64 protein-coding genes (1 of these 64 running past the window's edge) are annotated in these 56,666 nt (G+C 41.0%); 43 read left to right on the top strand and 21 right to left on the bottom strand.

What is annotated here, in order from left to right:
• From ACX0HA_RS09740 to ACX0HA_RS09730, 3 genes are all read left to right on the top strand, one after another.
• Positions 1-380: the end of a DUF6427 family protein gene (locus tag ACX0HA_RS09740; protein WP_458845085.1), read on the top strand. The gene continues 427 nt to the left of window position 1, outside the view; only the last 380 of its 807 coding nucleotides appear in the window; its start codon lies off the left edge, out of view; it ends in the stop codon at positions 378-380.
• A gap of 64 nt (positions 381-444) precedes the next feature.
• Complete coding sequence (locus tag ACX0HA_RS09735; protein WP_458845084.1) at positions 445-1,050, top strand: DUF4254 domain-containing protein; 606 nt, start codon at positions 445-447, stop codon at positions 1,048-1,050.
• Between the two features lie 10 nt (positions 1,051-1,060).
• The gene (locus ACX0HA_RS09730; RefSeq protein WP_458845083.1) at positions 1,061-2,098 is read left to right on the top strand and encodes a glycosyltransferase family 9 protein; all 1,038 of its coding nucleotides are present in this window, start codon (positions 1,061-1,063) and stop codon (positions 2,096-2,098) included.
• 744 nt (positions 2,099-2,842) lie between these two features.
• Here the strand turns inward: ACX0HA_RS09730 and ACX0HA_RS09725 are convergent.
• Positions 2,843-3,895 carry a 2Fe-2S iron-sulfur cluster-binding protein gene (locus ACX0HA_RS09725; protein WP_458845082.1) on the bottom strand — a complete coding sequence of 351 codons (1,053 nt, stop codon included), beginning with the start codon at positions 3,893-3,895 and terminating at the stop codon, positions 2,843-2,845.
• Positions 3,896-4,023: 128 nt separating this feature from the next.
• Here ACX0HA_RS09725 and ACX0HA_RS09720 point away from each other — a divergent pair, with 128 nt between their 5' ends.
• The 25 genes from ACX0HA_RS09720 (at position 4,024) to ACX0HA_RS09600 (ending at position 26,056) form a co-directional block, all read left to right on the top strand.
• Positions 4,024-4,371 (top strand): PadR family transcriptional regulator, encoded by a 348-nt coding sequence (locus ACX0HA_RS09720; RefSeq protein WP_458845165.1) that lies wholly within the window; start codon positions 4,024-4,026, stop codon positions 4,369-4,371.
• Between the two features lie 3 nt (positions 4,372-4,374).
• Positions 4,375-4,986 carry a hypothetical protein gene (locus ACX0HA_RS09715; RefSeq protein WP_458845081.1) on the top strand — a complete coding sequence of 204 codons (612 nt, stop codon included), beginning with the start codon at positions 4,375-4,377 and terminating at the stop codon, positions 4,984-4,986.
• A complete protein-coding gene (locus tag ACX0HA_RS09710) occupies positions 4,979-5,608 on the top strand; it encodes a hypothetical protein (RefSeq protein ID WP_458845080.1) in 630 nt (209 codons plus the stop codon). The genes ACX0HA_RS09715 and ACX0HA_RS09710 overlap by 8 nt, the downstream gene beginning before the upstream one ends.
• 2 nt (positions 5,609-5,610) lie before the next feature.
• A complete protein-coding gene (locus ACX0HA_RS09705; RefSeq protein WP_458845079.1) occupies positions 5,611-6,228 on the top strand; it encodes a hypothetical protein in 618 nt (205 codons plus the stop codon).
• Positions 6,221-6,835, top strand: a complete 615-nt coding sequence (locus ACX0HA_RS09700) for a hypothetical protein (protein WP_458845078.1) — start codon at positions 6,221-6,223, stop codon at positions 6,833-6,835. Before ACX0HA_RS09705 ends, ACX0HA_RS09700 begins: the two co-directional genes overlap by 8 nt.
• A 25-nt stretch (positions 6,836-6,860) precedes the next feature.
• On the top strand, positions 6,861-7,466 hold the full coding sequence (locus tag ACX0HA_RS09695; protein ID WP_458845077.1) for a hypothetical protein: 606 nt from the start codon (positions 6,861-6,863) through the stop codon (positions 7,464-7,466).
• Positions 7,459-8,148, top strand: coding sequence for a hypothetical protein (locus ACX0HA_RS09690; protein ID WP_458845076.1), 690 nt, complete (start codon positions 7,459-7,461; stop codon positions 8,146-8,148). The genes ACX0HA_RS09695 and ACX0HA_RS09690 overlap by 8 nt, the downstream gene beginning before the upstream one ends.
• Positions 8,149-8,218: 70 nt before the next feature.
• The gene (locus ACX0HA_RS09685) at positions 8,219-9,691 is read left to right on the top strand and encodes a DUF5687 family protein (RefSeq protein ID WP_458845075.1); all 1,473 of its coding nucleotides are present in this window, start codon (positions 8,219-8,221) and stop codon (positions 9,689-9,691) included.
• A gap of 27 nt (positions 9,692-9,718) precedes the next feature.
• On the top strand, positions 9,719-10,414 hold the full coding sequence (locus tag ACX0HA_RS09680; protein WP_458845074.1) for an ABC transporter ATP-binding protein: 696 nt from the start codon (positions 9,719-9,721) through the stop codon (positions 10,412-10,414).
• Between the two features lie 135 nt (positions 10,415-10,549).
• A complete protein-coding gene (porW, locus tag ACX0HA_RS09675; RefSeq protein WP_458845073.1) occupies positions 10,550-13,339 on the top strand; it encodes a type IX secretion system periplasmic lipoprotein PorW/SprE in 2,790 nt (929 codons plus the stop codon).
• A 3-nt stretch (positions 13,340-13,342) separates the two neighbouring features.
• Entirely contained in the window at positions 13,343-13,741 is a 399-nt protein-coding gene (locus ACX0HA_RS09670; RefSeq protein WP_458845072.1) for a bactofilin family protein, read from the top strand.
• The gene (locus tag ACX0HA_RS09665) at positions 13,719-13,946 is read left to right on the top strand and encodes an AtpZ/AtpI family protein (RefSeq protein WP_458845071.1); all 228 of its coding nucleotides are present in this window, start codon (positions 13,719-13,721) and stop codon (positions 13,944-13,946) included. Before ACX0HA_RS09670 ends, ACX0HA_RS09665 begins: the two co-directional genes overlap by 23 nt.
• 12 nt (positions 13,947-13,958) lie before the next feature.
• Complete coding sequence (locus tag ACX0HA_RS09660; protein WP_458845070.1) at positions 13,959-14,333, top strand: hypothetical protein; 375 nt, start codon at positions 13,959-13,961, stop codon at positions 14,331-14,333.
• Between the two features lie 195 nt (positions 14,334-14,528).
• Positions 14,529-15,632: a F0F1 ATP synthase subunit A gene (gene atpB / locus ACX0HA_RS09655; protein ID WP_458845069.1), complete on the top strand. Its 1,104-nt coding sequence runs from the start codon at positions 14,529-14,531 to the stop codon at positions 15,630-15,632.
• Between the two features lie 28 nt (positions 15,633-15,660).
• Positions 15,661-15,861: an ATP synthase F0 subunit C gene (gene atpE, locus ACX0HA_RS09650; RefSeq protein ID WP_159801307.1), complete on the top strand. Its 201-nt coding sequence runs from the start codon at positions 15,661-15,663 to the stop codon at positions 15,859-15,861.
• 71 nt (positions 15,862-15,932) lie between these two features.
• Positions 15,933-16,424, top strand: a complete 492-nt coding sequence (locus tag ACX0HA_RS09645; protein WP_458845068.1) for a F0F1 ATP synthase subunit B — start codon at positions 15,933-15,935, stop codon at positions 16,422-16,424.
• A 7-nt stretch (positions 16,425-16,431) separates the two neighbouring features.
• A complete protein-coding gene (atpH, locus tag ACX0HA_RS09640; protein WP_458845067.1) occupies positions 16,432-16,965 on the top strand; it encodes an ATP synthase F1 subunit delta in 534 nt (177 codons plus the stop codon).
• A gap of 40 nt (positions 16,966-17,005) precedes the next feature.
• Complete coding sequence (gene atpA, locus ACX0HA_RS09635; protein ID WP_458845066.1) at positions 17,006-18,580, top strand: F0F1 ATP synthase subunit alpha; 1,575 nt, start codon at positions 17,006-17,008, stop codon at positions 18,578-18,580.
• A 71-nt stretch (positions 18,581-18,651) separates the two neighbouring features.
• Entirely contained in the window at positions 18,652-19,518 is an 867-nt protein-coding gene (atpG, locus tag ACX0HA_RS09630; protein WP_458845065.1) for an ATP synthase F1 subunit gamma, read from the top strand.
• Positions 19,519-19,687: 169 nt separating this feature from the next.
• Positions 19,688-21,157 carry an oligosaccharide flippase family protein gene (locus tag ACX0HA_RS09625; RefSeq protein WP_458845064.1) on the top strand — a complete coding sequence of 490 codons (1,470 nt, stop codon included), beginning with the start codon at positions 19,688-19,690 and terminating at the stop codon, positions 21,155-21,157.
• A gap of 17 nt (positions 21,158-21,174) precedes the next feature.
• A complete protein-coding gene (gene dut / locus ACX0HA_RS09620; RefSeq protein WP_458845063.1) occupies positions 21,175-21,609 on the top strand; it encodes a dUTP diphosphatase in 435 nt (144 codons plus the stop codon).
• A gap of 31 nt (positions 21,610-21,640) precedes the next feature.
• Positions 21,641-22,651, top strand: coding sequence for a sugar phosphate nucleotidyltransferase (locus tag ACX0HA_RS09615; protein WP_458845062.1), 1,011 nt, complete (start codon positions 21,641-21,643; stop codon positions 22,649-22,651).
• Between the two features lie 4 nt (positions 22,652-22,655).
• Entirely contained in the window at positions 22,656-24,020 is a 1,365-nt protein-coding gene (locus ACX0HA_RS09610; RefSeq protein ID WP_458845061.1) for a tetratricopeptide repeat protein, read from the top strand.
• Positions 24,020-24,793 carry a DUF4292 domain-containing protein gene (locus tag ACX0HA_RS09605; RefSeq protein ID WP_458845060.1) on the top strand — a complete coding sequence of 258 codons (774 nt, stop codon included), beginning with the start codon at positions 24,020-24,022 and terminating at the stop codon, positions 24,791-24,793. Before ACX0HA_RS09610 ends, ACX0HA_RS09605 begins: the two co-directional genes overlap by 1 nt.
• A 15-nt stretch (positions 24,794-24,808) precedes the next feature.
• A complete protein-coding gene (locus ACX0HA_RS09600) occupies positions 24,809-26,056 on the top strand; it encodes a murein hydrolase activator EnvC family protein (protein ID WP_458845059.1) in 1,248 nt (415 codons plus the stop codon).
• Positions 26,057-26,092: 36 nt separating this feature from the next.
• Here ACX0HA_RS09600 and ACX0HA_RS09595 read toward each other — a convergent pair whose 3' ends face one another.
• Both ACX0HA_RS09595 and ACX0HA_RS09590 read right to left on the bottom strand, forming a co-directional pair.
• Positions 26,093-26,602, bottom strand: coding sequence for an acyl-CoA thioesterase (locus ACX0HA_RS09595; RefSeq protein ID WP_458845058.1), 510 nt, complete (start codon positions 26,600-26,602; stop codon positions 26,093-26,095).
• Between the two features lie 62 nt (positions 26,603-26,664).
• Positions 26,665-27,609 carry an HU domain-containing protein gene (locus ACX0HA_RS09590; RefSeq protein WP_458845057.1) on the bottom strand — a complete coding sequence of 315 codons (945 nt, stop codon included), beginning with the start codon at positions 27,607-27,609 and terminating at the stop codon, positions 26,665-26,667.
• Positions 27,610-27,708: 99 nt separating this feature from the next.
• Between ACX0HA_RS09590 and dprA the strand changes: the two genes are divergently transcribed.
• The gene (dprA, locus tag ACX0HA_RS09585) at positions 27,709-28,812 is read left to right on the top strand and encodes a DNA-processing protein DprA (RefSeq protein ID WP_458845056.1); all 1,104 of its coding nucleotides are present in this window, start codon (positions 27,709-27,711) and stop codon (positions 28,810-28,812) included.
• Positions 28,813-28,927: 115 nt separating this feature from the next.
• Here dprA and trpS read toward each other — a convergent pair whose 3' ends face one another.
• The gene (gene trpS / locus ACX0HA_RS09580; RefSeq protein ID WP_458845055.1) at positions 28,928-29,899 is read right to left on the bottom strand and encodes a tryptophan--tRNA ligase; all 972 of its coding nucleotides are present in this window, start codon (positions 29,897-29,899) and stop codon (positions 28,928-28,930) included.
• 76 nt (positions 29,900-29,975) lie between these two features.
• Here trpS and ACX0HA_RS09575 point away from each other — a divergent pair, with 76 nt between their 5' ends.
• A complete protein-coding gene (locus ACX0HA_RS09575) occupies positions 29,976-30,728 on the top strand; it encodes a lysophospholipid acyltransferase family protein (RefSeq protein WP_458845054.1) in 753 nt (250 codons plus the stop codon).
• 69 nt (positions 30,729-30,797) lie between these two features.
• Here the strand turns inward: ACX0HA_RS09575 and ACX0HA_RS09570 are convergent, their stop codons facing one another.
• The 4 genes from ACX0HA_RS09570 to recA all read right to left on the bottom strand — a co-directional run bounded on the left by ACX0HA_RS09570 (position 30,798) and on the right by recA (position 34,614).
• Positions 30,798-32,519, bottom strand: a complete 1,722-nt coding sequence (locus ACX0HA_RS09570) for a hypothetical protein (RefSeq protein WP_458845053.1) — start codon at positions 32,517-32,519, stop codon at positions 30,798-30,800.
• Positions 32,516-33,058 (bottom strand): RNA polymerase sigma factor, encoded by a 543-nt coding sequence (locus ACX0HA_RS09565; protein ID WP_458845052.1) that lies wholly within the window; start codon positions 33,056-33,058, stop codon positions 32,516-32,518. The genes ACX0HA_RS09570 and ACX0HA_RS09565 overlap by 4 nt, the downstream gene beginning before the upstream one ends.
• 18 nt (positions 33,059-33,076) lie before the next feature.
• The gene (locus tag ACX0HA_RS09560) at positions 33,077-33,505 is read right to left on the bottom strand and encodes a membrane lipoprotein lipid attachment site-containing protein (RefSeq protein ID WP_458845051.1); all 429 of its coding nucleotides are present in this window, start codon (positions 33,503-33,505) and stop codon (positions 33,077-33,079) included.
• A 104-nt stretch (positions 33,506-33,609) separates the two neighbouring features.
• Positions 33,610-34,614 (bottom strand): recombinase RecA, encoded by a 1,005-nt coding sequence (recA, locus tag ACX0HA_RS09555; protein WP_458845050.1) that lies wholly within the window; start codon positions 34,612-34,614, stop codon positions 33,610-33,612.
• A gap of 163 nt (positions 34,615-34,777) precedes the next feature.
• On the opposite strand from recA, the gene ACX0HA_RS09550 reads away from it, so the two are divergent.
• From ACX0HA_RS09550 to ACX0HA_RS09505, 10 genes are all read left to right on the top strand, one after another.
• On the top strand, positions 34,778-35,302 hold the full coding sequence (locus ACX0HA_RS09550; RefSeq protein WP_458845049.1) for a hypothetical protein: 525 nt from the start codon (positions 34,778-34,780) through the stop codon (positions 35,300-35,302).
• Position 35,303: 1 nt separating this feature from the next.
• Positions 35,304-35,504 carry a hypothetical protein gene (locus ACX0HA_RS09545; RefSeq protein ID WP_458845048.1) on the top strand — a complete coding sequence of 67 codons (201 nt, stop codon included), beginning with the start codon at positions 35,304-35,306 and terminating at the stop codon, positions 35,502-35,504.
• A gap of 67 nt (positions 35,505-35,571) precedes the next feature.
• Positions 35,572-35,802, top strand: a complete 231-nt coding sequence (locus tag ACX0HA_RS09540) for a hypothetical protein (RefSeq protein ID WP_458845047.1) — start codon at positions 35,572-35,574, stop codon at positions 35,800-35,802.
• The gene (locus ACX0HA_RS09535) at positions 35,793-36,101 is read left to right on the top strand and encodes a type II toxin-antitoxin system RelE/ParE family toxin (protein WP_458845046.1); all 309 of its coding nucleotides are present in this window, start codon (positions 35,793-35,795) and stop codon (positions 36,099-36,101) included. Before ACX0HA_RS09540 ends, ACX0HA_RS09535 begins: the two co-directional genes overlap by 10 nt.
• A gap of 94 nt (positions 36,102-36,195) precedes the next feature.
• Entirely contained in the window at positions 36,196-37,551 is a 1,356-nt protein-coding gene (trhO, locus tag ACX0HA_RS09530; protein ID WP_458845045.1) for an oxygen-dependent tRNA uridine(34) hydroxylase TrhO, read from the top strand.
• A gap of 362 nt (positions 37,552-37,913) precedes the next feature.
• The gene (locus ACX0HA_RS09525) at positions 37,914-39,452 is read left to right on the top strand and encodes a PSP1 domain-containing protein (RefSeq protein ID WP_458845044.1); all 1,539 of its coding nucleotides are present in this window, start codon (positions 37,914-37,916) and stop codon (positions 39,450-39,452) included.
• On the top strand, positions 39,412-39,924 hold the full coding sequence (locus ACX0HA_RS09520; RefSeq protein ID WP_458845043.1) for a gliding motility lipoprotein GldH: 513 nt from the start codon (positions 39,412-39,414) through the stop codon (positions 39,922-39,924). The genes ACX0HA_RS09525 and ACX0HA_RS09520 overlap by 41 nt, the downstream gene beginning before the upstream one ends.
• Before the next feature lie 8 nt (positions 39,925-39,932).
• Positions 39,933-42,272 carry a penicillin-binding protein 1A gene (locus ACX0HA_RS09515; RefSeq protein WP_458845042.1) on the top strand — a complete coding sequence of 780 codons (2,340 nt, stop codon included), beginning with the start codon at positions 39,933-39,935 and terminating at the stop codon, positions 42,270-42,272.
• 70 nt (positions 42,273-42,342) lie between these two features.
• Positions 42,343-43,044 (top strand): CoA transferase subunit A, encoded by a 702-nt coding sequence (locus ACX0HA_RS09510; protein WP_458845041.1) that lies wholly within the window; start codon positions 42,343-42,345, stop codon positions 43,042-43,044.
• A 1-nt stretch (position 43,045) separates the two neighbouring features.
• Complete coding sequence (locus tag ACX0HA_RS09505) at positions 43,046-43,705, top strand: 3-oxoacid CoA-transferase subunit B (RefSeq protein WP_114758661.1); 660 nt, start codon at positions 43,046-43,048, stop codon at positions 43,703-43,705.
• 178 nt (positions 43,706-43,883) lie between these two features.
• On the opposite strand, the gene ACX0HA_RS09500 is transcribed toward ACX0HA_RS09505, so the two are convergent.
• From ACX0HA_RS09500 to ACX0HA_RS09465, 8 genes are all read right to left on the bottom strand, one after another.
• Complete coding sequence (locus tag ACX0HA_RS09500) at positions 43,884-45,569, bottom strand: ABC transporter ATP-binding protein (protein ID WP_458845040.1); 1,686 nt, start codon at positions 45,567-45,569, stop codon at positions 43,884-43,886.
• Between the two features lie 269 nt (positions 45,570-45,838).
• Positions 45,839-46,081 (bottom strand): hypothetical protein, encoded by a 243-nt coding sequence (locus ACX0HA_RS09495; RefSeq protein ID WP_458845039.1) that lies wholly within the window; start codon positions 46,079-46,081, stop codon positions 45,839-45,841.
• Between the two features lie 32 nt (positions 46,082-46,113).
• A complete protein-coding gene (locus ACX0HA_RS09490; protein ID WP_458845038.1) occupies positions 46,114-46,827 on the bottom strand; it encodes a 3'-5' exonuclease in 714 nt (237 codons plus the stop codon).
• A gap of 90 nt (positions 46,828-46,917) precedes the next feature.
• Positions 46,918-48,129: a serine hydrolase domain-containing protein gene (locus ACX0HA_RS09485; protein ID WP_458845037.1), complete on the bottom strand. Its 1,212-nt coding sequence runs from the start codon at positions 48,127-48,129 to the stop codon at positions 46,918-46,920.
• A gap of 201 nt (positions 48,130-48,330) precedes the next feature.
• The gene (locus ACX0HA_RS09480; protein ID WP_458845036.1) at positions 48,331-48,804 is read right to left on the bottom strand and encodes a methylated-DNA--[protein]-cysteine S-methyltransferase; all 474 of its coding nucleotides are present in this window, start codon (positions 48,802-48,804) and stop codon (positions 48,331-48,333) included.
• A 179-nt stretch (positions 48,805-48,983) separates the two neighbouring features.
• Entirely contained in the window at positions 48,984-49,184 is a 201-nt protein-coding gene (locus tag ACX0HA_RS09475) for a helix-turn-helix transcriptional regulator (RefSeq protein ID WP_458845035.1), read from the bottom strand.
• Positions 49,174-49,653, bottom strand: a complete 480-nt coding sequence (locus ACX0HA_RS09470; protein WP_458845034.1) for a hypothetical protein — start codon at positions 49,651-49,653, stop codon at positions 49,174-49,176. The genes ACX0HA_RS09475 and ACX0HA_RS09470 overlap by 11 nt, the downstream gene beginning before the upstream one ends.
• Positions 49,654-49,824: 171 nt before the next feature.
• Positions 49,825-50,328 carry a DUF1573 domain-containing protein gene (locus ACX0HA_RS09465; protein ID WP_458845033.1) on the bottom strand — a complete coding sequence of 168 codons (504 nt, stop codon included), beginning with the start codon at positions 50,326-50,328 and terminating at the stop codon, positions 49,825-49,827.
• A gap of 250 nt (positions 50,329-50,578) precedes the next feature.
• Here ACX0HA_RS09465 and ACX0HA_RS09460 point away from each other — a divergent pair, with 250 nt between their 5' ends.
• Genes ACX0HA_RS09460 through ACX0HA_RS09450 form a run of 3 tightly spaced genes read left to right on the top strand, consistent with a single transcriptional unit; the run spans position 50,579 to position 52,883 of the window.
• Complete coding sequence (locus ACX0HA_RS09460) at positions 50,579-51,856, top strand: sensor histidine kinase (protein WP_458845032.1); 1,278 nt, start codon at positions 50,579-50,581, stop codon at positions 51,854-51,856.
• Positions 51,853-52,536 carry a response regulator transcription factor gene (locus ACX0HA_RS09455; protein WP_458845031.1) on the top strand — a complete coding sequence of 228 codons (684 nt, stop codon included), beginning with the start codon at positions 51,853-51,855 and terminating at the stop codon, positions 52,534-52,536. The genes ACX0HA_RS09460 and ACX0HA_RS09455 overlap by 4 nt, the downstream gene beginning before the upstream one ends.
• A 2-nt stretch (positions 52,537-52,538) precedes the next feature.
• Positions 52,539-52,883: a hypothetical protein gene (locus ACX0HA_RS09450; protein WP_458845030.1), complete on the top strand. Its 345-nt coding sequence runs from the start codon at positions 52,539-52,541 to the stop codon at positions 52,881-52,883.
• On the opposite strand, the gene ACX0HA_RS09445 is transcribed toward ACX0HA_RS09450, so the two are convergent.
• From ACX0HA_RS09445 to hemF, 5 genes are all read right to left on the bottom strand, one after another.
• Positions 52,875-53,279, bottom strand: coding sequence for a c-type cytochrome (locus tag ACX0HA_RS09445; RefSeq protein ID WP_458845029.1), 405 nt, complete (start codon positions 53,277-53,279; stop codon positions 52,875-52,877). The genes ACX0HA_RS09450 and ACX0HA_RS09445 overlap by 9 nt on opposite strands.
• A gap of 61 nt (positions 53,280-53,340) precedes the next feature.
• Positions 53,341-54,336, bottom strand: coding sequence for a porphobilinogen synthase (hemB, locus tag ACX0HA_RS09440; RefSeq protein WP_458845028.1), 996 nt, complete (start codon positions 54,334-54,336; stop codon positions 53,341-53,343).
• A 200-nt stretch (positions 54,337-54,536) separates the two neighbouring features.
• Entirely contained in the window at positions 54,537-54,995 is a 459-nt protein-coding gene (tnpA, locus tag ACX0HA_RS09435; protein WP_458845027.1) for an IS200/IS605 family transposase, read from the bottom strand.
• 89 nt (positions 54,996-55,084) lie between these two features.
• Entirely contained in the window at positions 55,085-56,035 is a 951-nt protein-coding gene (locus ACX0HA_RS09430) for a DUF4421 family protein (protein WP_458845026.1), read from the bottom strand.
• A partial coding sequence (hemF, locus tag ACX0HA_RS09425; protein WP_458845025.1) for an oxygen-dependent coproporphyrinogen oxidase occupies positions 56,026-56,666 on the bottom strand: 641 nt, incomplete at its 5' end. The genes ACX0HA_RS09430 and hemF, both read right to left, overlap by 10 nt.

The following is a 56,666-nucleotide window of genomic DNA, read 5'->3' as shown; positions in this document are numbered from 1 at the left end:
AAGGTTTTTTTGAGACCATATCCGAGAATATTGCCATCAGCTTTGACTTTACTTATTTCGAAAATATCTACCAGAATATTGCGCTTGCGGTATATTCGTCTATTGTTGTGCTGTTTGCATTTCCGTATATATTTTCGATTACCAGCAAGCCGCTTAACCTTCAGTCATCCCATAAAAAGATTATATATTCTTTTCTGATAGGCGTTGGTGTATATGTGCTTTCGGCGGGTAAGAACAACAGCTTCCTGGTGTTTACCTTTGCGCCGCTTGCCATTATGGGTGCTAATTACTTTGAGAGCCAGGAAAATAAATGGTTTAAAGAAGTAGTACTTGGCCTTATTGTGCTTATAGCCGTGTTCCTGTTTGCATCGCAGTTATAAGTAGTCCGTTAGCAGGTTACAAGTATTACTCCTATATTTGCAGAACACAATAAACAATTACATTATGTTTTCTAAGATCGCTTTCCCAATATTTGAGCAGAGCATTAACGACTATCATAAATATGACAGCGTAGACCAGCCTATTAGCAATCCGTATGCTAAGGATCAGATAGAGCATTTGCTTTATGCAAAAAACTGGGTAGATACAGTACAATGGCATTATGAGGATATTATCCGTAACCCGGAGATCGATCCTGTAGAGGCACTTGTACTTAAGAGAAAGATTGACGCTTCTAACCAGGTGCGTACGGACATGGTAGAATACATAGACAGTTATTTTTTACAGCAATACGGCAACGTAGCGGTAAAAGACGGCGCTAAGATCAATTCTGAAAGTCCGGCATGGGCGCTTGACAGATTGTCGATCCTTGCGCTTAAGATATACCATATGAATGAAGAGGCTACCCGTGAGGATGCATCTGAAGATCACAGGGCAAAATGCAATGAGAAGCTGAACGTACTTCTGGAGCAGAAAAAAGACCTGACAACTGCTATTGATGACCTTATCACGGATATTGCCAATGGCGATAAATTCATGAAGGTGTACAAGCAGATGAAAATGTACAACGACGAGGAATTAAACCCGGTATTGTACCAAAACAAGAAATAATACCTGATTGATGTCAGGAACCAAAAATATACTGGTAATAAGGCTTTCGGCAATGGGAGACGTCGCAATGACGGTTCCGCTGCTGAGAGCCTTAGTTGCTCAGTACCCCAGCGTGAAAATTACGGTACTCTCTAAGGCTTTCTTTGAGCCATTCTTTGACGATATTCCTAATATAACTTTTTATGCCGCCGATGTTAACGGCAGGCACAAAGGGTTTTTCGGGCTGCTAAAACTGTACAGGGAACTGCGCGCATTGAACATCGATGCCGTTGCCGACCTGCACAATGTACTGCGCTCAAAAATCGTTACAAAACTCTTCTTCCTTAGTGGAAAACCTACTGCAACAACCGATAAGGCTCGTGATGAGAAAAAAGCGCTTACAAGGACTGAAAATAAGGTTTTCAGGCAGCTTACGCCAATAGTTGAAAGGCACAGGCAGACGTTTGAAAAACTGGGCTTCCCGATAGACCTAACGCATCCTGTTTTTCCTGAGAAAAAACTACTTTCGACAGAAGTATCGGCAATTGCCGGAGTTAAAACAGGTAAGTGGATAGGTATTGCGCCTTTTGCACAGCACCAGGGCAAGGTTTATCCGCAGGATTTGATGCAGGAAGTGATAAACGGACTTGCTGCCAACCCGGATTATACCCTTTTCCTTTTTGGCGGAGGTGCAGCCGAAACCGCACAACTTGAGGCATTTGCCAATGGCAAAAACAACATCATAGTTACAGCCGGAAAACTGAAACTCGCAGAGGAACTTAACCTGATAAGCCATCTCGACCTTATGCTGAGCATGGATAGCGGTAATGCCCATATAGCAGCAATGCTTGGCGTTAAAGTCATTACCCTTTGGGGGGCGACCCATCCGTATGCAGGCTTTGCACCATTCAATCAGCCGAATGATTACACCCTTACATCTGACAGAAACCGATATCCTTTATTGCCAACATCCATTTACGGTAATAAAATTGTTGAAGGTTACGCAGATGCCATGCGTACCATTACTCCTGAGTCTGTGGTGGGTAAGGTTAATGAGGTTTTGAAATAACCCAACGCTTTCATTTGACTTAAGCCAGCCTTAACCCAACCCTTAAGGGTAGCCTTACGCTATGCGATACGGGTAGCGTTCACTATGTGTAATTATATGATTATCAGATGTTTTACATATCTCATAACCCTTTGATTCCCAACAGCCAATTAACAAATTCCTGGGTTTTTGCTTGACCATTTGCTTAAGAAAAAAAAATAAAACTCAAATTATCAGGTAGTTATAAACGGAATCGGTTAAAACCCTTGTGAACTGGTAATAATCTCCCTGAGGGTTCCTGTCCATTGCCTTGTGACTGTATTTGCTTCTGTCTTTGGATTGTTTTCCAATTTGTACCACGACCTATATAAAGATATTATAACTAAGATATATAATAAACATCCCCAATAAATATCCTTAAATATCTTCCCAAAAAAACTAACCAAAAAAAGTCCTTCATAAGGAGACATTTTGATTTAGTTTTTTTTCTCTTTCTCTCTTTTCTTTTTTTGAGGTTTAATGGGAATGGGAAAACGGCTCACTCCTGCACAGGCACACCCGGGGGGGCGGAGCTGCAAGTATTCAGTCGCAGTGAGCACGTTCTGTCATTTCGACTAAAGCGCAGCGGAATGGAGAGATCTCAATAAAGATTTATTTTTTCCTGAGCAGAGATTTCTCCGCTGCATTTCATTCCGGTCGAAATGACAACCGTTATAAACAAAAAATCCCCGGTTAACCGAGGATTTTCTTTATTGTACGTGACGATTAAACGTCATCAAAATCTACATAGACCTCGCCCGATGTTGGGTGTGCCTGGCAGGTAAGGATAAGGCCTTCGGCAATCTCGCCATCGGTAAGTATGGCATTCTTTTTCATTATTGCGGTACCGTTAGTGATACGCGCCATACAGCTGCTGCAGATACCGCCCTGACAAGAGTAAGGTGCATCTACACCCTGTTTCAAAGCTGCATCAAGAATGGTCATTTGCTGCGACATCATGAAGGTAACTTCCTCGTCGTCTACCAAAACAGTGATCTTGGTCTGTCCGTCAAGGTTCTCCTCGATTTTTTTCTCGGCTATTGGCGTAGAGAACAGCTCAAACTGAATGTTATTTTCAGAGATGTTATTTTCTCTAAGTACTTCATTTACAGTAAGAATCATTTGCTCGGGTCCGCATAGGTAGAATTTCTCGAATTCTTTCTCTTTGTGCTTGTTCTTGATCACAAAGTTTACCGCAGCACGCTCAATGCGTCCGAAAAGTGCCTCTTCGGCTTTTGCCTGACTGTATACAAAGTGAACAAAGAAACGGCCCACATATTTTAGGTGCAGGTCGTGCAGGAACTGATGGAAGATGGTGTCTTCGGGCGTTTTGTTACCATATACAAGCACGAAAGTACTCTCCGGCTCACTCTGCAATACCGACTGTATAATAGCCATTACCGGTGTGATGCCGCTTCCTGCTGCAAAAGCTGCATAGTTGCGCTGACGTCCCGGTTTAGGTTCGAAGGTAAACTTACCTTCGGGAATACCTACTTCCATAGTGTCGCCCGGGGCAAGCTTTTCGTTGGCAAAAACAGAGAATCCGCCATTTTTAACTGCCTTTATGGCTACACGAAGTTCGTTACTGCCCGGTGCCGAGCATATTGAATATGCCTTACGGATCTCCTGGCCTTCAAAGTTTGTTTTTATGTTTATGTATTGTCCTGCAATAAAATTATAGTCTTCACGCAGGTTTTCCGGAATCTCAAAAGCGATGGAAACAGCTTGTGGCGTTTCTCTTCTTACATCTTTGATTTTAAGTGAATGGAATGTTGACATGTGTGTTTATTTGATGCAAAAATAAGCATTCCAAACAGCTTAATAAAATAACCTGCCGTAAAATAATACCTAAAACTATTATGCATAAGAAAATTATGTATACATTTGCTGTAACGAATCAATCAAGCATGAAAAACTCACAACTATATAAAGGGAGTCTTAACACCATAATTATGAAGCTGTTGGAAGAAAATGGCAGAATGTATGGTTATGAGATTACCCAAAAAGTAAAGCTGATAACTGCCGGCGAACTTAACATTACCGAAGGGGCATTATATCCGGCATTGCACAAACTGGAGGCCGACGGCTTTCTGGATGTGGAAGTAGAGAAGGTAGATAACCGCCTGCGTAAATACTACAAGCTTACCGAAAATGGACAAAAAGAGACAGTGAACCGCCTTGCAGAGCTGGAGGAATTCATTCGCAATATGCAGAACCTGGTAACGCCATCACCTAAACCCGATTTACAGTTTTAAGGCATGAAACTTACAGAGGTAGAAATAAATGCAATTGAGAAATATCTTGCGAAAGACAGGATATTTTATGACGACATCCGTATGGAGATGACCGATCATATCGCAACAACACTGGAGGAGCAGTTGAATGAAGGTGATGATTTTGATGCTGTACTTAAAGCCTATATGCATTCGCATCTTAAGGTAAAGTTGTTGACGGCGGCAAAAGAGCAGGAACTGATAAGGGACAGGCAAAACAGGAATAAGATTTTTAGTCAGTTTACAGAAAAAAGGGGAATTGCCTTTTTTGCCATCATATTTTTACTGATACAAATTTCCACTTTTGAGGTATGGGCTTTCAGGGCTTTTGAAGCTGTAATGATCATAGGGATATTTGCTTACATGGTTTCTGAACCCTGGATGCCTAAAAGGTTTCTTTTTGTAAAGAGGTTTACGACTGCATCGTGGTACTATTATGTAATCACTATGCTTTTTGTTTTAAAAATAAACAATTTTTTTGGTGAAGACCAGTGGGTATATTGTATAAAAGGTGTGGTACTGAGCGTGATTTTTACAACATACTACCTCGTAATGAGAATGAATAATGACATTTTAAAAAATAACAGATATGCCTAAGCTGACACAAGAACAGATAAATGCCGTTGACAAGGCGCTTTGGGATATTGAGATCAGATTTCTGGATATCCGCATAGAGATGACCGACCATGCAGCCACGGCGATTGAAGGGATGGAGGGTGACTTTACTGCCAACCTGGAACGATACATTGCCAATAACAAAAGGGAGATGAAGAAGAATTACCGTCAGTTCAGGATGAATGCCTGGATAAAGGGAATTAAGTTGTTGTTTAGTAATTTGTTTACTATGAGGTTTGCAGCGATACTGGCTGTGATATATGGGCTGCTTTTTGTCGATTACAAATATGAAGGACTGGAAGGAACAACAACCAAATTTGTGCTCCTGAGTGCTTTTGCATTTCCTGTTTTATGGGTCTATTACCTTTATGTAGGGTTTACAAAGCAAAAAAAACAGTTCTCTACCGCTGAGCGATTGCTGGAATTCTTTGGAGGGTTATTATTTATACTGTGTTTTATAGTAAGGAATAGCATAGATAAGGCTGATGTTGAAGATACAACAAAACTGCTGTATTATGCTTTTATAATCAGTTTTTATGCTATGGTAATTATCACTTACAGATTCCTTAGCAAATTTTATAAATCAAGATATCAGGTTATTTAATTATGAATAAGCTTACACAAGAACAGATAGAAGCGATACACGCAGCCCTTAAAAAGATCGGGTTTCTTTATGTGGATATACTTCACGAGATGACCGATCATATTGCTACAGAACTTGAAGGGATGGAAGGGGATTTTGAGAGGAATCTTAAACTTTATATCGGCAGGAATAAAAAGGAGCTGCGAAGGTTTAACCGTAAGAACATATTTATCTCGTGGGGGCAGTCATGGAAAGGCTTGTTCCTGAATATGCTGACCGTTCGCTTTGCTGCGCTTTGTGGACTAATATTTTTAGCATTAACAGGATTAAGCAACGTTCTTGAAAGAGAAACGTTTGTAACTATAATGTTCTTTGTTTTCTGCATGGCTAATGGAGCGGTTTCGTTTCCGGAAGTGTTCAGGATGATGAATAAGAAAGAACAGTATTCGGTTGGGGAGGGTATCGCAATACTAAATGTATTTGTGTTTTTCCCGGGTCTTTTTTCAATACGATACATGGATGATCTTGCATCTGATGTTATGGTCGTGCTTTACTTTACGGTACTGCTTTCTCTTTGTGCCGTAATGGCTGTAACTGTGCGCCGATTTAAGGCACATCATAAACTGCGATACAATGGCTAAGCTTACAGCAGATCAGATACAATTCATAGACGACCGCCTGTATAATCTTGGCGTTGAGTTTATGGATATTCGCTACGAAATGGTAGACCATATTGCTTCTGAACTTGAAGCGAAAGAAGGCGATTTTGGCGATAACTGGCATGAGTATTTTATCATGAACAGGCTCCAGCTGCTGGAACAGAATAAGAAAGCAAAAAGAACCGCAGTATCGAGGGCTATAAAGCAATATTTGGATACGCTCAAAACCCCAATGGCTTTTATTCCGGCAGGGATGGTATTTGCGGCAGCCTATTTTTTTGCGCAATTCTATATGGATGGATTCGACCTTGGCATGTATGGGAGTTGCATCTTGTTTATTCTGATAGTTCCATTTGCTATTGTAAGCTGGAAAAACAAAAGAATATCGGTTATGCGCGTTATGGTGCAATTTTATAGCTACATATATCTTGGAAATATGGCGGTAACATTAACAGCATCTTTTATTGAAAATGATGCGGAAAGGATGCATCCACAGCGGATAAGCATTTCTTTTATGGCGGCACTGATCACGGTGCTGATAATTAGCCTGTACCGTTTCAGGAGGAAATATGTGGGCAAATACATTTAAAACCAACCAACTATTATATACTAAAATGAACAGGCTTACTAACGAACAGATACAATTTATAGACAATTACCTGTATAATGCAGGGGTTCATTATGTTGATATCCGTTGTGAAATGACCGACCATGTAGCTACAGCCATCGAAGACATGGAAGGCGAATTTGGCTATAATTTCTCCCGCTATATGGCGGTTCATAAAAGAGAGCTGATGGCCTCGAACAGGAGCTTTAGAAAAAAAGCATTTGGCACGGCTGTACGCATTTTATTTAAGAATTGTGTTAAGCCTGTTTTTTTAGTGGGGACTACGCTGTTTACAGCTCTTGCTTTTCTGTTAACAAAAGCAGTAGGGTACAGCGAAGTGAGCGATGCACTTATGATTGGGCATCTTGTGGCATATTTTTGCCTTTATTTTTCGTGGATCTATTTTTGGATGTTTAAGAAAAACAGGTATTCGGTTATAGACAGGTTACTGTTAGTGAGTTTCTTTTTGCCGGTACTTAACAGGTTTGAAAAAAATATTGAAAATGAAACTCTTATGCTTGTGTTTCTTTCGCTATACACCGCATTCGAGATTGCGCTAATATATACAGTATTACAGTTTCACAAACAATACAAAGTACGATTTGATGGATAAGGTGATGAAAATATCTGCAGAGCAAAACGAAATGCTGTTTGAGTTTACGCGAAAGCATTATGTGGAATACTACGATTTACAGAACGAGCTGACAGATCATCTTGCCAATGCTATTGAAGAGCGCTGGCTTACCGAACCTAACCTGAGCTTTAACGAGGCATTGCATCTTGAGTTCAAAAAGTTTGGCGTTTTTGGGTTTATGGGCGTGGTGGAGAGCAGGCAGCTGGCGCTTACTAAAAAATACAACAAGCTCATTTGGGGGTATATGAAACAGTTTATAAAACTACCTCAAATCCTGATTACACTGGCTTGTTTTATGATAGCTTATAAAGCAATTCAGTTTAATGTGGTTTTTTATCAGATATTTTTTTTCGCGACATTTCTGTTGAGTTTTGGAGTATTTATATCCAAAAACAAGAAGTATCGTAAAAAAGTAAAACAAACCGGGAGGAAATGGCTTTTTGAAGAAATTCTCATGAATTTTGGACAGGGATCCTGGTTTATTTATTTTCCGACTCAGTTTTGGATACTTTTCGATTTAGAGGCTCCGGGACCGGTATGGATTGCAGTTATGGCCGGGGTTCTGGTGTTTAATATGCTGGCGCAATATGTTGTGATTTTTATCATTGCCAACAGGGCCGAAGAACACCTGTTAAAGACCTATCCAGAATATAATATGTAAATTTATCCTGAAAGCCTGTAACGTTTTGCAGCTTACAAATACCAATTAACAAATTCAACAACCAAATTACATGTTTAAAAAATTCATCTGGCTCGAATGGAAGGCATTTACCAGAGCTTCTTCATTTGCTACTAACGTAGCCATAAAAGTGTTCATGATACTTGGAGCACTATATTTCACCGCGATATTTCTTGCTTTGGGGATTTGGGCATTTTACCTGATCCAGGAAGGGCTTAACCAGGATCCGCTGGTAGTGGTAAGCAAGTTTGCGGTTTACTATTTTGTAGGCGATTTGCTGTTGCGATACTTCCTGCAAAAAATTCCGGTTATCAATATCAGGCCGTTGCTCACGTTGCCTATAAAAAGGGGGACAATCGTAAATTTTGCATTGGGCAAAACAGCGATCTCTTTCTTTAATATCATCCATGCTTTTTTCTTTATACCATTTTCGGTTGTACTGATTATAGAGGGCTACGACCCTGTAAGTGTAGTGTTGTGGCACATTGGTATGATGGCACTTATTTACAGCAACAACTTTATTAATGTGCTGGTAGACGATAAGGACTGGATATTCTGGACGGTTGCTGCTTTAGTGGTAGGCCTTGGGGCAATACAGTATTATGGCTATTTTGACATTACCATTGTTACATCGGTATTTTACCATGGGTTGTATGCAACCTACTATATGTTCCTGGTACCATTAGTACTACTGGCAGGTTTATACTATACATGCTTTAAGCTTTTTACCAGAGAGATGTATCTTGACACAGGACTTAAAGGCAAACACGAGATTGCCGAAACCCAGGATTATACATGGCTTAACCAGTTTGGAACGCTGGGTACCTTCCTTAAGAATGATATCAAGCTTATCCGCAGGAACAAGCGTTCGAAGACTACAATAATGATGAGCTGCTTCTTTTTGTTTTATGGGCTGTTTTTTTTCACCGGGGCGATTGAAGTTTATCAAGGGCCTTTCTGGAGCATGTTTGCCGGCATATTTGTAACCGGTGGCTTCATGATGACTTTCGGACAGTTTGTGCCAAGCTGGGACAGTGCCTATTATCCGCTGATGATGAGCCAAAACATTCAGTATCGCGAATATATTTCGTCTAAATGGTGGCTTATTGTTATCGGTACATCATTAAGCGCTTTATTGTCAGTATTTTATTTGTATTTCGGGCTAGACACTTACCTCCTTTTGCTTGCTGGGGCAGTATATAACATAGGTGTGAACTCGCACATTGTGTTGTTGGCCGGAGCTTTTATCAAGACTCCTATAGATCTTTCGAGCAGTAAGCAGGCCTTTGGCGACAAAAAAGCTTTTAACCTAAAAGCACTTTTGATCTCGTTGCCTAAAATGCTGGTGCCCATGGCGCTTTACGGAATAGGATTTTACACAATAAGCCCTAATGCTGGTGCAATTTTTGTAGCTGTGGCCGGGATTCTTGGTTTTGCCTTGAGAAACAAGGTTTTTGCACAAATAGAAAAGATCTACAAAAAAGAGAAGTATGGTACGCTTGCGGCCTACAAACAAAAAAACTAATCATCCAATCAATTACTATAATTTACCATGATACAGATAAATAATCTTAAAAAAGTATATAACGGGGTAACCGTACTTAACATAGGCAACCTTGAGATCCAGAAAGGTGAAAGCTTTGGCCTGGTAGGAAATAACGGAGCGGGAAAGACAACATTATTCAGCCTTTTGCTTGACCTTATCGAGCCAACAACAGGGTCGATAAAATCCAACGGAATACAGGTGAACGAAAGCGAAGCATGGAAACCCTTTACAGCAGCGTTTCTTGACGAAAGCTTTTTGATAGGCTACCTTACGCCCGAAGAGTATTTTTATTTTATAGGAGAGCTGCGCGGGCAAAATAAGGCCAGTGTAGATGCATTGCTTAAAGAACATGAAGATTTCTTTAATGGAGAGATACTTAATAAAAGAAAATACCTGCGTGACCTTTCTAAGGGTAACCAAAAGAAAGTGGGTATCATAGCAACACTTATAGGCAGTCCGGAAATTATTATTCTCGACGAGCCATTTGCTAATCTTGACCCTACAACACAGTTCAGACTTAAAAAGATAATCAAAGACCTGGCAGACGATAAAAACGTAACCATACTGGTGTCCAGCCATGACCTTGCCCATACTACCGAGGTAAGCGACAGGATAGTGGCCATGCATAAAGGCGAGATTGTAAAAGATATTCGCACATCTGCCGAAACGCTTAAAGAGCTCGAAGAATTTTTTGCGGTATAAATTAAATGGTCCCCCTTTTCGTAAGGGGGATTTTTTTGCCAAAAAACTGCCTATGTTACAAAAAGAAGCGTATTTTTACCCTCTTTTATACTAAAGTAAGATTTTAAAAGTTAAGGATAAAAAACAGCTTTTACATTGAAAACCAGTACTTCAAAATATTTTGTTCTTTTTGGTACGGTAGGTTTCGCAATTGCGTGCTCTACCAAAAAAGATTCGTTTGTTAACCGAAACTATCACGCGGTCAATACCGAGTATAACGTACTATATAACGGTAACCTGGCACTCGATGCCGGCCTTGCCGATCTTGCAACCACTTATGAGGATAACTTTTGGGACGTGTTGCCTGTAGAAAGGACCCAACCCATTGTTGTTACTGAACCGTCTGCTGTTACAGCGGTATCGGCTCCTCCGCCTGCTTCAGCGACAACTAAAGATGCAAAGCAGCCAGATTTGGCAAAAATATCAAAAATGGCACCGGCAGTTTCACTAGCAAAAGATAATGGTACTGCTAAAACGGGCTCCGGTGGCAAACCGGGAGGGCCATCTCAGGAAGCTAAGCCGGAACAAACCGGCAATTTTAAAAGAGCTGAAGAAAAGGCAACCAAAGCGATACAGAAGCACTCGATGAATATAGCTGGGAGTGAAAAGAACCCACAAATGGATGAGGCTTACCTGTTATTGGGAAAATCCAGGTATTATGAAAACAGGTATGTGCCCGCTCTTGAGGCGTTTAATTATATACTGCTAAAATATCCTTCAAGCGATAAAATAGATGCTGCCAAGATTTGGAGGGAGAAAACTAACATTCGCCTGGATAACGAGGCGATTGCAATAAGAAACCTGAAAGAACTTATAAAGCAGAAAAAGGATGCAATGGATGAGCAGACATTTGCTGATGCCAATGCCATGCTTGCAGCGGGATATATGAAACTGCAGGCGACTGACAGTGCTGTAACCGTACTTAAAAATGCAGCCGCATTCACAAGAAAGAACGAAGAAAAAGCGAGATATCATTTTATATTGGGTCAGCTACAAAGCAAACTCAACCGTCCGGATAGTGCCTATGCCGAATACCAGAGGGTGATAGATATGAAAAGAAAAGCGCCAAGGAGATATGTTATCCAGGCGCATGCCATGCAGGCCGGCCAGTTTAACCCTGCCAAAGGGGATACGATTGCCTTTTTGGAAAAATATTATAAACTGCTTGATGACAGGGAGAATAGACCCTACCTGGATATCATAAATCATCAGATGGGGCTTTATTACGAAAAGCAGCATAGTCCTTCCATGGCAGAGCAGTATTACAACGTTTCGTTACGCTCTAATTCAAGAGACCGCTATCTTCAGGCATCTAATTACAGGAACATTGGTGAGATCAATTTTAAGGATGCCCAATATGCAAGGGCAGGAATGTACTATGACAGTACATTGGTGTTTTTGGATAACAGGTCAAGAGAATACAGGAGTATAAAAAAGAAAAGGGACAACCTGGCCGATGTTATAAAATATGAGGCGATCGCAAAAACCAACGATAGCATTCTTTCGGTAGTTTCGATGGATGATACCGGAAGAAAGGCATATTATGAAAATTACATAACCAAGCTGAAAGAAAAAGAAGCGGCGCAAAAATTAAAGCTTGAGAAAGAAGCTATAAAACAGGAAAATCTGGCTGCTTCGGGAGCAGGAAATAATTTCCCGCAAGCACCCGGAATGAATACAAGCGCAAGAAGCCCTCAGCTGGGCGGAAGTGCACCGGGCGGAAGCGGAGGCAAATTTTATTTCTATACACCTGCAACTGTTGCCTATGGTAAACAGGAATTTAAAAAACGCTGGGGTAACAGAGCCTATTCTGAAAATTGGCGCTGGTCATCGGAACAGACAAATAAGGCTGCTCAAAATGCTATCGACGGAGATTCGATCTTTGACGGCATAGCGGGCAAGCTTCCAAAAGGAGATGATGAAAAAGCTGTCGAACCAAGATTCAGGACAGATTTTTATATCTCCCAGCTGCCTACCGAGAAAAAGGTTATAGACAGCCTTGCTACCGAGCGCAATTTTGCATACTACCAATTGGGCTCTATATATAAAGAGAAATTTAAAGAATACAGGCTTGCTGCCAATAAGCTGGAAACGTTATTGCAAAGCCAGCCCGAGGAAAGGCTTGTATTGCCGTCAAAATATAATTTGTATAAAATATATGAAATTATAGATCCGGCAAAAGCGGATATGTACAAGCAACAGATACTTTCACAGTACCCTGACAGCCGTTATGCTGAGATCATCAGGAACCCTACATCTGATGCGGCCAAAAATCTTACTCCTGATGCTGCTTATGACCAGCTTTTCAAAAAATACAATCAGGGGCAGATACGTGAAGTTTATGCTCAGATTGACGAGTATATAGAAACCTATACGGGAGAAGAGATCGTGTCTAAATTTGAGCTGCTTAAAGCTCAGATAGGGGCAAGGCTGTATGGTATAGAAGAATATAAAAAGGGGCTTAACTTTGTGGCGCTTAATTACCCTAACAGCATAGAGGGTAAAACGTCGGAGTCTTTGCTTAAGACCGATATACCAAACCTTGAGAAACTTGCCTTTGGACAGCCTACTGCCAGCTGGAAAATTGTCTACAAATTTGACTTTGCAGATGAGGCAAAAATAAAACCGTTAAAAGATAAGATTGAGAAGTTCATAAAAGAAGGGCTTAACAATAACATCACGATTTCAAGCGATGTATATACACTAAAAGAGAATATGCTTGTAGTGCATGGCTTCATCAGCAAACTTGCTGCCGAAGATGCTGTATCAGTATTAAAAGACTACAAGAAATATAAAGTTGCAGAAACACTCGAAATAATCTCAAGCGAAGATTATAAGGTGGTGCAAATCAAAAAGAATTATACCGAATTTTTAGCGATAGAATAAAGGATGTTTGACAAACCACAAAAGTCGTACACTGACCTATTGGGTAAAACCAACAGGATCGTGGAAGGCACTATTATAAAAGGAGATATCATTTCGCAGGCCGACTTCAGGCTTGATGGCGAACTTACAGGCAATTTTACCACCAAAGGTAAAATTGTAATAGGTCCTGCCGGAAGCGTAACAGGTGATATTAAATGCAAGAACGCCGATATAGAAGGCAAATTCAACGGAAAAATTGAAGTGGCTGAAATTTTGAATGTAAAATCAAAAGCACATATAAAAGGAGAAGTCATCACAGGAAAATTATCGGTAGAGCCGGGCGCAGAATTCAGCGCTTCCTGTATTATGCGCACTCCTGTAAAACAAACTCCAAAACCGGATGAACAGCAGCCAGGACAATAACAAAAGCAAAAAGTGGATAGCTCTGGTAAATATACCTTTCCAGATGGGGGTTATAATACTTGCAGGCGTTTACTTAGGCCTGTGGCTCGACGAAAAATACAGCAACGGGGGAAACCTGTTTACAATTATATTTTCGCTGCTGGCCGTTTTTATTGCCTTATATAATGTAATAAGGCAGGTAAAGAATCTTGGCGAAAAGCCATAAATATAATTTTTGATGACCGTTAAATTTTTAAGCTTTTTGCTGCTACTGTCGGCAACACTTTTTTTAAGCCATAATTTTATAGCCGACGAATTCTTTAAAGGGGAGTTTTATTACCAAATATGGCATATTTACGCCTTTTTGGGCATTGCTACCCTGGGCATACTTATGATTATGAATTTTATTCATAAAAATTTTCCGGATAAGACGGGCTTTGCGTTTATGGGGCTTAGCATATTCAAGATTGCAGCATCAGTAATTTTCTTTATACCTCTTATGAATGCGCAGGTGCCTAATCCCGTGGGTGATGTGCTTAATTTTTTTGTGCCATATTTTATTTACCTGCTTGTAGAAGTAGTATTTGCCGTACGTTTAATTAACAGCAAATAAACTGCACAATCATTATTGAATTATTAAAAGAGGGTTCGTTTTTAAAAATTATATTTGGATATTTTTAAATGTGAATTAAATATGTACCTTTGCAAAAATTTTTGGGACATAGTTTTAGACACTTAAATTTAAACAATAGTGATTTCAATCAAACCGCTTCGTATTTTCTTAACTGCTTTAGTAATAGGATTTTCAATGCCAGTGCTTGCGAACTCCGCAAACGATAGCGTTGTAGCGCCTGTAGCCACTGCTCATGCAGCTGAAACGAGCCATGAAGGACATGGTCATGAAGAGAAAGAATTCAATTCTACCGATCTTATCAATTCTCACATTGGAGACGCTCACGATTTCCATATTTTTGGAGAGCATGAAAATGCTGTGTCGTTAAACCTGCCTGTGATACTTTGGTCAGATAACGGTTTAGTTGTTTTTTCTTCTGCACAATTTCACCATGATAATACAGGTGAGCACGTAGTTGATGTAGATGGTCAGAAATTTGTTCGCTATAATGAAGTTATTTATTATGCCGATAAATTTGAAACACTTAGCCAGGACGATAAGACAGCATTTAACTTTGAGGCAAGGCCATTAGACTTTTCGATCACTAAAAATGTTTTCTCACTTATATTGTCGGCTCTTTTAATTTTCATCCTTTTCTCGGCTGTTGCCCGTTCTTATAAAAAGAATGCATTTGCACCAAAAGGTCTTGCAGGTTTCCTTGAACCTCTTGTTACTTTTGTAAGGGATGATATTGCGATTCCAAACATCGGTGAGAAAAAATATGCTAAATATATGCCTTACCTGCTTACCATATTTTTCTTTATATGGGTAAACAACCTGATAGGCCTTATACCTTTCTTCCCGTTCAGTTCTAACCTTACGGGTAATATTTTCTTTACTTTTGTACTGGCTTTTATTACTTACATTATTACAACGGCAAGCGGAAGCAAAGATTACTGGAAACACATTTTTATGCCGCCGGTACCTGTGTTCCTTTATCCTATCATGATACCTGTAGAGATCATCGGTACGCTTACTAAGCCATTCGCATTGATGATACGTCTTTTTGCAAACATCACTGCAGGTCACATTATTATTTTGAGCTTAATTTCACTTATATATATATTCAAGACAGTAGCTATTGCACCGGTATCGGGAGCGTTTGTATTGTTCATGAGTGTTCTTGAGTTATTAGTTGCTGCATTACAGGCTTATGTATTTACCCTGTTATCGGCATTGTTCATTGGTCAGGCTGTAGAAGAGCATGATCACCATGAGCATGATGAATATTTAATTTAATTATTATTAACAAATAAATTCTTTTATTATGGTATTAGCTGGAATCGGAGCTGGATTAGCTGTAATCGGTGCAGGTATTGGTATTGGTAAAATTGGTGGTTCTGCAATGGACGCTATGGCTCGTCAGCCTGAAGTTGCCAACAAAATCCAAACTGCAATGATTATTGCTGCGGCGCTTATCGAAGGTGTTGCTCTTTTCGCAGTAGTAGTTGCGTTAATTGCAAAATAATTAAAACAAACTTCCCTTGGCGGTTGGCTGAGGGAAGTTTTTTACAACATTAAAACTATAAACAACAAGATATGAATTTTACTGCACCCGAGAGTTTAATTTTTTGGACAACATTAATATTCGTTGTATTCTTTATCCTGCTTAAAAAATTTGCATGGAAACCTATTTTAGGTGCTGTGAAAAGCAGGGAAGAGTCTATCAATAATGCACTAAAGTCTGCAGAGGCTGCACGTGCTGAAATGCATAATCTTCAAGCTGATAACCAAAGGATCCTTAACGAGGCTCGTGCTGAGAGAGATGCTATGATTAAAGATGCTAGAGAGATTAAAGACAAGATGATTGCTGATGCAAAAGCAGAGGCTGTTCTTCAGGGCGAAAAAATGATTGAGCAGGCTAAAGCTGCAATTGCAAGCGAGAAAAACGCTGCAATGGCTGAGCTTAAAAACCAGGTTTCTGGTTTCTCTCTTGATATCGCTGAGAAAATCCTTAAAAACGAATTGTCTGATAAGGCATCTCAAACTTCATTGGTTGAGAGAATGCTTGATGACGTTAAATTAAACTAATCGCTATATGACAGGTTCAAGAGCTGCAATACGTTATGCAAAAGCAATCCTGGATATGGCGCAGGCTTCAGGAGCTGCAGGCAATGTAAATGAAGACATGTCCCTTATAGCATCTACCATTAAAGGCAATGCTGAGCTGAGCGCATTTGTGAACAGTCCGGTTGTTAAGGCAGAAGCTAAAGAGGCAGCCCTTAAAGAAATTTTTGCGGGAACGCAATCTATTACTTTAGGTCTTTTTCACCTATTGCATGAAAACAAGAGGTTTGAAATCCTTCCGCTTATTGCAGAGGAGTACAAAACCCAGTTTGATGCACTTAACGGAATAGAAGTGGCTACGGTTACTACCGCTATACCACTTACCGAAGAGCTTGAGGCAAAGGTAATGGCTAAGATAAAAGAGTTTTCAGACAAGAAAATTACCATAAAAAGCATCGTTGATCCGGCTATCATTGGCGGATTCATCCTTAGGATAGGCGATAAGCAGTTTAATGCTTCTGTGGCAAACAGGCTTACAACATTAAGAAGAGAGTTAAGTAATTAGTATTTTATCGCACGAAAGTGTTTAAACTATAGAGTATATTATGGCAGAAATTAAAGCTGCTGAAATTTCAGCAATATTAAAGAAACAATTGTCCGGTTTTGAATCGGGTGCTACATTAGAAGAAGTGGGAACAGTTCTTAATGTAGGAGATGGTATTGCCCGTATTCACGGTCTGTCTAACGCACAATATGGTGAGTTAGTTCAGTTCGAGAATGGGTTAGAGGCTATGGTCCTGAATCTTGAAGAAGACAATGTGGGCGTAGTATTGTTTGGTACATCTTCAGGTATCGTAGAAGGATCTACAGTAAAAAGAACACAGCGTATCGCTTCACTTAGAGTAGGTGAGCAAATGGTAGGCCGTGTGGTAGACACTCTTGGTAACCCAATTGATGGTAAAGGCCCTATTGGTGGTGACCTTTATGAGATGCCTCTTGAGCGTAAAGCTCCTGGAGTTATCTTCCGTCAGCCGGTAACTGAGCCGCTTCAGACAGGTGTAAAAGCAATCGATGCGATGATCCCTGTAGGACGTGGACAGCGTGAGCTTGTAATTGGTGACCGTCAGACTGGTAAAACTACAGTTTGTATCGATACCATCCTTAACCAGAAAGAATTTTATGATGCTGGGAAACCGGTATTCTGTATATATGTAGCTGTTGGGCAAAAAGCTTCGACTGTTGCAGGTATTGCTAAAACATTAGAAGAAAAAGGCGCAATGGCTTATACAGTTATCGTTGCTGCTAATGCTTCTGACCCTGCTGCAATGCAGGTTTACGCTCCGTTTGCAGGTGCTGCAATTGGTGAGTACTTCCGTGATACGGGCCGTCCGGCACTTATCATTTATGATGACCTTTCTAAACAGGCAGTTGCTTACCGTGAGGTATCGCTTCTACTAAGAAGGCCACCGGGACGTGAGGCTTACCCTGGAGACGTTTTCTACCTTCACTCAAGACTTCTTGAGAGAGCTGCGAAAGTTATCGCTGATGACGATATCGCTAAAAACATGAACGACCTTCCGGAATCTCTTAAGCCAATCGTTAAAGGTGGTGGATCGCTTACTGCGCTTCCTATCATCGAAACTCAGGCTGGTGACGTTTCTGCATATATCCCAACAAACGTAATCTCGATTACTGATGGTCAGATATTCCTTGAGTCAGATCTATTCAACTCAGGTGTACGTCCGGCAATCAACGTTGGTATCTCTGTATCGCGTGTAGGTGGTAACGCACAGATCAAATCAATGAAAAAAGTATCTGGTACGCTTAAGCTTGACCAGGCACAGTTCCGTGAGCTTGAAGCTTTCGCTAAATTTGGTTCTGACCTTGATGCTGTAACGCTAAACGTAATCGAAAAAGGTAGAAGAAACGTTGAGATCCTTAAACAGGCGGTTAACGATCCTTATACTGTAGAAGATCAGGTTGCTATTATTTATGCAGGTTCTAAAAACCTACTTAAAAAAGTACCTGTGAACAAAGTAAAAGAATTCGAAAAAGATTATATCGAATATCTTAACGCTAAGCACAGAGCAACGCTTGACGGTCTTAAAGCTGGTAAATTTACAGATGAGATCACTGATGTTCTTGAGAAAGTAGCAGCAGAGATTTCAGCAAAATACTAATAAATTAATGTATCAATTAATCAATGTAGCAATTGTTCCATTGATTAATTGCTTAATTATTACATTATAAAATGGCAAACTTAAAGGAAATACGTAACAGGATTACTTCCGTTTCATCCACGATGCAAATTACAAGTGCGATGAAAATGGTTTCTGCAGCCAAGCTTAAAAAAGCACAGGATGCTATTACGGCTATGAGGCCTTATTCTGAGAAGCTTACTGAGCTACTGCAAAATCTTAGTGCTACCCTTGACAGCGACAATGGAGGAGTATTTGCCGAGCAGCGCCCGGTAAATAAAGTGCTTATTGTTGCCATTACTTCAAACAGGGGTCTTTGCGGTGCTTTTAATGCCAACGTGATCAAACAGATAAAAAACCTTCAGGCTGCTTATGCAGGTAAAGAGGTTGATGTTTTGGCAATTGGTAAAAAAGGTAACGATGTGCTTAGGAAAACCTGCAATGTTGTAGATAACAAAAGCGAAATATTTGATACCCTTACGTTTGAAAATGTAGCCGAAGCAGCACAGTCTCTTATGGACAAATTTGCAGCGGGCGAGTATGACAAAATTGAGCTGGTATACAACCATTTCAAAAATGCAGCTACTCAGGTAGTGCTTACAGAGCAGTTCCTGCCTCTTGAGCCTGCGGCTAAAGATGAGAAAGCAGCAAACAATGTTACTGATTACATTTTTGAGCCTACCAAAGAAGAGATCGTACTTAGCCTTGTACCACTTTCGTTAAAAACGCAATTGTACAAAGCCGTTCGTGATTCTTTCGCTTCTGAGCACGGTGCCCGTATGACAGCGATGCACAAAGCAACAGATAATGCTACTGACCTAAGAAATCAGCTTAAGCTTACTTACAACAAAGCCCGTCAGGCTGCCATTACTAACGAGATCCTTGAGATCGTGGGTGGTGCCGAGGCATTGAACAACTAAGAATACAAAACAAGCATATTTTGAAAAGGCTTCCGGTTTTCGGGAGCCTTTTTGATTTGAATAACTTCAGTATATATTTTACCTTAGGCACAATTATTCTTTTTCTTCGTAGTTTTTATATTGCTGTAAATTATAATTACTTTTGTTATAACTAAAAACCAACCACTCTTTGAGCTTATACAAGAATCTTTTTAAGCAGACTGCCATATATGGTATAGCTACGGTTGTACCCAGGATATTCAGCTTTTTGCTGACTCCGCTGTATACCGATATACTTCCGGAGAAGGAATATGGTGAGCAGGCACTTATTTTTGCGGGAATGGCATTTTTAAATGTCATACTGGCTTATGGCATGGAGACTGCTTTTTTCAGGTTCTACACTTCTGATAGCAAAAAAAGTGTATTGAGTACTTCTACCATTTCGCTTTTTTGGTCATCGATTGCTTTTCTTGTTATTGCACTATTGGGGCGCAGTTATCTTGCCGAAGCAGGCGACCTTGATGTTGAATATGTGACGTATACGATATGGATACTGGCACTGGATGCATTGGTAATAGTTCCGTTTTCTAAATTAAGGGCTGAGGGCAGGCCGCTGATGTATGCAGCAGTCAAGATTGGAAATGTTGCCATAAATCTTCTCTTTAATGTATTCTTCCTTGTATATCTTGGGGATATTGCAAAGGCATATCCGGATAGCTTTTTATCGACCATATATGTTGAAGACTTTCAGGTAGGTTACATATTTGTATCAAACCTTATAGCGAGTCTGCTTACACTTGTGGTTCTGCTTCCGCACTACATAAAAACAGAATGGCATTTTGACGCTAAGCTTTGGCGACGCATGATGCAGTACAGCCTTCCGGTTATGGTGGCAGGCCTTGCATTTGTTGTTAACGAGACTTTCGACAGATTTTTTCTAAAAGCTTTTCTTCCATTATCTGAAAATGCAGTAAAAGTAGAGATAGGTATTTACTCGGCCTGTTATAAGCTTGCCGTATTCATGACACTATTTGCTACGGCATTCAGGCTGGGCATTGAGCCATTTTTCTTTAGCCATGCCAAGCACGAGAATGCACGCTATACATATGCCACTATCACCAAATATTTTGTAATCTTCGGATCGATGATACTATTATGTGTAGTGGTTTTTGCAGATGTCCTGAAAATGCTGATGCTAAGGAGCCCTGCCTACTGGAAAGGCATGGACGTAGTTCCATTAATTATCCTTGCCAATTTTTTCCTTGGGATATATTCAAATCTTTCGGTGTGGTATAAGTTATCAGATAAAACAAGGATAGGCGCTAATATCTCGATCGCCGGCGCAGTGGTAACAGTTGTACTGAACTACCTGCTGATACCCTATCTTAGCTATATGGGTTCGGCTATCGCTACGATATCGGCATACGGAACCATGATGGGTCTTTCTTTTTACTTTGGGAATAAATATTATCCAATACCGTACGATATAAAAAAGATAAGCCTGTACCTTGGCTTGTCGATACTCCTGTCGGCACTGTCGTTCTATGTACCAATTTTCAGGAGAACGTATATCTTCGGAATACTTTCGATAATTGCATTCATGTGGATAATATACAGAGGTGAAAAAGAAACCCTGCAACGAATAATCAAAAGAAAATAACAGATTACAAATACAATATGACAATCAACATTATCAATAGATCGGGTCACGCATTGCCAAATTATGAAACCATTGCCTCTGCAGGAATGGACTTAAGAGCAAACATTGAAGAACCAATAGTACTGGCTCCATTAGGCAGGGCTATCGTGAAAACAGGTTTGTTTATTGAGCTGCCGATAGGCTATGAAGCACAGGTGCGCCCAAGAAGCGGACTGGCTGCCAAAAAAGGCGTAACGGTATTGAACAGTCCGGGTACTATTGATGCCGATTATAGAGGTGAGATTGGGGTAATTTTAGTAAATTTATCAAATGAGCCTTTTACTATTGAAAATGGCGAAAGGATTGCCCAGCTGATTATTGCAAGACACGAGCGTGCCGAGTGGAATGAAGTGGAAGCACTTACCGAAACTTCTCGTGGAGAAGGCGGCTTTGGCAGTACAGGGGTTAAATAATAGAAATACCAACAAGCATTAAACATCAGAGATGAAAATTATAGTTCCTATGGCTGGACGCGGATCGCGCCTTCGCCCTCATACACTTACAGTACCAAAACCATTGATACCTATTGCCGGTAAACCCATCGTTCACAGACTTGTGGAAGATATCGCAGGGGTGCTGCACCAGGAAATTGAAGAAATAGCTTTTATAGTGAGCCGTGATTTTGGCACGCAGGTAGAAACTGACCTTATTGCCATTGCCGAAAAGCTGGGTGCTAAAGGCTCTATTTATTACCAGGAGAAACCGCTTGGCACTGCCCATGCCATCATGAGCGCTAAAGAATCTATGAGCGGACCAGTAGTTGTGGCTTATGCCGATACACTTTTCAGGGCCGATTTTACGTTAGATACTACAGCCGACAGTGTTATATGGGTAAAACAGGTTGAAGACCCGAGCGCTTTTGGCGTTGTGAAGCTTAATGACAAAAATGAGATTGTTGACTTTGTTGAGAAGCCAAAAGATTTTGTTTCTGACCTTGCTATCATCGGTATTTATTATTTTCAGAGTGGCGAGACCCTTCGCGAAGAGCTTCAGTACCTTTTAGATAATAACATCACTAAAGGCGGTGAGTACCAGCTTACCGATGCTTTAGAGAACATGAAGGAAAAAGGCATGAAATTTGTTCCGGGTAAGGTAGACGAGTGGATGGACTGCGGAAATAAAAATGTAACGGTAGAGACCAACTCGCGAATGCTGGGCTTTTTACATAACGATGGTGTAAACCTGACTTCGGCTACAGTACAGATGGAAAACAGTACCATTATACCTCCTTGTTTTATAGGGGAAAATGTAGTGCTTAAAAATTCGACTATCGGGCCATATGTTTCGTTGGGCGATAATACCCATGTTGAGAATACAATTATTAAGAATAGCCTGGTACAAACGCATGCAGTTATAAAAAATGCTGTTTTAGATAATGGCATGATAGGCAACCATGCTGCGTTTAATGGTAAATTTACCAGTATTAGTATTGGTGATTATTCAGTTATAGAATAAACAAATGAAATTTAAAACCCTTTTTTGCGGAATGCTGCTTTCAGGTACAATGGCTGTTCCTGCTGCCTTGTATGCCCAGGAGCCAAAAGAGCCGGATCAGGTTGCATTGGCGAATGATGAGTTTGAGAATAACTTCTTCGAAGCATTAAAGCAAAAAGGAATCGAGAATTATGATAAGGCAATAAAGTCACTGGAAAAGTGTCTTGCTAAAGAGCCTGCCAATGCGGTGATACTTCATGAACTGGGTAAAAATTACCTGTCAATGAAAAATTATCCGGAGGCCGAAAAGGCTTTCCTGAAAGCCCGCGACCTTGACCCAACGAACCGCTGGTATTGGCAAAGCCTGTATGATGTGTATTACGAAACAAAAGATTTCAATAAATCAATTCCCGTAGTGCAAAAGCTTACCGAGTGGCGCAAGGAATTCTACCAGGAAGATTTGGTATCATTATATATGTATACCCAGCAGTTTGACAAAGCGCTGTCCCTTATCAATGAGATGGAACAGACAGTTGGCATGTCAGAAAAGCGTGAGATGTACAAACTACAGATACTCAGCGACAGCAAATATAAAAAGCCTCAAAAGGAAACATTAGAAGAGGCGATTAAGAAAAACCCGAAAGAGGAATCGAATTACCTTGAGTTGATTTATTTATATTCTGAAAGCAATCAGGAGCAGAAAGCCCAGGAAGTTGCAAAAAAGCTTGAGAAAGAAGTGCCGGGTTCTGATTGGGCACAGGTAAGCCTTTTCAAATTCAACCTGAATAATAACGATGGCAAAAAAGCTGTCGAATCGATGTTCAGGGTTTTAGACAGTAAAAAGATAGATCGCAAGATAAAGCACAGGGTACTTAATGAGTTTCTTATCTATGCTTCGAACAATCCGCAGTACATGGGCGACCTTGACAAAGCGGTGGGTTATTTTGAAGATGACAAGCAGGTAAATGTGCCAAAAGAGATAGGGAAGTTCTTTTTTAGTAAAGACAGATATCCTGAGGCGATGCATTATTTTGAAAAAGGGCTGGCTCAAAGGCCAGATGATATCGAAACTGTAGAATTACTGCTCTATACCTATACTGAAGCAGGCCAGTATGATAAGCTCCTTAAAAAATCGGGCGAGTATATAGATATGTATCCTACGCATGCACGCCTGTACTATTTTGCGGGGCTGGCATCTAACCAGGCAAAACAATATGCGAAGGCTAAAGACTACCTGGAAACAGGTATCGATTTTGTAGTGGAAGATCCTGAACTTGAATTGAAAATAACAAAACAGCTGACCGAAACCTATACCGGCCTTGGCGATACTAAAAAGAAAAATGAAATGGTTCAGCGTCAGGCTAAACTTGAAAAATCTAAAAGCAATTAATGAAAAAAATAGCAGTCATACTATTTGTGGTATTCTCTCTTGCTTCGTGTAAAACCAAACAGGCTGTTATTGCCGAGGGTAATGCCGGAGAAGAAAAGGCCGTAAAAGAAATTATAGACGGGCATTATAGTAATGCCAAAGATTTCAAAACGCTTTTGATAAAAGCATCTGTTGATTATAAGGATAAAAAAACCAAGCAGAGCATTAATGCCGAGGTGCGCATCAAAAAAGATGAAACGATACTGGTTAGCGTTCGCTTTTTAGGGATTACCATGGCAAAAGCTATTATTACCCCGACAAGGGTAAGCTATTACGAAAAGATCAACAGTACCTATTTTGACGGCAATTATGCGGCACTGAGCAAATGGCTTGGCACTGAACTTGACTATGAAAAAGTTCAGAACATGCTTTTAGGAAATGCCATTTATGACCTTAACAAAGGAAAGTATGCTGCTTCTTTAGAAAACGGCCAGCATAAGCTGCAGTCAATGGACAGGTCGTCCTTAACAAAAATGTTTTTGTTTGAAGGTGGAAATTACCTCCTGAAGAGCGAGTCAATAAAACAGGCCGGACAGGAACCGCGCAGTTTACAGATTGCCTATCCTGCTCACAGGGAGTATCCTAAAGGAGTGCTACCTTCGGCAATAAAAATTGAAGCTGAACAAAAAGACAACGTGACCCTGAATATAGAATATAATACGGTTACCTTTGACGAAAATCTTACGTTTCCGTATGAAGTTCCCGAAGGATATGACCAGATCTTTGTAGACTAAATCACAACACAAACCATGACCAGATTTTTCGTTACTATTTTTTTTATATGCTTTACCGTTCTTGGTTATGGCCAGACTGACCAGCGCAAAAAACTGGAACAGCGCAAGGCCCAAATCCTGAAAGAGATGAAGGAATTGCAAAATCTTGAATCGCAGAGTAAGACTAAAGAAAAATCGGTGCTCGGAAAAATTGAGGAGAATAGCACCAAGATAAAACTGAGTGAAAGGCTCATCAGCACTACTGCAAAACAAACGCGACTGCTGACAGATGACATTTATACCAACCAGTTAAGCATTAATAAACTTAACAGGGAACTAAAAGTACTTAAGGAAGATTATGCCAATATGGTAGTAAAGGCATACAAGAGCCGTTCTGAGCAAAGCCGTATCATGTTCATATTGTCTTCTGAGAATTTTCTTCAGGCTTACAAGCGCATGCAGTACATGAAACAATATGCGAGTTTCAGAAAAGTACAGGGCGACGAGATACGATCTAAAATGGCCGAGCTTGAAGAGCGTGTAACAACACTTTCAGGACAGAAGAAAGAAAAAGAAGTACTGCTTGTAGAAAGTGAAAAGCAAAAGAAAGATTTGGTGAAAGATAAGCAGGAGCAGGAAACACTGGTAAAAGCCATTCGTAAGGATAAGAAAAAATATGCTTCTGAAATTAAAAAGAAACAGCAGGAGGCAAGGGATATTGACAGGAAGATCGATAAGATGATCAAAGATGCTATTGCCGCTGCCAACAAAAAAGCAGCAGCTAAAGCAACTACTGCAGCCGAGAAAAAAGAGATTACCGAAGCGGCCAAAAAAGAGCCGAACAAAATTGTGATGACCAAAGAAGAAAAGCTTACGGCAAGCAACTTTGTGGCTAATAAAGGAAAACTTCCGTGGCCGGTACGCGAAGGTTATGTCTCTTCACGATTTGGAAGAAATGAGAGTCCTTATGAAAAAGGAGTGATTGTAGAAAATAACTATATTGAAATTGCTACCAATAAAGGCAGTGCGGTTAGGGCTATCTTTAATGGGGAGGTAACTTTGGTGCAGATAATATCAGGAACAAAAACAGTAACCGTAAGGCATGGTGATTACCTGACGATGTACTTCAACCTTGGTTCTGTAAGTGTAGATGTAGGAGATAAAGTTACGACCGGACAAAATATAGGTACGGTTTATACCTATCCTTCCGGTAAAACGGTAATGAGGTTCTATGTGTCGCAAAACTCAAAATTCCTTAATCCGGAATCCTGGATAACAAAATAGAAAAAAGAAACCCTCGCCATTGGCGAGGGTTTCTTTTTATATAAATAATGCTTTCAGTTCTGTTGCATCATGTGGGTTCATTTTTCCGGCAAGTACAAGGCTTAACTGTTTCCTTCTTAGTGCAGCTTCATAGCGTTGTTGCTCAAGTTCGGTTTGAGGTTCTATGGCTGGCACTTCTACCGGTCTTCCTGTTTCATCTACAGCTACAAAGGTATAGATGGCTTCATTAGCTTTATGCCTGATTCCGCTTTCGCGGTCTTCAATCCATACATCAATAAATACCTCCATGGAAGTTTTAAAGGTGCGTGATATTTTAGCTTCAACGGTAACAACACTTCCCAGAGGGATGGCGCGGTTAAAAGCTACGTGGTTTACCGATGCGGTCACCACAATCCTGCGGGAATGCCTTCTGGCGGCAATACTTGCTGCACGGTCCATGCGTGCTAATAGTTCTCCACCAAAAAGGTTGTTAAGTGGATTGGTCTCGCCCGGTAATACCAGGTCGGTCATGATACACATTGAATCGGAAGGAAATTTTGCCTGCATTCGTTTTTTTGGCAAAGATAGTGCAGAAGCAAAAAAAATCTCCCGGATGGGAGATTCAATTTTTATAATTCTTTTACAAGAAGCCAGGCATCGCTGTTTTCTGTTCGTTTAATGCTGTTCATTTTTGCCTGAGCTTCGGCTAGTGTTTTAAAGCTTCCGTAGCCTACCTGAAAAAGGCCAAATTTATTCTTGCCTAGTTTGCGGGCGTTATAACCTTTAGATACCAGCTGATTTACAGCTTTTTGTGCATTGTCTTCGCTTTTAAAAGCGCCGGCTACAACGTGGTAAGGATAGGTAGATGCCTTTTCTTCTTTTAGTGGAAGCTTAACGGCAGGCATAGGGCTTTCTATAAAAAAGGTAGCCTGTTGTATCCTTTCGGTTACCTGCTCCTGTACCGATTGTTCTACAAGAAGTGTTTCTGTAGCGATCTCGTGGTCACGGTACATTTTAAAGCCTGCACCGCCTACGCTTGTCATCACGGCAAATACAGCAGCATACTTAAGGTAGGAGTAGTTTTTCTTTCTTTCCGGGGTAAAGATAACCGGAGCCATCTCTTCTAATTTTTCGGCAACAGCTTTAAGCTCTTCTCTTTTTATTGCCGGAGATATTACATTGGTAAGCCCGAAAGCTTCGGCAAGGTAATTTACCGGAGTATCCGGTGCAAATACGATATTGCCTTCTATGTTATGAGCAACGGTGCCCAGATTTTTAAGAATCAGGGTTTCCCAGTTTTGCAGTCTTTTATTCCATTGTTCAACAGTCTGCGAAATATTTGCCACAGCCTGCTCGTAAGAAATTTTTTCCTGTAATGCGATATGGTTGGCTAAAAGCCCGTCATTATTTTTTAAATTCGCATTGAATGAAATCAGTTTTTTAGGAGGATAGAATGTATAGGTGTCATTGTTTAGCTGTGCAGGCTGGGTTTCGGTCAGAAACGCGCCGAAGCCGGGAACGCTAACGCACTGGTAGCGATACAATAAAGCCGATATATGTTTTTCTATCATCATAAGAACAAAATTAACAATTCAACGCAAGTTGCAAAATTTTATTCACAATTTTTATTAACAATACGCAACAATACGATAAACGCCATATAAAACCGATTAATGACTGATTCTGAATTACTTAATATACTAGCCCTCATGCGTGTTGAGGGTGTAGGTGATATCGTCGCCAAAAGACTTATCAACCATCTTGGCTCTGCCGAAGCTGTTTTCAAAGCTAAAAAATCACAAATAACCGCCATAGAAGGAATAGGGGAAGTTGTATACAATAGCCTTAAAGGAGCAAATACTTTTAAACTGGCTGAGGCCGAAATGAAATTCATCAGTGATAACACTATCAGGCCGCTGTACTATCAGGAAAAAGATTACCCTGACAGGCTAAAGCATTGTATAGACGGACCAGTGATTTTATTTACATCAGGTAATATAAATTTGGAAGGGCGTAAAACAATAAGCATTGTGGGTACAAGGCAGATGACATCCTATGGTTCTGATTTTTGCCGAAAGCTTATTGAAGACCTTGTGCCGCTCAATCCGGTAATAATAAGCGGATTTGCCTATGGGGTAGATATTCATGCACATGCCATTGCTATGGAGCAGGGACTGCAAACTATAGGTGTCGTGGCTCATGGACTCAATCAGGTATATCCGAAGGTGCATAAAAAGTATGTATCTAAAATGGAAGAGAATGGTGGCTTTATGACCGAGTTTTGGAGTACGTCGAATCCGGATAAGGAAAATTTTGTAAGGCGTAACCGCATTGTAGCGGGACTTAGCGAAGCGACCATTATAATAGAGAGTGCTGACAAAGGCGGCTCATTGATCACGGCCAATATTGCTAATGACTACAATCGCGATGTGTTTGCAGTGCCCGGCCGCGTGACGGATAAATACAGCATGGGCTGCAACAATCTTATAAAAAGCCAGCGTGCCAATGTGCTTACTGATGCTGCCGACCTTGTATATATGCTCAACTGGCAGCTGGAAGAGGATAAGAAAAAACCGGTGCAGAAACAGCTTTTTGTTGTGCTCGAAGATGACGAGCAAAAAGTCTATGACTACCTTCTAAAACATGGTAAAGAACTGATGGATATCATTGCGCTCGAATGCGAAATGCCCATCTTTAAAATATCTTCGCTGCTCCTAAATATGGAACTCAAAGGTGTAATACGTCCGCTGCCAGGGAAACTATTTGAGGCGATTTGATAGTAGACAGTGGCAGTCACAGTTTTCAGTTCGAATGATTACAAATAGAAAAAGTTCACAAAGGAATCCTTATAAAAGAGACTTTGTGAACTTTTTTATTACTGTAAACTGTTAACTATTCGTAACCCAGTTTCGTCCTTACTTTTTTCAGAACACCATTAGCAACTGTAGCTGCTTTTTCGGCTCCTGTTTTTAATAAGGCATCAACTTCAGGGAGGTTAGCCATATAGTAAGCATATTTTTCTCTTATGATTGCAAATTTCTCAACGATAACCTCAAACAAAGCCTGTTTAGCATGGCCATAGCCATAATTGCCGCCAAGATAGTTGGCACGCATTGCCTCAATCTGCTCCGGTGTTGCTAATAATTTATATAAAGCAAATACATTACATGTATCAGGATTCTTAGGGTCTTCCAGAGGAGTGCTGTCGGTCTCAATGCTCATTACCTGTTTGCGCAACGCTTTGTCGTCCTGGAAGATATTGATAAAGTTATTTCTCGACTTACTCATTTTCTCCCCGTCTGTACCGGGAATTATTTTAGTGTCATCTCCGGTAACCGCTTCTGGCAGTACAAAGGTCTCGCCCATCTGGTGGTTAAAGCGTGAAGCGACATCACGGGTAATCTCTATATGCTGTACCTGGTCTTTACCTACCGGTACAAAATTGGCATCATATAATAATATGTCGGCAGCCATAAGCATAGGATAGGTAAACAATCCGGCATTCACGTCTTCCAGCCTGTCGGCCTTATCTTTAAAAGAGTGTGCCAGCGTTAAACGCTGAAATGGGAAGAAGCAGCTAAGGTACCACGACAGCTCTGCCGTCTGGGGTACATCGCTCTGGCGGTAAAACACAACTTTGTTAATGTCAAGTCCGCACGCAAGCCATGTTGCGGCTACGCTATAGGTATTAGCGCGCAGTGTTGCACCGTCCTTGATCTGCGTGGTAGAGTGCAGGTCGGCTATAAATAAAAATGAGTCGTTCTCAGGTTTGTTAGCCATTTCCACGGCCGGTAGTATGGCACCTAAAAGGTTGCCAAGGTGAGGGGTTCCGGTGCTTTGCACTCCGGTTAATATTCTTGCCATTCTACAAAAATTGAAATTTTTACAAAGGTAAACGATTTGGTAACAAAATAAGGATTGAATCCTTACATTTGGAAATATGAAAATAGTGAAATATTTTTTGTGGACGCTTTGGCGTATATGGTTCTACATCCTTATGGGTGTGCCAATTATAATACTGTCTCCAATACTCATTCTCTCAATAGCATCTGAAAAAACCTATCCGCAGTTTTTTGTACTGGCGCGGCTATGGGCAAAGATCATATTATTTGGTATGGGGCTTCCCTATAAAATTGAACGCGAACAGGAAATGGAAAAGGGTAAAAGCTATATGCTTGTAGCGAATCATACTTCCATGACCGATATTATGCTGATGCTGGTAGTATCCAAAAATCCATTTGTATTTGTAGGGAAAAAGGAACTGGTAAAAATTCCCATTTTCGGTTTCTTTTATAAACGTACGTGTATACTGGTAGACCGTAAAAGTTCCAAGAGCCGGTTTGAAGTTTTTAAGCGCGCACAAAAAAGGCTTGACCAGGGCTTGAGTATTTGTATTTTCCCTGAAGGAGGTGTGCCCGAAGATGAAACCGTATTACTTGACGAATTCAAGGATGGTGCTTTCAGGCTGGCCATAGAACATCAGATACCTATTGTACCCATGAGCTTCTACGATAACAAAAGGCGTTTTTCATTTAATTTCTTTAGTGGCTCCCCGGGTTTGATAAAAGCCAAAGTACATGCGTTTGTATCGACCGATGGACTGACCATGGATGATAAAACCGACCTGAAAGACCTTAAGGATAAAGTAAGGCAGATCATTTACCACGACTTATTGCTGAACAGCAAAAAATAAAAGCACCCCGGTATGTGAGCGCTTTTAAAAAGGAACTACCCAAAATAGTTTCCGGGCAAACCAACATGCCTAGAAACTAAAACTTACACCGGAATACAGACCTATGAAATAAGGTTTAAAATTACCTGCATCCCTGCTGTATGCGTTTACCTGATATTTGAATGTCGGTTCAAAATTTGCCTGGAATGATTCCCAGAATTTGTATTTGAAGCCCACACCCACATTGGTACTGAAGTGTAAATTATTCAGGTTTTGTGCCTGGCCTACTTCGGTACTCATACCTGTAGACGATACAACACTTACATTATTCTCATTCAGGAAAAGTCCGCTGACACCACCGATCAGGTCAATGCCAAATTTCTTATTCACTAAAGCATAGCTCATCTCAAGTGGTATTTCTATATAACCTGTTTTCTGAACCATTGAACCTTCCATAAGCTGAGTTGACTGTCCATCGATAAGGAAAGGTTCCGGTGAGACATCTCCCGGATTTTGTATAACGATGTTTGCAGCTTTAGATTCGCCAATATTAGATGTCAGGCCGTTTAGCGAAGCATAATAAGCGATGTCGTTAGTAGAATAGTTAAGGTTAACGGTATTGATGCCCGAACGTATACTTATCCTGTCACTAACCGCATAGTTGATACCCAAACCATAGCTCAGGTCATTATCATACGATTTGCTGTTTGATGCAAACTGCTCGTTGATAGGCGAGCCATCAGATAATGAGCTATAGAATACAGGGGCTACCTGCGGTTTGATGTTCCAGCGCTCTTTACTTTTTTTATTTTCGGCAACAGCCTTATCTTCTTCTTTGCCTTTCAGTTTTTCCTGAAGCAATTTCTCAAGTTCATTTTCAGGAACTATCGTTGCAGCCGTATCAATTTGAGTTTGGGCTACAGCCTCTGTCGGCGGAATGTTCTTGTCAATGATGGTGTTACTTTTAACGGCAGTGCCAGTTTCGGCATTTGCCGGATCTGCAGCTTTTGAGTTATCAGTACCGGCTACACCTTCGGCAGCAATAGCATTGTTAATTGCATTCTGCCTTTGTATTATATTGCTTTGGTTAGCTCGATTAGTGCTGTCCGTATTTTTGATTGATGATTTAGTGTCAACTGCTGCAAGTCCTTCGTTAGCCAAAGCCGCTTTTTGATTTTGAGGAGCATTGGCAGGATTTAAAGCGCTGTTGTTTTTGTTTGATTGATTGATTGTTTCAGAAGACGCAACAGCATCACCCTGACGGATCGCCGCGTTACGTTTAACTTTTTTACCGTTCTTTCTGTTGATGATTGTATTGTGGCCTTCATGGGCTACAGCAGTATTGCCGCTGCCAAAAGAAGGAACTGTATTTTTGTTAATGCTGTTTGGTTGTGCAGTTGTGCTGCCGGTAGCATTGGTGTTGTTATCGCCTGATGCTACAGCAGTATTAGTATTGTTGATGTTGTTGGTTTCAGTTGAAGTTCCTGTAGCCGATGGGCCGGTCTGGTCAGGAGTTGTTGCCGGTGATGCTTTGAGTGCATCTGTCGGTGTTGCTGTAGTATTTTCGATAACTACAGCAGGAGCGTTTACAGCAGGATTTTCCGCATCGTTAATAAACAATGTAGTTATAAATCCGCCAAGCACCAATAGTGCCGCTACACCCGATAGCCTAAACCATAACGGGATAACTCTGCGTTTCTTTTTTTCCTGTAACTCCTCCCGTATGTTTTCCCATACAAATTCAGGAGGGGCGACTTCAAAGTCCTTGAACTTTTCCTGGAATAGCCTGTCTAAATTATGTTTCTCGTTCATTTTGCCGATGGTATGCTATTGCCCTGTAGGGCTTCAATTTTTTCTTTTAATATCATCCTTGCACGGGCAAGGTTGGATTTTGAGGTGCCGTCAGTAATACTGAGCATCTCTGCAATTTCTTTATGCGAATAGCCGTCTATAACATACAGGTTAAAAACCATCCTGTACCTGTCGGGTAGTTCCTGGATAATGCTTAACAGATAGTCCATAGATATGCTTTCGCTCTCAATCTCAACATCGGCCACATCGGGTATGTTCTCGCTTACCAGTTCGAAGATGCCTTCTGAACGGTACCTTTGGAGCACATTGTTTATCATTACCCTTTTTGCCCAGCCTTCAAAGGAACCCTTGAACTGGAACTGGCCAATTTTTTGAAAGATCAGCAGGAAGCCGTCCTGAAGATTGTCTTCGGCATCGGCGCGGTTGCGCGAATACTTCAGACAGGCCGCAAACATCTTAGGAGCAAGAAGCTTATATAGCTGTTCCTGCGCCCGGATGCTGTTCTTCTGGCAATCCTGTATGAGCTGATCTAAACCCAAATGCTATGTTAGTTTAAGTTATAGTTTAACGGGTATCATTACCTGTGTATATGTTTTATTGCCTTCTACATCAAGGCCTCTAAAAAATTTAAAATAATAGGCATTGGAACTGGTATACGATTCATCGCATGAAAAGGTAAAGGATCTTTCCTCTATGGTATTGGTTTCGTATTTTTTGCATTCCCCTTCCTGGCGCACCATTGTCTGTACAGCTATAATAACAGATTCTCCGTCTTTTTCAGAATGAAAGCGGTCAAACAGGTAGCAGCCATTAGGTTTGATGAATTTTGCCCTTACCTCATAAGTGTGCCCGGGCACTACATATTCAGGGATAAGTACAGCCTCAATAGGTAAGAATTCGACATTATATCTAACATCTTCATCCGGGTCAAGGGAACAGGAAGAAATGATAAATAATGCAGTAAATAATAGTAAAATCTTTTTCATAAATCGTTCAGCGTAAAAAACCGGTTTATAGATAGATACAAAAAACGTAAAAGGTTGCGTAATAACAATAAAAAAACCCGAAAAAATCGGGTTTTGATATTTAATTAAGAAGCTTGTTCTTTAATCATGTCTTTTATTTTCAGTTCCAGCTCATCGGCAAGTTCCGGATTGTCTTTTATCAGTGATTTGACAGCATCACGTCCCTGGCCTAATTTGGTATCGCCGTAGCTGAACCATGAGCCCGATTTCTTGATGATCTCGAACTCCACTGCAAGGTCAAGAATCTCACCTGTTTTAGAAACGCCTTCACCATACATGATGTCGAATTCAGCCGTTTTAAAAGGAGGTGCTACTTTGTTCTTAACGATCTTTACTTTGGTACGGTTACCTATTACATTCTCACCGTCTTTGATCTGCGCTGCACGGCGGATGTCTATCCTTACCGAAGCGTAGAATTTAAGTGCGTTACCACCGGTAGTGGTTTCAGGGTTACCAAACATCACACCGATCTTCTCACGAAGCTGGTTGATGAAGAATACCGTACAGTTGGTTTTACTGATCGTAGCCGTAAGTTTTCTCAAAGCCTGAGACATCAAACGTGCGTGAAGACCCATTTTAGAATCTCCCATCTCGCCTTCGATCTCGCTCTTAGGTGTAAGAGCAGCAACCGAGTCAATTACAACAATATCGATAGCACCTGAACGGATAAGGTTCTCAGCGATCTCAAGTGCCTGTTCACCGTTGTCCGGCTGTGATATAATAAGGTTTTCGATATCTACACCAAGCTTCTCAGCATAGCTGCGGTCAAATGCATGCTCAGCATCGATAAAGGCGGCTATACCGCCTGCTTTTTGAGCCTCAGCGATAGCGTGAAGCGTAAGTGTAGTTTTACCTGACGATTCAGGTCCATATATTTCTATTATTCTTCCGCGGGGGTAACCATTAACGCCAAGGGCAAGGTCTACGCCCAGCGATCCTGATGGGATTGCTTCAACTTCTTCTACGGCTTTGTCGCCTAAACGCATTACAGTTCCTTTACCATAAGACTTGTCCAGCTTATCTAATGTAAGCTGTAACGCCTTCTTTTTTGCTTCTATATCTCCGCTCATTTTTTGTATATGATTTTGGGTAAAAATAATGCTTTTTTTTGGTGTGGCAATGTGAGGGTGAGGGTTGTGGATAAGTTTATTTTTGATTGAAAGAATTAAAAAAATTCTTACAAGAAAGGATTTTTTGAGAAAAATTTTGTAGTTTTATATATAAAATATAAGTATGTCAAATACAGAAATAGTAACGTTAATTGGTGTAGGGCTAACCTTTTTTATCGGAGTTTTTAATCTTATAATCACATTTAGAAATGTAAAAAAGACCACATTTATAAATTCAGTAACGGCTTCTAGAATTAAATATATTCAAGATTTAAGAGAAAACATTTCTCGATTCTGTGCTTTAGCGTACAGCTATAATAAAAGAATCTATAAGTTACAAAAAGAGCAAGTTTGGGAATTACACAAAGAAGCTGATAGCTTAAAATTTTTGATTAGGCTTTATTTAAATCCAGAAGATAAATATTGGGATAATAAAATCATTAATTTAATAGATCAGATACTTTTAAAGTCTGGAGAAAAAAATGATCCTACTTCTTCAATAAATGAACTTATAACGATCACTCAGTATTTGCTGAAATTGGAATGGGAGGGTGCTAAAAAAGAATCTGAAATAGGCTCTGTCTCTGATATAAAGAAAAAGGAGTTGTATAATAAATATGTTGAGTTACATAAAAAAATTCAGAAATAGTATGAAAAGAAATAAAATATATTATTTGGGGACTATGTTTACAATAGTAGGTTTTTGTCTTTTAGGATGTGGAATAGGTAATTTATTTGACAGTTTTGGCGAAGGTGTTTTAATTGGTTTGGGATTAGGTTTGGTTGTCACATCTTTAATTTTTTTTAAAACATATAGGAGATTATTGTCGTTTGAAAAAGATTATATTTAATGTTACATATAGAATATTTAAAGAAAAACAAATTTCCCTAACTTTGTTTTATAAATGTTGAATGAATATGACTGCAATTGAAAATATAAAAAACGGATTGATTGACAGAATACTTGCAACTAAAAATGAAAAGCTTCTTCAGGCAATAAGTACAATTTTTGAATCTGCTAAGGATGAAGAGGTCGTTGGTTTGTCTTCTGAGCAATTGGAAATGCTGGCAATGAGTGAAGACGACATAGCTAATGGAAGACTTATATCTGAAGATGATTTAGATAAATTAGACTCCGGATGGCGTTAAAAGTGTTTTGGACTGAAACGGCACTTCGTCAACGAAACTTAATTTTTGAATATTGGAATGAGAGAAACGGAAGCGTTTCATATTCTTTAAAGCTATTTACAAAAATTAAGGAGCGTACAGATATCCTTAAAATAAATCCTGAAATTGGGAAAAAGACTGAGCATAAAAATATGCATGCTGTATCTTTAGGGCATTATAGTATATTTTATCAATTTGACACATCTAAAATCGTAGTCACCGCTTTTTGGGATAATCGCCAGGAGCCTAAGAAAATATTGAAACACCTCAAAAAGGGATAACCATTTGCCCATTTCCCAAAAATTTCTACCTTTGCACCCGGTTCCGCCATTGTGAACCGGTACATATTGAATATCTCACTTAAAATTGTATAGCATGCAACTGTTCAACACTTTAAGCGCAGAAGAAAGAACCGCCCTTATCGAGGAAAGCGGCAAACAGCGCCTTACGCTGTCTTTCTACGCCTACGCAAAAATCCCTGATCCAAAACAATTTCGCGATTCGCTTTTCTTAGCCTGGAACCCACTGGAGGTACTTGGTAGGATATACGTTGCCAAAGAAGGTATCAACGCCCAACTTTCGCTTCCTGCAGATCATTTCTACGAATTCAAAGACCACTTAGGTACCATACCGTTCCTTAACGGAATCCGCCTTAATGTGGCGGTAGAGCAGGACGACCTTTCGTTCCTTAAGCTTACTATTAAAGTACGTGATAAAGTCGTTGCCGACGGACTTAACGACGATACTTTTGATGTGACCAATATCGGGATTCACCTGAAGGCGCAGGAATTCAACACTATGCTGGAAGACCCCAACACTATCGTGGTCGATATGCGTAACCACTACGAAAGTGAGATCGGACATTTCCGTGGTGCCATCACTCCGGATGTGGACACGTTCCGTGAATCACTCCCTATCATCGAAGAGCAATTAGCAGAACATAAAGAAGGTAAAAACCTGCTGATGTACTGTACCGGAGGTATCCGGTGCGAAAAAGCATCGGCGTTCTTTAAACATAAAGGTTTCCAGAATGTATACCAGCTTGAGGGCGGTATCATTGAATATACACGCCAGGTAAAGGCTGAAGGCCTTGAAAGCAAATTCATAGGTAAGAACTTCGTATTCGATGCCCGCCTTGGTGAGCGTATTACTGACGATATCGTTTCGCAATGCCACCAGTGCGGTAAACCGTGCGACAACCATACCAACTGTTTTAATGAGGCGTGCCACTTATTGTTCATCCAGTGTGATGAATGTAAAGAGGCTTCAGACAATTGTTGTTCATCAGCCTGCCAGGATATTTTCCATATGCCGGAAGAGGAACAAAGAGCACTTCGCCGTGGCATCATGAACGGAAACATGATCTTCAAAAAAGGCAAGGCTGACCGTCTTACCTTCAAGAAAACGGGAGAGGCTGTCTCTGATGTTACATTAGGTTCGGCTACCAAAACAAAAACCGTTCGTCCAAGAATAAAGAAAACGCTTGTAGGTAAAGGCGAACACTATTTCCCTAAAGCCGAGGTAGGCCAGTTCATCATCGAGAACCAGGAACTTCATGTTGGCGATACCGTTATTATTTCAGGCCCTACTACAGGCGAAGAGCAATTGGTTATCGAAAAAATGCGCGTTAACGGACAGGATGGTACTACAGCTGTAAAAGGCGATAAAGTAACCTTTAGTGTTCCGTTCAGGATTCGCCTTTCGGATAAATTGTTTAAAATTATAGGGTAACACCTTTTAATATATACTAAATGGAACCTGCATGAGAGTGCAGGTTTTTTTTGTGGTCTTGCCTTTGTGATATGTATGAGTAAGCTTTCCCTCCTTTGGAGGCGTGGCTGAAAGCAGGGATGGTTAAACTGAATCGAAAAACCACCTCACCCTACGTCCTGATAGCTATCGGGACTCTAAAGGAGGGGGGAAGTCGTTATGTTTCTTATTAACGTAAACAATGATAATCAACATCTTCTACGTAACCCATACCCCAAACATCAGCCTTTACAACATTCCCGCAAAAAAATGCTATCTTTACCCGCAAAACATTTTTACGAACGAGTAGCGGTACGACCGCGATCTATATATAAACACGAATTATGGCATGTACAAACTGTTCTACGGGCTCCAAAGATGGACAACCCAGGGGATGTAAAAATAACGGGACCTGCGGAACAGACAGTTGTAATAAACTAACTGTTTTTGACTGGCTTGCAAATATGACCCTCCCGGGAGGTGAAGCGCCTTTTGACTGTGTTGAGGTGCGCTTTAAGAACGGGCGAAAAGAATTTTACCGCAATAGCGAAAAAATAACCCTGAGCATGGGCGACATTGTTGCTACAGAAGCTTCTCCGGGTCACGATATAGGTATTGTTACCCTGACCGGCGAACTGGTTAAGGTACAGATGAAGAAAAAGAATGTAAAGAACAACGCCGAAATAGCGAAGGTTTACAGGAAAGCATCACAAAAAGATATTGATATCTGGAGTGATGCACGTGATAAGGAAGAGCCTATGAAGGTGGTGGCAAGGGAGATAGCGATCAGGCTTGCTCTTGAAATGAAGATATCGGATATCGAATTTCAGGGAGATGGCTCGAAAGCGACATTCTACTATACGGCAAACGACCGCGTAGATTTCCGCCAGCTGATCAAGGATTTTGCACGTGAATTCAGTACCCGTATTGAGATGAAACAGGTAGGTTTCCGCCAGGAAGCTTCACGTCTTGGAGGTATAGGATCATGCGGGCGCGAACTTTGCTGCTCTACATGGCTGACTGATTTCAGGAGTGTAAATACCTCTGCGGCACGTTACCAGCAATTATCACTGAATCCGCAAAAACTTGCCGGACAGTGCGGTAAGCTGAAATGCTGCCTTAACTACGAACTCGATACCTATCTGGATGCTCTTAAAGGCCTGCCGGATATGGACACCAAATTATATACCGAAAAAGGGGATGCCGTATGCCAAAAGATAGACATCTTTAAAGGGCTGATGTGGTTTGCCTATACTAATAATATGGCACACTGGCATGTGCTTAAAGCGGAGCAGGTTAAAGAGATCATTGACCTTAATAAACTAAAGCAGCGTGTGGCTTCATTAGAGGATTATGCGGTGGAAGAAGTGGCTCCGGAAGTAGAAAAAACATTCCAGAACGCGATGGGTCAGGACAGCCTTACACGTTTTGATGCACCTAAGAAAAAGAAAAGACCGAATAAGGATAACAAAAGGCGTGAGCCGGTTGCCGGAGAAAAAAGACCTGAACGTCCTGCGGGAGAAAGGCCGAGCAATAAGATTGTTCCTGCCAATAAAGAGGCAAGGGATAGCCGCCCTGACCGTCCTGAAAGAATCGCTAACGATAAGCCTGCCGGGGAAAGAAAGCCTAACGACAGGAACAACAATAACAGGCAAAAAGGCGAAAGAAGGCCTGATAACAGGAACAATAATGCCGATAGGCTGCAAAAGCCCCAGGGAGAGAAGCCCCAAGGTGAAAATCCTTCTGGCGATAGTCCGACAGGTGAGAGAAAGCCTAACGACAGAAATAAGAACCGAAACCATAGAAACAGGAATGGCAATAAAAAAAATCCTAACGATAACAATGGTAACGACAAGAATACCGGTGGGAGCCCTACGGAATAGTCTTGCTGTTCTGGCAGTGCTTCTTTTAGTGAGTTCCTGCGACAAGACAAGGGTGTTTGACGAGTATAAAGCCCTGGATGGCAAGTGGAAAAAAGACAACAAGGTGTCGTTTAGCTTTGACCAGAAAGACACGGTGTCAAAATATAATATGTTTATTAACGTTAGGAATAACAACAGTTATCCATACAACAACCTGTTCCTGATCGTTGAGCTTCAGGAGCCGGGCAGCAAGCTTGTAAAGGTAGATACGCTCGAGTATCCGATGGCGAACCCTGATGGAACCCTGATGGGAGAAGGTTTTACCGATATTAAGGAAAGCAAGCTTTGGTACAAAGAAAAAGTGAGGTTCCCTAAGCCGGGCAAGTATACCGTGAGCATTCAGCAGGCTGTGAGAAAAGGCGGTGCGGTTCCGGGAGTTAATGAACTGGAAGGTGTTACCGATGTAGGTTTCAGAATTGAGTCAACAGAATAATAGTGAAGATGGCGATAAAGAAGACAACTAAAAAATCAAATGCAAGTTCCGGAGATCATCCGGTAGAATATTTTGTAAAAAAATTCTGGAAGATATTCTGGATTGGCCTTGCGTCAGTATTCCTGTTCTTCCTTCTGGCATCATGGGGAGTATTCGGCAGCATGCCCGATTTCGAGCAGCTTGAGAACCCTGATTCTAATGTAGCAACAGAAATTATATCAGAAGATGGTGAAACGATAGGTAAGTTCTATCTTGAGAACCGTACGCCGGTTAAATATGCCGATTTGCCAAAGCCATTAGTAGACGCACTGATATCAACCGAAGATGAGCGTTTCTTTGAGCACTCGGGGATTGATACCAAAGGTACATTAAGGGCTATAGTAACCCTGGGCGGTAGCGGTGGTGCGAGTACCATTACACAACAGCTTGCTAAAAACCTTTTCCATGGAGAAGGATCGAGATTCTTCGTTTTCAGGATTGTACAGAAAGCTAAAGAATGGATTATCGCCACGAAGCTTGAAAGGCAATATACCAAAGAAGAGATCATCGCGATGTATTTTAATACGGTCGACTTTGTAAACCACGCAGTAGGAATACGTTCGGCTTCAAAAATATATTTTGGCAAGGAGCCTAAAGACCTTAAGGTCGAAGAGGCTGCTGTACTGGTGGGCATGTTGAAGAACCCATCATTGTACAACCCAATGAAGGAGAAAAGAAAAGAGAAAGTACTTGCACGAAGAAATACTGTTTTAAGCCAGATGGTTAAGAACGGCAAACTTGATGAAGCAGTAAAAGAGAAACTGGCTGCCAAACCCATCGTTACCGATTATAACCCGGAAAGCCATAATGAGGGTGTAGCAACCTACTTCAGGGAATACCTTAGGGATTACATGAAGAAATGGGTTAAGGATAATAAGAAAGATGATGGTTCGGAGTATGATATTTACCGTGATGGTTTAAAAATATACACCACTATTGATTCTAAAATGCAAAAGTATGCCGAAGAAGCGGTAGACGAGCATTTGGCCAACCTTCAGGAGGAGTTCTTCATCCAGCAGAAAAAGAATACAAATGCACCGTTCATCAATATATCTAAAGTAGAAACGGAAAAGATACTTGACCGCGCCATGCGCAACTCTGAACGTTGGAGACTGATGAGCGACCAAGGTAAAGACGATGATGAGATCATTGCGTCATTTAAGGTTAAGACTGACATGACCGTGTTTACCTGGAAAGGTGAAAAAGACACTATCATGACTCCGCTGGACTCGATACGTTATTACAAGCATTTCCTTCAGACAGGGGTTATGTCTATGAATCCTATCGATGGGCACGTTAAGGCATGGGTAGGTGGTATCAATTACAAGCACTTCCAGTACGATCACGTTCAGCAGGGAGCAAGGCAGGTAGGCTCTACCTTCAAGCCATTTGTATATGCTGCGGCTATCGAACAGCTGCACTTATCGCCATGTGATACTGTTGTAGATGCGCCATTTAGTATGCCTAAAGGTAAATATGGCATTGATGCCGACTGGAATCCGCAAAACTCTAACGGGCAGTTTTTAGGCCCGATCACCCTTAAAAAAGCATTGGCAAACTCTGTAAATACGATTTCGGCTAAGCTTATAGACAGGGTAGGTCCTAAAGCGGTTGTAGACCTTACTCATAAGCTGGGTGTAGAAAGCAAAATACCCGAGCAGCCGTCTATAGCCCTTGGAGCGGTAGACATCACGGTTAGTGACATGGTAGCTGCTTATAGCACATTTGCCAACCAGGGTGTTTATATTAAACCGATAGTGATCAACAAGATCGAAGATAAGAACGGGATACTGCTTTTTCAAAGTAAAATGCAAACGAAAGATGTATTGAGCAAAGACATTGCTTATGCTATCATAAAACTGCTTGAAGGTGTTACCGAGAGTGGATCGGGAGCAAGGCTAAAATGGGGCGGAGCAGGAGGTACCGGCTATAATCGTATGACGGGATATCCGTATGCACTCACAAATCCGATAGCAGGTAAGACCGGAACAACGCAAAACCAGTCTGATGGTTGGTTCGTAGGTATGGTGCCTAACCTTGCCACAGGCGTATGGGTAGGTAACGAAGACCGTTCGGCACACTTTAAGAACCTTGTCTATGGTCAGGGTGCTACAATGGCACTACCGATATTCGGTTTATACATGAAGAAATGTTATGCCGATGACACCATGACCTTTAAGATTTCGGAAAGGCCTTTTGAAAGGCCGGCAAACCTATCGATAAAGGTAGATTGTGCACGGGCTGTCGTCAAAGATACTACCGCAACAGACTCACTGGATGTAGACATGTCCGAGTTTGGTGGAATATAAAATTATATAAAACGTCTTCGAAAGAAGGCGTTTTTTTATATATTTATACGCGAAAATTAAATTCTATTGTATGATTAATAAAAAAGTGCAAAACGTTAGCGAAGCGTTGCACGATATAAAAGACGGCATGACCATAATGCTTGGCGGGTTTGGCCTTTGCGGTATTCCTGAAAACAGCATCAACGAACTGGTTACTAAAGGCACGACGAACCTTACTTGTATTTCTAACAATGCAGGGGTAGATGATTTTGGCCTTGGATTGCTGCTGCAAAAGAAACAGATCAAAAAAATGATATCGTCGTATGTAGGTGAAAATGCCGAATTTGAAAGACAGATGCTTAGCGGCGAGCTTGAAGTTGAACTTACGCCACAAGGTACGCTTGCAGAGAAATGCCGTGCTGCACAGGCAGGTATCCCTGCATTTTATACACCTGCAGGTTACGGAACTGAAGTGGCCGAAGGTAAAGAGGCACGCGAATTCAATGGCAAGATGCACATTATGGAAGAGGCTTTCAAAGCTGAATTTTCTATCGTAAAAGCATGGAAAGGTGACGAAGCAGGTAACCTTATATTTAAAGGTACGGCAAGAAACTTTAACTCATGTATGGCCGGTGCTGCAAAAATCACCGTTGCTGAGGTTGAAGAGCTTGTTCCTGCAGGAACACTTGACCCTAACCAGATCCATATTCCGGGTATATTCGTTCAGCGAATTTTCCAGGGAGAGAAATATGAGAAAAGAATTGAACAACGAACTGTAAGACAAAGAAGTTAATATGGCACTAGGTAAGGAACAAATCGCGAAGCGAATCGCGAAAGAAGTAAAAGATGGTTACTTTGTTAACCTTGGTATTGGTATACCAACCCTTGTTGCCAATTACGTTAGGCACGATATATCGGTAGAATTCCAAAGCGAGAACGGAGTACTGGGCATGGGTCCGTTTCCGTTTGAAGGCGAAGAAGATGCTGATATCATCAACGCAGGAAAACAAACGATCACTACATTGCCGGGTGCATCATTCTTTGATTCGGCCTTAAGCTTCGGAATGATACGCGCACAAAAGGTAGACCTTACTATTCTTGGCGCTATGGAAGTAGCTGAGAATGGTGATATTGCCAACTGGAAGATTCCGGGTAAAATGGTTAAAGGCATGGGTGGCGCGATGGATCTTGTGGCTTCTGCCGAAAACATCATTGTTGCCATGATGCACGTGAACAAAGCGGGCGAATCGAAACTGCTTAAGCGTTGTTCGCTGCCGCTAACGGGCGTAGGCTGCGTCAAGAAAGTAGTTACTGAGCTTGCGGTTCTTGAGATCGTACCGGAAGGCTTCAAATTGCTTGAGCGTGCTCCGGGCGTAACCGTAGAAGATATTATAAAAGCGACTGAAGGTAATCTTATCATTGAAGGTGATATCCCTGAAATGGTGATTGATTAATCAGAACAGTATACGTAAAAGCCCTTTCAACTGAAAGGGTTTTTTTTATTTTATTAATTGGAATTTTGTCATTCTGACGAAGGAAGAATCTATAGTTATTGATAAGAGATTCTTCATTCCGTTTCACTCCATTCAGAATGACACAGCATGAACTGAAAACTGTCACTGCGAATGAAAACTATGTTTTCGGTATTGCAGCAATAAGCTTTTTGGTATATTCTTTCTGTGGATGCTCATAGAGGGCATCGGCTTCGTTCATTTCTTCTATTTTTCCTTTATTCATTACCAGTACCTGATCGCTCATGTATTTGACCACGGCAAGGTCGTGCGAAATGAAGATATAGGTAAATCCAAAGTTTTCTTTTAGTTCGTTAAGCAGGTTCAGGACCTGTGCCTGTACCGAAATATCCAAAGCAGAAACCGACTCGTCACATACGATAAGCTTGGGCTGTAGGGCAATGGTACGGGCAATGCCAATACGCTGTCTCTGACCCCCTGAGAATTCATGGGGGTAACGGTTAAAGTGTTCTTCACCCAATCCCACACGGTTTAATATTTCGATAGTCTTTTCGCGGCGTTCCTTCTCGTTCTTATAAAGCTTATGCACCTGCATTGGTTCCATTATTGCTTTGCCTACAGTGATACGCGGATTAAGCGATGAATACGGATCCTGGAAGATGATCTGTATCTCTTTGCGCAAAGCGCGGATATCCTTATCGGATAATTTAGTCAGGTCAACACCACGGTATAGTATGGTTCCTGCTGTGGCTTTATCGAGTTGCAATATGGCATTGCCAAGCGTCGACTTGCCACAACCCGATTCGCCTACAAGGCCCAGCGTTTCGCCTTCGTATATTTTAAAGCTTACATCGTCAACGGCTTTAAAGTGCACGTTTTTGCCCAATATTCCTGCTGATGATACATACTCTTTCTCTACATTCTTTACCTCAAGCAGAGGTGTCTGGCTGTATAGTTTTTCCAAACGTTTGGCACGCTGCTGCGGTGTTACCTCTTCGGGGTTTACGATGTTTTCAAGATAATCCTGAATAGTAGGCAGACGCTTCAGGCGAACATCAAGCGACGGCCTTGAGCTTATCAGCGCCTGGGTATAGGTATGCTTTGGATTGCTGAAAATTTCTTTTGCATCGCCCTGTTCCACAATTTCACCACGAAACATCACGATAACCCTGTTGGCAATCTCGGACACTAAAGAAAGGTCGTGCGAGATGAAAAGGATGCTCATCTTGGTTTCCTGCTGTAGTTCTTTCAGCAACAGGATTATTTCCTTCTGAACCGTAACGTCAAGCGCGGTAGTAGGTTCGTCGGCAATGAGTATTTTCGGTTTGCAGGCAATCGCCATGGCAATCATGACACGCTGCTTTTGTCCGCCCGATATCTCATGCGGATAGCGGTTGTATATCTTTTCAGGGTTAGGAAGCTTTACCTTTTCGAATAACGAAAGTACTTCCTGTTTTATCTGTTTATCTGTAAGGTCGGTGTGTTCTTTTAAGATCTCCTCTACCTGATAGCCACATTTTAATGAGGGATTCAGCGAACTCATAGGCTCCTGGAATATCATGGCAATTTCGTTGCCACGAAGATTGCGCAACTCCTTTTGGCTCATGGCCGAAATGTCTTTGCCGTCAAACGCTATCTTGCCTTCGGTTATCTCTAATATGCCATTTGGGAGCAGTCCCATAATGGCTAATGAAGTAACCGATTTGCCAGAGCCTGACTCACCCACAATACCCAGTATCTCGTTTTGGTTCAGCGTAAACGAGCTGTCCTTAACAATAGGATTCCACTGGCCTTCTTTTCGAGCCGAAATGGTAACATGGTCTATGTGGAGCAAGGGATTGTTCATGAGGATAAAAATACTATTCTTTCTTTTGTCTTGAAACAAAAGAAACAAAAATTCAAGGCAGCAGCTTTTTAGGCTACAAATTATTGACTTCGGCTAAAAGATTTGAACTCGCTCCGCTCAAACAGAAAATCTTTTTAACGCCTCATCCAATAATTTGCTTCACGCCACAAAGCTGAAGGCCTTAGCTTCACTCAATTGTTCCACTATGAGTGAAGCTGTTCCCCTCTTGAGAGGGGTTAGGGGTGTGTAATCACAGAGATGAAAAAGGATTAAAATACTTTCTGCAGGTAAAATTTACGGCCGTCTTCGGTTACGTGTTCTATATAATCTATCTTTTTGAAAAGCCTGTAATAGAACATATAGGGTTTCAGGTTTTTTACTACGCTGTTAAGCGAGATTACAAAATCCTTTAGGTTAGAGTTGCAAACAACTACCTTATTATCAATTTGGGCTACATATAAACTTGGAAAATCTTTCATGCTGTAAAAGTACGGATTTTTAGTCGCAGTCACAGTCGCAGTTTTCAGCTTATTGGATGGCCGATTTACACATGTATTATTTCATCATCGATCAATAGTTCTTCCCTACGGAAACGAAGCAGCACCTGCGCTGTGGCAATAACATCTTTTTCGCAGTAGGTTACAATACGGTCAATATCTTTTTCTACATGGTAAACGTATCCTACCTGGCTGCCGTCGATATCGCCTTTTGGTGAAGGGATGCCTAATATTTTGGTGAGCAGTTTCAGGGAGGTGAAGCTTTTATAGTCGCCAAATTTCCATAGCTCCATAGTGTCGAGATGAGGTATTTCCCAGGGCTTTTTGCCAAAGAGGTTTAGCTTTAATGGTATTGCAACATTGTTGATGATCATGCGTCGGGCGATGAAAGGGAAGTCAAATTCCTTGGCGTTATGCCCACACATAATATGTTGTGGCTGACTGAAATGATTGTTCAGCAGGTTGTTGAAGTCCTTGAGTATCTTAGGCTCGTCGCCGTGAAAGGAGGTGACCCTGAAATGGCGTATATCGCCTTTAAAAGTAAAATAACCAACGGAGATGCATACGATCTTACCGAACTCAGCCCAAATGCCCGCCCGTTCATAGAACTCTTCGGGCGACTGCCCATCCTTGCGCTGATAGTGCGTCTTCAGGTCATATAACAACTGTGTTTCCTCATCACATTCATTAAAATTGGAATGCTCCGGGACAGTTTCTATATCGAGGAAAAGTATATTTTCAAGGTTTATTCTTTCTATCATGTTTTTGCTCCTACAAGGTTTTAAAAACCTTGTAGGTGTTATTTTGGTTAAACCTACAAGGTCTTCGAGACCTTGCAGGTTATGAACTCGTTATTTCATCCCTTTTATTTCCGCCTCTTCTTTTGTCATTGGCAGGCTGTTGCCTTTGCCTTCGGTGGGTTTGATCAATCCCATCATTTTGTAGGCTTCGTCTACATATACATAAAAGTCGTTGCTGTGCGCATCGGTTGTCGTCTGAAGGCCTTTGATGTGGCCTAAACGAACGATCATTATATCGTCTTGCGGAATCACAATCACAAATTGTCCCAGATGTCCGCGAAGGTAATACATCTCTTTGCCCATATAGTTGTTAAGCCATACGCCATAGGCATATTGCGGAGATGCCGGAAAACGCGCATGTGTCATTTTTGCTACAGCTGTGCTGTCCAGTATTTGTTCGTTATTCCATTTGCCATTATGCTTTAGCAATTTACCGAAACGTGCAAAATCGCGGGCGTTGCTGGCAATACAGCAATATGCTTTCTCAATGCCGTCAGGTTTGTCTATTTGCCACAGGGCATCGTTGTCGGCACCCATTGGCTGCCAGAATTTTTTAGAAACATAGTCAGATAGTGTTTCGCCTGTAGCTTTGGTAATTACCATCGCCAATAGTTCGGTAGCGCCACTTACGTATTCGAATTCCTTTCCCGGTTCTTTTATCACAGGAACGGCAAGCATGGTATCCCATAAATGATCGCCAAAGTAAGCACGGGTCGTGATAGAAAACGCACTGCTGTACTGTTCTCCCCAGTCAAGGCCGGTACTCATAGACGAAAGGTCGCCTACGGTGAGCTTTGCTGCAAGGCCTTTGCCGAATTCGGGAAAATAATCAGATACCTTTTGGTCGAGGCTTTTTATTTTTCCTTCCATAATGGCTTTGAACATGGCGGCAGTAACCACCGTTTTTGCCATTGAGAAAGAGTTGGATTTTGAGTCTTTAGTATAACCGTCATAATAGCTTTCATGCCATATGCTGTCATTTTTTATAATGAGGTAAGCGACAGTACCCAGTTCTTTATGAACATCTTCAAGTCTTTGGGTAGCTTTTACTTTGTTATAGTCTTTATGGGTTGCCCATGGCTGCGCTGTTCCTTTTTTGATGGTACGGTTATCGAAATGGGTATAGTCATCAAGGTAGGCGGTTGTTTTGCCATGCAAGTAAACTACGCGAACGGCTTTTATAAGGTAATCTACATCAAAAATGTACAGCAATATGATGATGGCGGCGATAATACCGACAAACCAAAGCAGGAATTTTTTCATAAGTATCGGTTAGGATGTTATGACGAATTTACATAAAAAATGTTTTGGAACAATCATATTATTGATTAACCACCCCGGCTTTCAGCCACCCCTCCAAAGGAGGGGAAACTTACTCTTATGTTATTTTTGGAATGAGTAGAATTCCCCTCCTTTGGAGGGGTGCCCGTAGGGCGGGGTGGTTAAATTAATTTCGTATAAAGTCTAAAATAAACTCTGTTGTATCGGCGGAGTTTCGTGTTCGATCAGCCACTTTTTGCGCCATAATCCTCCGGCATAACCGGTAAGTGAACCATCGGACCCAATGACTCTATGACAGGGTACAACTACCCAAAGCGGATTCTTTCCATTGGCCGAGGCCACGGCACGGATTGCTTTTACATCGCCCAGTTTTATGGACAATTCCTGATAGGATGTGGTCTTGCCGAATGGAATTTCGAGCAGGGCTTTCCATACTTTTTTCTGGAAATCGGTTCCTTGAGGATTGAGTGGGAAATCGAAAGTATTACGGCTGCCTTCAAAATATTCGGTCAGCTGTTGTGCGGCATCTTTAAGAACTGCAGGGATTTTTTTCGTAACCGGAATTTCTTCATTCAACACCCATATTTTGGCAATACCGTTTTCATCGCCCTCAATAAGGGTGATGCCTAGCGGTGTTTTTATATGGGCCTGCTGCATTTGGATTGTTTTTTGTAAAGATAGTATTTGTTTTGTACCGCAGAGATACACTAAGTCCACACAGAGAGACACAGAGTTTTTTTTAAGGTTTGGGAGCGCTCTAAGAGCTTCACTTCGTGAAGTTATAAAAGCTTAGCGAATCTTCTTGCCTACTCTGCGCGTCTCTGCGGAATAACTTCTTAATCCTCATCCTCTAATTCAAAAATCTCATTTACCGGTTTTTCAAAAAGCTGTGAGATCTTTAATGCTAGTACGGTTGAAGGTACATATTTTCCGGCTTCCAAAGCATTAATGGTTTGCCTGCTTACGCCAATCTTATCCGCAAGATCCTGCTGGGTGAGGTTAAAAATGGCGCGCTGTACTTTAATATTATTCTTCATCCTGGCGGGTATTATAAAAACGATACATTTTGTAACGGAAAAGAGCGATAAAGATAAGCAGTTGTGACAGTAATGCCACCATCATTATATTAAGGAAAGGAAATCCGTAAATAAACATATAGCAGAACAATATGATGCTATAGTTGAGGATGGTCGACCATGCAAGGCTGTGCAGGCGTATGGAAGCAACCATTTCATCTTCCTGTTTTTCTTTAGAGAATGCATAAATGATTCCGCTTGGAATTAAAAAAAGCATTAATAATTCATCTGTTATGCTTTCTTCGATAACACTCAGAAAGACGTAGTCGCCCAAAATGTCTTTCTGCCCGATAAAGGCAAATACATTTGCCTTGAACTCGAAAGTACTTTTGTCAAGGATAAACAGCATAGCCAAACCGATAAAGCTTAAAAAAAACAGAATTCCACTGATGGCTTTCCATTTGTGCGGAAATAAATAATTCGTTTTCATGATGATTGGATTTAAAGTTCAAACGAATGTAAAATAAAATTTCCAATATGACAAATAAACTTTACATTTTGTAAAACAAAATATTCTTTAAGTAAAACATGCATGTCATTTAATGCAAAAAAGCCACCGCATAGCGGTGGCTTAAGAGTATATAGTAAGATGTTGTATCAATTACTGGTTTACCGGAGCAGCAACTGGTGCAGCTTCGTTAGCCGGAGCTAATACTTTACCTTTGATAGTAAGGATTTTGTTAACATCGCTGTCGTTTGTAGTAACAGTTACGTTTTTAGTAAAGCTTCCAGGAGATGCAGCGTTGAAAGTTGCAGTTACTGTAGCAGACTCACCCGGTTTAACAGGAGTCTTAGTGTAGTTTGTAGCTGTACATCCGCAAGACGCTTTTACGTTAGTGATAAGTACAGTTTGTTTTGTAGTGTTTTTGAAAGTAAAATCGTGAGATACCGGTTTTCCTTTTTCAATATCACCAAAAGTGTGCGTGTCTTCTTTCCATGTAATTCCAGATGGAGTCATGTTTTTTGGAGCTTCTTGTGCAGGAGCAGCAACGGCAGCAGGAGCAGCAGCAGGTTTTTTAGCTGTAGCAGTTTGTGCAGTAGCACCCTGAGAAACAAAGAAGAAAGCACCTACAAGAGCAAGAGCAGAAAGTTTTAAAGTTTTCATAATCGTAAACAATTAATATTAGTTAATAAATTTTATTCTGTTTTCAATAACACAAATATATTCAGTAAAACCTACAAATTTGTTAATCGCTTTCAAAGTATTGTTAATGACATGTTAACGGACTGTCTTTTAGCGTTTTTTATCTGTGGGGCTTTACTAATTTTATACTGTATTTATTGTTTCCTTATTTTTGGCAACGATATGCATTAATCAATGAGCCGGTACCGGTTATACAAATAACATTCCAAAGTTGAAATTCAATACGTTAAATATAATAGTTTTTATTGGACTGCTAGCAATAGTGGGGGTGCTTAGCATGCAGTTAGTCATGCTTAACCAGGCCTATACCTTCGAAAAGAAAGAGCTGGGAGAGAAGATCCACTTCGCCCTTCAGGATGTGGTTAACAAAATATACAGGGACAATAAAAACGAGCTGCCTAATGCCACGCCCATAAAAAAAGTATCTGAAGACTACTATGTAGTAAATGTAAATGATGTTTTTGAGGCAGAAATATTAGAGGTATATCTTCAAAACGAATTCCAGAAGGTAAAACTGGACATGGACTACGAATATGCAATTTACGACTGCGGATCGGATGAGATGATGTATGGCGAATACATAACGGCAGCGGGCAAGACAAGAACCGATAAGCTGAAATGTGAAAAATGCTTTACCAAAAGGGAAGGTCTGGTGTACTATTTTGCCGTGCGTTTTCCGCAATTACGCTACAATTACATTACTTCCTTACAGCAATACTGGATCTATACAGGGGTATTATTCCTTGTTCTGGTTATATATGTGTATTCGGTTTTCCTGCTGCTGAAGCAAAAAAAATATACCGAGCTTCAAAAGGACTTTATCAACAATATGACTCATGAGTTCAAAACACCATTGTCGTCTATACTCATCGCGTCTAATTATGCCGCTAAACAGCAGGCAATTGAGAACGACCCCAAACTGAGCAAATACCTCAAGATCATTATTGAGCAGAGCAATAAGCTCAACCAGCATATTGAGCGCATTCTTTCGGTAGCCAAAACAGAGTCGTCGCTGGTAGCATTAGAGAAGAAACAGTTTAACGTGGTGGAAACGCTTGAGCTTGTAAGGGAAAATGCAGCAATAAAATTTGAGCATGCAAATATCGTCCTTACCAGTACCAAACCGCAGTACATCCTTAAAGCCGATGAATTCCATTTTTACAATATCGCCTATAATATTGTTGAGAATGCCGTGAAATACAGTTCGGGTAAACCGGAAATTAGTATTAACATTGGCGAAGCGGGAAAAGGACTCACTTTGAGCTTTACCGATAATGGCCCGGGCATTGCTCCCGAGCATTTGGAGTATGTGTTCGATCGTTTTTACAGGGTGCCGCGTCCTAATACTACAGAAGTAGAGGGATTTGGGATTGGCCTTTTTTATGTGAAAAAGATATGCGAACTTCACGGTTGGAAAATAAGCATTCATAATAATGAAGGTAAAGGCATCACCATTACCATTCATATTCCTAAAAGCAGCATAGTATGAGCCGAAAGAAACTATTATATGTAGAAGACGATAATACGCTGGCATTTCTTACATCCGATAATCTGGAGCAGTATTATGATGTGGTGCATTTTGCCAATGGTGCAGCCGCTTTTGATGCTTTTAAAAAAGAGGAATTTGACCTGTGCATACTGGATGTGATGCTTCCAGAAATGGACGGTTTCGAATTGGCTGCCGCCATACGCGAACGCAACCTGGCTGTGCCAATCATCTTCCTTTCGGCAAAAACACTTAAGGAAGACCGTATCAAGGGGCTTAAGCTCGGTGCCGATGATTACCTGATAAAACCTTACAGTATTGAGGAGCTTATTCTGAAAATAGAGGTATTCCTGCAGCGCAGCCATAAGACAACATCTGCCAAAAACACCGTTTGTACTATTGGTTCTTTCAGCTTTGATCCTGAAAATTATGTTGTGATAAAAGGCGACGAAAAAATTAGCCTTACCGAAAGGGAATCAGCATTGCTAAAACTTTTCATTGATAACAAGAACACCATACTGAAACGTGAAAAGATACTTACCGCTCTTTGGGGCACGGATGATTATTTCATGGGACGAAGCATGGACGTATTCATTTCGCGCCTGCGCAAAATATTCAAGGACGACGAAAGTATCCGTATAGAGAATATTCCGAGGATAGGGTTTAAGCTTGTAGCGCCGTAGTTATGTATAAGTATTACAAAAGGCCTTGTTATGGCTCGGATGATCTGTTAATTGAATTTATTTCAGGTCCAGAGGAAGTAAATTTCATTTCAGATTTGTTTGCAACATTATCGGGATTTAATCCAAAAATTAAAGATTTAGTAGATGCCTGGTATAATGATGAGGTTCTATTACATGTCCAAACCGATATAGGGGGATTTGTTTTTTCTAAAGATATATGGGATTTTGCATTTATAATGGTCGAAAATAATAATGCTATTATAGATCATATAGATGATGTTTTATCAAAAAATCATCTATATGAAAAATTAGACCCTAATCCGGATATAGATTATAAATTACTTTAAAAAGCTCATAAAGTAATCCTCAAGCGCTTTCAATTCCTCATCAGTAAAATTCTTAGTGATGGCAAAATTGGTTTTCATCACTTCATATTGTGAGGGGTCTACTAATGGTTTTCCTTCCCCTTTAAGGAATTCTACCATATTGCCTTTTTTCTCTTTGTAGATCTTAGCTATTTCTATTACGCTTGGGCCGATGATCTTCTGGTCGGGTTTATGGCATGAAAAGCAATTGCCCTTGCCGTCAAAAATTTCCTGTCCCAGTTGTTCCGATGGAGTAAGGTTTGCAGTTGCACCTTCGGCAGTTTCAGTTGTAGTGTATAGCGATTCTTTTTTCTCCTCTTCTTTCTTGCAGGCGCATAGCGATAAGGCAAGAAAAGGGATGATTAGTTTGTGTTTCATTTCAAAGTTTTTGCAAAGATAAAAACAACCGCCCCTTCATTAATGAAGGGGCGGCGTTAAATTATTTATTTAAAAGTATAGCGGCTTCTTTGGCAAAGTAGGTAGAGATAATATCGGCTCCGGCACGTTTAATGCAGTACAGCTGCTCGATCATAATCTTGTCGTGATCCAGCCAGCCCCTTTCAGATGCTGCCTTTACCATTGCATATTCACCCGACACCTGGTATACAGATACCGGTACATTTACAGCATCTTTCACCTCGCGAACGATATCAAGGTATGCCATTCCCGGTTTTACCATAACAATGTCGGCACCTTCTTCCACATCATGAAGGGCTTCTTTTATAGCTTCAATACGGTTGGCATAATCCATCTGGTACGTCTTTTTATCTTTGGGAACTTCTAAGCCCGACTCTTTTGGGGCACTGTCAAGCGCATCCCTGAACGGCCCATAGAATGAAGAAGCATATTTAGCGCTGTAGCTCATAATACCCACATTCTGAAATCCCGCACTGTCAAGACCCTGGCGAAGACGCAATACCCTGCCGTCCATCATATCGCTTGGCGCAGCAAAGTCGGCTCCGGCTTCGGCATGCGAAACAGCCATTCGTACTAAAGCTTCTACAGTTTCATCATTGGCAACGTCACCATTTTTAATGATGCCATCGTGACCATAAATAGAATAAGGATCAAGGGCAACATCGGGCATTATTATCATTCCCGGCACTGCATCTTTAATTGCCTTGATGGCGCGCTGCATTAGTCCTTCAGGATTCCATGCTTCTTTGCCTGTATTATCTTTTAGCTTGTCGTCTACTTTTACGTAAATGTTTACGGCTTTTATGCCAAGGCTCCAGAGTTCTTTAACCTCCTTAACAGTAAGGTCTACAGAACGGCGGAAGATGCCGGGCATAGACGGGATAGGCACTTCAACATTAGTTCCTTCAGCAATGAACATCGGGAACATAAAATCGTTTGGTGTCAGTATGGTTTCACGAACCAGTGAACGGATGGATTCATTGGTTCTAAGGCGTCTGTCTCTGTGTGTTGGAAACATAGTATTTTATGATTGTTCCTCGTTAGAGGAGGTTGTTTTTATATGTCGCCCCTCTAGGGCTTTTTAAATGTTGCTGTAGCGATTCTATAAATATCTCGTTCCTCCGGGACTCAGCTACTTCTATGGATAAGCTTCGGAGAAGCGGAATATTTATAGAAAATTAATAAGGCAATGACAATGAGCTCCGGAGGAGCGGCATATCATACATCCTCAAAAATAAATTCGCTTTTAAAATCAATATTATATAATTTCAGAAATTCAATGTACTCTTCCCTGAATGTTTTTGTTTTATGATGCTCTTCCTGATTTTGGATATAGGTGATAACATTTGTTAGTTGTGAATGGCTACATGAAAAAGCACCGAAACCTTGTTGCCATTCAAATTTACCGGCAATCCATTTTCTCTCATTTATGAATTTTGATGAATTTGCCTTGATATCCCTAACAATATTTGATAACGCAACGGATGGTTTGAGCCCGATAAGGATATGGATATGGTCTGGCATTCCGTTTATGGCAATTAACTTTTGTCCTTCGTTAGTAATAATGCCGGTTATATATTTATACAATTCATCTTTCCAATTTTTTGAAATCAAATTATTTCTCCCTTTTACGGCAAAAACGATATGTATATATATTTGTGAATAGGTATCAGCCATTTTATATGCCGCTCCTCCGGAGCTCAAAATATGTTATGTCTTCTTGTTCTATAAATATATCGTCCCTCCGGGACTACAGAAGTGTAAACTTATAACTTATACTTCTCTTTAATCTTGTTCTTTTCTCTTGTCAGGGCTCCCGGCGCATTGAAACGGTAACCAAAAAACACCATGCCATAATTCATGGCATCGTTCATTTCTACTTTGCTTTCGGTATTGTGGTTCGAGGCCACCCCTTTTGAGTAAATCCCGCCATAAAAAGTTTCTGAATTATATCCTATAGCCACACTTAACGATGCTGTGGCCAAAAAATGGGTTTCGTCATCGCCTTCATCGTTCATGTAGGTGATTCCGCCTCCAAGGGATAATCCGCCTCCAATGAGGAATTTTTTAGCGATAACCCAGTTGTAATTATAGGCCGGTGAAAGCGCCATGTCTATAAAATAGCTCTTGCCCTTAAGTTCTTCGGTCTTGTTGCCATTCAGCTCGGTGTAATAGTAGGAAAGTTGCGGGGCGAAACTGCCGGCACTCTTGAGTTGGCGTTCGCTCTGAAAAGCCAGTGCCCTGAAAGAATAATTCTTATTGAATACATAAGACGTGCTCCCTCCCAATTTCATTGTTTTAAGCCCCGGATAATATATGGATACCCCCGAAACTTCCAGCGAAATCCCTTTTTGGTAAATGAAGTCAAAATTCTGCATCCATCTTCCAGGGAAAAAGGACAGGCTATAATTCATCATTTTTGAATCCTTGTTGTCCTTATTGTCCGAAAAGAACTTTGGAGCAATACCAAAACCAAAGGATATTATGTCATATTGTACCGAAACGCCCAAGGTTGTCCGCTGATTAGGTACAAGGTCTACTGTTAAGTTGTCCTGCTCGTAATTCAGCGAAAACTGGTTTGTGGTATTAAGCATATACAGCTGTGCTGATATCTTATCTTCAAATTTCTGGATATAGGGATTTTTCAGGCTGTCGGTTTGTGCAAAACACCCACCGCCCGTAAATAGTAACGCTGTTATGTATTTTCTTATACCCAATCTATCGGATTTGCCAGTGTTTTTATCAGTCGTTCTTCTTCGCTTCCCGTTGCCGGATGATGGTCATAGACCCATTGCACATGTGGCGGAAGGCTCATCAGTATGCTTTCCATACGGCCGTTGGTCTTAAGCCCGAACAGCGTACCCTTATCGTGTACAAGGTTGAACTCTACATAACGCCCACGGCGTATTTCCTGCCAGGTACGGTTCTCATCGTTATATGGAATGGCTTTTCTTCTTTCAAGAATAGGTACATAAGCTTCCAGGAAACTGTTACCAACTTCGGTAGCAAAATTATACCAGTTGTCCATTGTGAAATCTTCGGTGGCTTTGCAATGGTCAAAGAACAATCCACCTATGCCGCGCGCTTCGTCACGGTGTGCATTCCAAAAATATTCGTCACATTGCTTTTTGAATTTGGCATAGAATTCAGGGTTATGTTTGTCGCAGGCTGTTTTACAGGTTTGGTGAAAATGTTTTGCATCCTCATCAAACAGGTAGTAAGGGGTAAGGTCCTGGCCTCCGCCAAACCAGCTGTCTACTACATTACCTTCTTTATCATACATTTCAAAATAACGCCAGTTGGCATGCACCGTAGGCGCAAAGGGGTTCTTCGGGTGAATGACAAGGC

This window comes from Flavobacterium hauense (genome assembly GCF_054457175.1).
Note: the sequence above shows the minus strand (reverse complement) of the source record. Positions and strands in the feature narration are given on the sequence as shown.

Excerpts from the sequence above, each read along its gene's own strand:
- ACX0HA_RS09680 (WP_458845074.1), top strand. The coding sequence starts at position 9,719 with ATGATACAGATAAATAATCTTAAAAAAGTATATAACGGGGTAACCGTA.
- ACX0HA_RS09480 (WP_458845036.1), bottom strand. The coding sequence starts at position 48,804 with ATGCAGCAGGCCCATATAAAAACACCGCTAGGCATCACCCTTATTGAG.
- ACX0HA_RS09690 (WP_458845076.1), top strand. The coding sequence starts at position 7,459 with ATGGATAAGGTGATGAAAATATCTGCAGAGCAAAACGAAATGCTGTTT.
- ACX0HA_RS09475 (WP_458845035.1), bottom strand. The coding sequence starts at position 49,184 with ATGAAGAATAATATTAAAGTACAGCGCGCCATTTTTAACCTCACCCAG.
- ACX0HA_RS09535 (WP_458845046.1), top strand. The coding sequence starts at position 35,793 with ATGGCGTTAAAAGTGTTTTGGACTGAAACGGCACTTCGTCAACGAAAC.
- ACX0HA_RS09500 (WP_458845040.1), bottom strand. The coding sequence starts at position 45,569 with ATGAACAATCCCTTGCTCCACATAGACCATGTTACCATTTCGGCTCGA.
- ACX0HA_RS09490 (WP_458845038.1), bottom strand. The coding sequence starts at position 46,827 with ATGATAGAAAGAATAAACCTTGAAAATATACTTTTCCTCGATATAGAA.
- ACX0HA_RS09505 (WP_114758661.1), top strand. The coding sequence starts at position 43,046 with ATGGCACTAGGTAAGGAACAAATCGCGAAGCGAATCGCGAAAGAAGTA.
- atpH (WP_458845067.1), top strand. The coding sequence starts at position 16,432 with ATGACAGGTTCAAGAGCTGCAATACGTTATGCAAAAGCAATCCTGGAT.
- ACX0HA_RS09545 (WP_458845048.1), top strand. The coding sequence starts at position 35,304 with ATGAAAAGAAATAAAATATATTATTTGGGGACTATGTTTACAATAGTA.
- atpE (WP_159801307.1), top strand. The coding sequence starts at position 15,661 with ATGGTATTAGCTGGAATCGGAGCTGGATTAGCTGTAATCGGTGCAGGT.
- ACX0HA_RS09455 (WP_458845031.1), top strand. The coding sequence starts at position 51,853 with ATGAGCCGAAAGAAACTATTATATGTAGAAGACGATAATACGCTGGCA.
- trpS (WP_458845055.1), bottom strand. The coding sequence starts at position 29,899 with ATGGCAAGAATATTAACCGGAGTGCAAAGCACCGGAACCCCTCACCTT.
- ACX0HA_RS09590 (WP_458845057.1), bottom strand. The coding sequence starts at position 27,609 with ATGATGATAGAAAAACATATATCGGCTTTATTGTATCGCTACCAGTGC.
- dprA (WP_458845056.1), top strand. The coding sequence starts at position 27,709 with ATGACTGATTCTGAATTACTTAATATACTAGCCCTCATGCGTGTTGAG.
- ACX0HA_RS09720 (WP_458845165.1), top strand. The coding sequence starts at position 4,024 with ATGAAAAACTCACAACTATATAAAGGGAGTCTTAACACCATAATTATG.
- ACX0HA_RS09710 (WP_458845080.1), top strand. The coding sequence starts at position 4,979 with ATGCCTAAGCTGACACAAGAACAGATAAATGCCGTTGACAAGGCGCTT.
- ACX0HA_RS09550 (WP_458845049.1), top strand. The coding sequence starts at position 34,778 with ATGTCAAATACAGAAATAGTAACGTTAATTGGTGTAGGGCTAACCTTT.
- hemB (WP_458845028.1), bottom strand. The coding sequence starts at position 54,336 with ATGTTTCCAACACACAGAGACAGACGCCTTAGAACCAATGAATCCATC.
- ACX0HA_RS09470 (WP_458845034.1), bottom strand. The coding sequence starts at position 49,653 with ATGAAAACGAATTATTTATTTCCGCACAAATGGAAAGCCATCAGTGGA.
- ACX0HA_RS09445 (WP_458845029.1), bottom strand. The coding sequence starts at position 53,279 with ATGAAACACAAACTAATCATCCCTTTTCTTGCCTTATCGCTATGCGCC.
- ACX0HA_RS09715 (WP_458845081.1), top strand. The coding sequence starts at position 4,375 with ATGAAACTTACAGAGGTAGAAATAAATGCAATTGAGAAATATCTTGCG.
- ACX0HA_RS09730 (WP_458845083.1), top strand. The coding sequence starts at position 1,061 with ATGTCAGGAACCAAAAATATACTGGTAATAAGGCTTTCGGCAATGGGA.
- ACX0HA_RS09520 (WP_458845043.1), top strand. The coding sequence starts at position 39,412 with ATGGTAACGACAAGAATACCGGTGGGAGCCCTACGGAATAGTCTTGCT.
- ACX0HA_RS09725 (WP_458845082.1), bottom strand. The coding sequence starts at position 3,895 with ATGTCAACATTCCATTCACTTAAAATCAAAGATGTAAGAAGAGAAACG.
- atpA (WP_458845066.1), top strand. The coding sequence starts at position 17,006 with ATGGCAGAAATTAAAGCTGCTGAAATTTCAGCAATATTAAAGAAACAA.
- ACX0HA_RS09700 (WP_458845078.1), top strand. The coding sequence starts at position 6,221 with ATGGCTAAGCTTACAGCAGATCAGATACAATTCATAGACGACCGCCTG.
- ACX0HA_RS09705 (WP_458845079.1), top strand. The coding sequence starts at position 5,611 with ATGAATAAGCTTACACAAGAACAGATAGAAGCGATACACGCAGCCCTT.
- atpB (WP_458845069.1), top strand. The coding sequence starts at position 14,529 with ATGCCAGTGCTTGCGAACTCCGCAAACGATAGCGTTGTAGCGCCTGTA.
- ACX0HA_RS09570 (WP_458845053.1), bottom strand. The coding sequence starts at position 32,519 with ATGAACGAGAAACATAATTTAGACAGGCTATTCCAGGAAAAGTTCAAG.
- ACX0HA_RS09540 (WP_458845047.1), top strand. The coding sequence starts at position 35,572 with ATGACTGCAATTGAAAATATAAAAAACGGATTGATTGACAGAATACTT.
- ACX0HA_RS09515 (WP_458845042.1), top strand. The coding sequence starts at position 39,933 with ATGGCGATAAAGAAGACAACTAAAAAATCAAATGCAAGTTCCGGAGAT.
- recA (WP_458845050.1), bottom strand. The coding sequence starts at position 34,614 with ATGAGCGGAGATATAGAAGCAAAAAAGAAGGCGTTACAGCTTACATTA.
- ACX0HA_RS09595 (WP_458845058.1), bottom strand. The coding sequence starts at position 26,602 with ATGCAGGCAAAATTTCCTTCCGATTCAATGTGTATCATGACCGACCTG.
- ACX0HA_RS09485 (WP_458845037.1), bottom strand. The coding sequence starts at position 48,129 with ATGAAAAAATTCCTGCTTTGGTTTGTCGGTATTATCGCCGCCATCATC.
- ACX0HA_RS09735 (WP_458845084.1), top strand. The coding sequence starts at position 445 with ATGTTTTCTAAGATCGCTTTCCCAATATTTGAGCAGAGCATTAACGAC.
- ACX0HA_RS09560 (WP_458845051.1), bottom strand. The coding sequence starts at position 33,505 with ATGAAAAAGATTTTACTATTATTTACTGCATTATTTATCATTTCTTCC.
- ACX0HA_RS09575 (WP_458845054.1), top strand. The coding sequence starts at position 29,976 with ATGAAAATAGTGAAATATTTTTTGTGGACGCTTTGGCGTATATGGTTC.
- ACX0HA_RS09660 (WP_458845070.1), top strand. The coding sequence starts at position 13,959 with ATGACCGTTAAATTTTTAAGCTTTTTGCTGCTACTGTCGGCAACACTT.
- ACX0HA_RS09450 (WP_458845030.1), top strand. The coding sequence starts at position 52,539 with ATGTATAAGTATTACAAAAGGCCTTGTTATGGCTCGGATGATCTGTTA.
- ACX0HA_RS09610 (WP_458845061.1), top strand. The coding sequence starts at position 22,656 with ATGAAATTTAAAACCCTTTTTTGCGGAATGCTGCTTTCAGGTACAATG.
- tnpA (WP_458845027.1), bottom strand. The coding sequence starts at position 54,995 with ATGGCTGATACCTATTCACAAATATATATACATATCGTTTTTGCCGTA.
- atpG (WP_458845065.1), top strand. The coding sequence starts at position 18,652 with ATGGCAAACTTAAAGGAAATACGTAACAGGATTACTTCCGTTTCATCC.
- ACX0HA_RS09605 (WP_458845060.1), top strand. The coding sequence starts at position 24,020 with ATGAAAAAAATAGCAGTCATACTATTTGTGGTATTCTCTCTTGCTTCG.
- ACX0HA_RS09645 (WP_458845068.1), top strand. The coding sequence starts at position 15,933 with ATGAATTTTACTGCACCCGAGAGTTTAATTTTTTGGACAACATTAATA.
- trhO (WP_458845045.1), top strand. The coding sequence starts at position 36,196 with ATGCAACTGTTCAACACTTTAAGCGCAGAAGAAAGAACCGCCCTTATC.
- ACX0HA_RS09670 (WP_458845072.1), top strand. The coding sequence starts at position 13,343 with ATGTTTGACAAACCACAAAAGTCGTACACTGACCTATTGGGTAAAACC.
- ACX0HA_RS09695 (WP_458845077.1), top strand. The coding sequence starts at position 6,861 with ATGAACAGGCTTACTAACGAACAGATACAATTTATAGACAATTACCTG.
- ACX0HA_RS09615 (WP_458845062.1), top strand. The coding sequence starts at position 21,641 with ATGAAAATTATAGTTCCTATGGCTGGACGCGGATCGCGCCTTCGCCCT.
- ACX0HA_RS09465 (WP_458845033.1), bottom strand. The coding sequence starts at position 50,328 with ATGAAAACTTTAAAACTTTCTGCTCTTGCTCTTGTAGGTGCTTTCTTC.
- dut (WP_458845063.1), top strand. The coding sequence starts at position 21,175 with ATGACAATCAACATTATCAATAGATCGGGTCACGCATTGCCAAATTAT.
- ACX0HA_RS09685 (WP_458845075.1), top strand. The coding sequence starts at position 8,219 with ATGTTTAAAAAATTCATCTGGCTCGAATGGAAGGCATTTACCAGAGCT.
- ACX0HA_RS09600 (WP_458845059.1), top strand. The coding sequence starts at position 24,809 with ATGACCAGATTTTTCGTTACTATTTTTTTTATATGCTTTACCGTTCTT.
- ACX0HA_RS09510 (WP_458845041.1), top strand. The coding sequence starts at position 42,343 with ATGATTAATAAAAAAGTGCAAAACGTTAGCGAAGCGTTGCACGATATA.
- ACX0HA_RS09665 (WP_458845071.1), top strand. The coding sequence starts at position 13,719 with ATGAACAGCAGCCAGGACAATAACAAAAGCAAAAAGTGGATAGCTCTG.
- ACX0HA_RS09525 (WP_458845044.1), top strand. The coding sequence starts at position 37,914 with ATGGCATGTACAAACTGTTCTACGGGCTCCAAAGATGGACAACCCAGG.